At 72.3% G+C, this 55,280-nt stretch carries 53 protein-coding genes and 4 tRNA genes (2 of these 57 cut by a window edge); 21 read left to right on the top strand and 36 right to left on the bottom strand.

Annotation, left to right across the window (positions count from 1 at the left end; genetic code table 11):
* Window positions 1-1,123, top strand: the 3' portion of a protein-coding gene (locus ACIBX3_RS40415; protein ID WP_397125852.1) for a serine hydrolase domain-containing protein. It extends 209 nt beyond the left edge of the window; 1,123 of the gene's 1,332 nt are visible here — the last part of the coding sequence; its start codon lies off the left edge, out of view; its stop codon occupies window positions 1,121-1,123.
* A gap of 78 nt (window positions 1,124-1,201) precedes the next feature.
* On the opposite strand, the gene ACIBX3_RS40410 is transcribed toward ACIBX3_RS40415, so the two are convergent.
* Entirely contained in the window at window positions 1,202-2,146 is a 945-nt protein-coding gene (locus tag ACIBX3_RS40410; protein ID WP_397125851.1) for a LysR substrate-binding domain-containing protein, read from the bottom strand.
* A gap of 70 nt (window positions 2,147-2,216) precedes the next feature.
* Between ACIBX3_RS40410 and ACIBX3_RS40405 the strand changes: the two genes are divergently transcribed.
* Window positions 2,217-2,921 (top strand): hypothetical protein, encoded by a 705-nt coding sequence (locus ACIBX3_RS40405; protein WP_397125850.1) that lies wholly within the window; start codon window positions 2,217-2,219, stop codon window positions 2,919-2,921.
* A gap of 93 nt (window positions 2,922-3,014) precedes the next feature.
* Window positions 3,015-3,956: a phosphotransferase family protein gene (locus ACIBX3_RS40400; protein ID WP_397125849.1), complete on the top strand. Its 942-nt coding sequence runs from the start codon at window positions 3,015-3,017 to the stop codon at window positions 3,954-3,956.
* A gap of 17 nt (window positions 3,957-3,973) precedes the next feature.
* On the opposite strand, the gene ACIBX3_RS40395 is transcribed toward ACIBX3_RS40400, so the two are convergent.
* Complete coding sequence (locus ACIBX3_RS40395) at window positions 3,974-4,399, bottom strand: SRPBCC family protein (RefSeq protein WP_397125848.1); 426 nt, start codon at window positions 4,397-4,399, stop codon at window positions 3,974-3,976.
* Window positions 4,400-4,413: 14 nt separating this feature from the next.
* Between ACIBX3_RS40395 and ACIBX3_RS40390 the strand changes: the two genes are divergently transcribed.
* On the top strand, window positions 4,414-4,692 hold the full coding sequence (locus ACIBX3_RS40390) for a hypothetical protein (protein ID WP_397125847.1): 279 nt from the start codon (window positions 4,414-4,416) through the stop codon (window positions 4,690-4,692).
* A gap of 6 nt (window positions 4,693-4,698) precedes the next feature.
* Here ACIBX3_RS40390 and ACIBX3_RS40385 read toward each other — a convergent pair whose 3' ends face one another.
* On the bottom strand, window positions 4,699-5,334 hold the full coding sequence (locus ACIBX3_RS40385) for a glyoxalase superfamily protein (RefSeq protein WP_397125846.1): 636 nt from the start codon (window positions 5,332-5,334) through the stop codon (window positions 4,699-4,701).
* A gap of 293 nt (window positions 5,335-5,627) precedes the next feature.
* The gene (locus ACIBX3_RS40380) at window positions 5,628-6,245 is read right to left on the bottom strand and encodes a DedA family protein (protein ID WP_397125845.1); all 618 of its coding nucleotides are present in this window, start codon (window positions 6,243-6,245) and stop codon (window positions 5,628-5,630) included.
* Window positions 6,246-6,355: 110 nt separating this feature from the next.
* Between ACIBX3_RS40380 and ACIBX3_RS40375 the strand changes: the two genes are divergently transcribed.
* Both ACIBX3_RS40375 and ACIBX3_RS40370 read left to right on the top strand, forming a co-directional pair.
* Window positions 6,356-9,127: a DEAD/DEAH box helicase gene (locus ACIBX3_RS40375; RefSeq protein WP_397125892.1), complete on the top strand. Its 2,772-nt coding sequence runs from the start codon at window positions 6,356-6,358 to the stop codon at window positions 9,125-9,127.
* Window positions 9,124-10,272: an SWIM zinc finger family protein gene (locus ACIBX3_RS40370; RefSeq protein WP_397125844.1), complete on the top strand. Its 1,149-nt coding sequence runs from the start codon at window positions 9,124-9,126 to the stop codon at window positions 10,270-10,272. Before ACIBX3_RS40375 ends, ACIBX3_RS40370 begins: the two co-directional genes overlap by 4 nt.
* Here ACIBX3_RS40370 and ACIBX3_RS40365 read toward each other — a convergent pair.
* Window positions 10,260-11,204 (bottom strand): helix-turn-helix transcriptional regulator, encoded by a 945-nt coding sequence (locus ACIBX3_RS40365; RefSeq protein WP_397125843.1) that lies wholly within the window; start codon window positions 11,202-11,204, stop codon window positions 10,260-10,262. The genes ACIBX3_RS40370 and ACIBX3_RS40365 overlap by 13 nt on opposite strands.
* A gap of 100 nt (window positions 11,205-11,304) precedes the next feature.
* Between ACIBX3_RS40365 and ACIBX3_RS40360 the strand changes: the two genes are divergently transcribed.
* Together ACIBX3_RS40360 and ACIBX3_RS40355 are read left to right on the top strand one after the other, a co-directional pair.
* Complete coding sequence (locus ACIBX3_RS40360) at window positions 11,305-11,730, top strand: VOC family protein (RefSeq protein WP_397125842.1); 426 nt, start codon at window positions 11,305-11,307, stop codon at window positions 11,728-11,730.
* Window positions 11,727-12,092: a YdeI family protein gene (locus tag ACIBX3_RS40355; RefSeq protein ID WP_397125840.1), complete on the top strand. Its 366-nt coding sequence runs from the start codon at window positions 11,727-11,729 to the stop codon at window positions 12,090-12,092. Before ACIBX3_RS40360 ends, ACIBX3_RS40355 begins: the two co-directional genes overlap by 4 nt.
* A 28-nt stretch (window positions 12,093-12,120) precedes the next feature.
* Here the strand turns inward: ACIBX3_RS40355 and ACIBX3_RS40350 are convergent, their stop codons facing one another.
* The 10 genes from ACIBX3_RS40350 to thrC all read right to left on the bottom strand — a co-directional run bounded on the left by ACIBX3_RS40350 (window position 12,121) and on the right by thrC (window position 20,110).
* Window positions 12,121-12,759 carry an NAD(P)-dependent oxidoreductase gene (locus ACIBX3_RS40350; protein ID WP_397125839.1) on the bottom strand — a complete coding sequence of 213 codons (639 nt, stop codon included), beginning with the start codon at window positions 12,757-12,759 and terminating at the stop codon, window positions 12,121-12,123.
* 316 nt (window positions 12,760-13,075) lie between these two features.
* Window positions 13,076-13,474 carry a VOC family protein gene (locus tag ACIBX3_RS40345; protein WP_397125838.1) on the bottom strand — a complete coding sequence of 133 codons (399 nt, stop codon included), beginning with the start codon at window positions 13,472-13,474 and terminating at the stop codon, window positions 13,076-13,078.
* Window positions 13,471-14,091, bottom strand: coding sequence for an SRPBCC family protein (locus ACIBX3_RS40340; protein ID WP_397125837.1), 621 nt, complete (start codon window positions 14,089-14,091; stop codon window positions 13,471-13,473). The genes ACIBX3_RS40345 and ACIBX3_RS40340 overlap by 4 nt, the downstream gene beginning before the upstream one ends.
* Window positions 14,091-14,441 (bottom strand): ArsR/SmtB family transcription factor, encoded by a 351-nt coding sequence (locus tag ACIBX3_RS40335; protein WP_397125836.1) that lies wholly within the window; start codon window positions 14,439-14,441, stop codon window positions 14,091-14,093. Before ACIBX3_RS40335 ends, ACIBX3_RS40340 begins: the two co-directional genes overlap by 1 nt.
* A gap of 51 nt (window positions 14,442-14,492) precedes the next feature.
* The gene (locus tag ACIBX3_RS40330; RefSeq protein WP_397125835.1) at window positions 14,493-15,098 is read right to left on the bottom strand and encodes an energy-coupling factor transporter transmembrane component T family protein; all 606 of its coding nucleotides are present in this window, start codon (window positions 15,096-15,098) and stop codon (window positions 14,493-14,495) included.
* The gene (locus ACIBX3_RS40325; RefSeq protein WP_397125834.1) at window positions 15,095-15,769 is read right to left on the bottom strand and encodes an energy-coupling factor ABC transporter ATP-binding protein; all 675 of its coding nucleotides are present in this window, start codon (window positions 15,767-15,769) and stop codon (window positions 15,095-15,097) included. The genes ACIBX3_RS40330 and ACIBX3_RS40325 overlap by 4 nt, the downstream gene beginning before the upstream one ends.
* A 1-nt stretch (window position 15,770) precedes the next feature.
* Window positions 15,771-16,910, bottom strand: a complete 1,140-nt coding sequence (locus tag ACIBX3_RS40320) for a thiolase family protein (protein WP_397125833.1) — start codon at window positions 16,908-16,910, stop codon at window positions 15,771-15,773.
* Window position 16,911: 1 nt separating this feature from the next.
* On the bottom strand, window positions 16,912-18,279 hold the full coding sequence (locus tag ACIBX3_RS40315; protein ID WP_397125832.1) for a class I adenylate-forming enzyme family protein: 1,368 nt from the start codon (window positions 18,277-18,279) through the stop codon (window positions 16,912-16,914).
* 9 nt (window positions 18,280-18,288) lie between these two features.
* On the bottom strand, window positions 18,289-18,897 hold the full coding sequence (locus tag ACIBX3_RS40310) for a biotin transporter BioY (protein WP_397125831.1): 609 nt from the start codon (window positions 18,895-18,897) through the stop codon (window positions 18,289-18,291).
* A 148-nt stretch (window positions 18,898-19,045) separates the two neighbouring features.
* Window positions 19,046-20,110 (bottom strand): threonine synthase, encoded by a 1,065-nt coding sequence (thrC, locus tag ACIBX3_RS40305; protein ID WP_397125830.1) that lies wholly within the window; start codon window positions 20,108-20,110, stop codon window positions 19,046-19,048.
* 64 nt (window positions 20,111-20,174) lie between these two features.
* Between thrC and ACIBX3_RS40300 the strand changes: the two genes are divergently transcribed.
* Entirely contained in the window at window positions 20,175-21,017 is an 843-nt protein-coding gene (locus tag ACIBX3_RS40300) for a MurR/RpiR family transcriptional regulator (protein ID WP_397125829.1), read from the top strand.
* Here the strand turns inward: ACIBX3_RS40300 and ACIBX3_RS40295 are convergent.
* From ACIBX3_RS40295 to ACIBX3_RS40250, 10 genes are all read right to left on the bottom strand, one after another.
* Window positions 20,998-21,549 carry a GNAT family N-acetyltransferase gene (locus tag ACIBX3_RS40295; RefSeq protein WP_397125828.1) on the bottom strand — a complete coding sequence of 184 codons (552 nt, stop codon included), beginning with the start codon at window positions 21,547-21,549 and terminating at the stop codon, window positions 20,998-21,000. The two genes, ACIBX3_RS40300 and ACIBX3_RS40295, sit on opposite strands and share 20 nt — an antisense overlap.
* On the bottom strand, window positions 21,546-22,643 hold the full coding sequence (locus ACIBX3_RS40290) for a helix-turn-helix domain-containing protein (protein WP_397125827.1): 1,098 nt from the start codon (window positions 22,641-22,643) through the stop codon (window positions 21,546-21,548). The genes ACIBX3_RS40295 and ACIBX3_RS40290 overlap by 4 nt, the downstream gene beginning before the upstream one ends.
* Before the next feature lie 185 nt (window positions 22,644-22,828).
* Window positions 22,829-23,656 carry a nitroreductase/quinone reductase family protein gene (locus ACIBX3_RS40285; protein ID WP_397125826.1) on the bottom strand — a complete coding sequence of 276 codons (828 nt, stop codon included), beginning with the start codon at window positions 23,654-23,656 and terminating at the stop codon, window positions 22,829-22,831.
* Window positions 23,657-24,057: 401 nt separating this feature from the next.
* Window positions 24,058-24,609 (bottom strand): hypothetical protein, encoded by a 552-nt coding sequence (locus tag ACIBX3_RS40280; protein WP_397125825.1) that lies wholly within the window; start codon window positions 24,607-24,609, stop codon window positions 24,058-24,060.
* 11 nt (window positions 24,610-24,620) lie between these two features.
* Complete coding sequence (locus ACIBX3_RS40275) at window positions 24,621-25,169, bottom strand: hypothetical protein (protein ID WP_397125824.1); 549 nt, start codon at window positions 25,167-25,169, stop codon at window positions 24,621-24,623.
* 210 nt (window positions 25,170-25,379) lie between these two features.
* Entirely contained in the window at window positions 25,380-26,525 is a 1,146-nt protein-coding gene (locus ACIBX3_RS40270) for a serine hydrolase domain-containing protein (protein ID WP_397125823.1), read from the bottom strand.
* Window positions 26,526-26,740: 215 nt separating this feature from the next.
* A tRNA-Arg gene (locus ACIBX3_RS40265) sits at window positions 26,741-26,815 on the bottom strand.
* An 8-nt stretch (window positions 26,816-26,823) separates the two neighbouring features.
* Window positions 26,824-26,898: transfer RNA gene (locus ACIBX3_RS40260), tRNA-Glu, on the bottom strand.
* Window positions 26,899-26,902: 4 nt separating this feature from the next.
* Window positions 26,903-26,975 (bottom strand) — tRNA-Leu (locus tag ACIBX3_RS40255).
* 1 nt (window position 26,976) lies between these two features.
* Window positions 26,977-27,047: transfer RNA gene (locus ACIBX3_RS40250), tRNA-Ala, on the bottom strand.
* A gap of 768 nt (window positions 27,048-27,815) precedes the next feature.
* Between ACIBX3_RS40250 and ACIBX3_RS40245 the strand changes: the two genes are divergently transcribed.
* Window positions 27,816-31,157 (top strand): S8 family serine peptidase, encoded by a 3,342-nt coding sequence (locus tag ACIBX3_RS40245; protein WP_397125822.1) that lies wholly within the window; start codon window positions 27,816-27,818, stop codon window positions 31,155-31,157.
* 209 nt (window positions 31,158-31,366) lie between these two features.
* Here ACIBX3_RS40245 and ACIBX3_RS40240 read toward each other — a convergent pair whose 3' ends face one another.
* Window positions 31,367-31,564, bottom strand: a complete 198-nt coding sequence (locus ACIBX3_RS40240) for a DUF4253 domain-containing protein (RefSeq protein WP_397125821.1) — start codon at window positions 31,562-31,564, stop codon at window positions 31,367-31,369.
* A gap of 242 nt (window positions 31,565-31,806) precedes the next feature.
* Window positions 31,807-32,172 carry a hypothetical protein gene (locus tag ACIBX3_RS40235; RefSeq protein ID WP_397125820.1) on the bottom strand — a complete coding sequence of 122 codons (366 nt, stop codon included), beginning with the start codon at window positions 32,170-32,172 and terminating at the stop codon, window positions 31,807-31,809.
* Window positions 32,173-32,431: 259 nt separating this feature from the next.
* Between ACIBX3_RS40235 and ACIBX3_RS40230 the strand changes: the two genes are divergently transcribed.
* From ACIBX3_RS40230 to ACIBX3_RS40210, 5 genes are all read left to right on the top strand, one after another.
* Window positions 32,432-33,214 carry an ABC transporter ATP-binding protein gene (locus ACIBX3_RS40230; protein ID WP_397125891.1) on the top strand — a complete coding sequence of 261 codons (783 nt, stop codon included), beginning with the start codon at window positions 32,432-32,434 and terminating at the stop codon, window positions 33,212-33,214.
* Between the two features lie 106 nt (window positions 33,215-33,320).
* Window positions 33,321-34,895, top strand: a complete 1,575-nt coding sequence (locus ACIBX3_RS40225; protein ID WP_397125819.1) for an ABC transporter permease — start codon at window positions 33,321-33,323, stop codon at window positions 34,893-34,895.
* Window positions 34,896-34,923: 28 nt separating this feature from the next.
* Complete coding sequence (locus ACIBX3_RS40220) at window positions 34,924-35,949, top strand: ABC transporter substrate-binding protein (RefSeq protein ID WP_397125818.1); 1,026 nt, start codon at window positions 34,924-34,926, stop codon at window positions 35,947-35,949.
* A gap of 28 nt (window positions 35,950-35,977) precedes the next feature.
* Window positions 35,978-37,381 (top strand): 8-oxoguanine deaminase, encoded by a 1,404-nt coding sequence (locus tag ACIBX3_RS40215; protein ID WP_397125817.1) that lies wholly within the window; start codon window positions 35,978-35,980, stop codon window positions 37,379-37,381.
* Window positions 37,382-37,501: 120 nt separating this feature from the next.
* Window positions 37,502-38,260 (top strand): MerR family transcriptional regulator, encoded by a 759-nt coding sequence (locus ACIBX3_RS40210; RefSeq protein ID WP_397125816.1) that lies wholly within the window; start codon window positions 37,502-37,504, stop codon window positions 38,258-38,260.
* 15 nt (window positions 38,261-38,275) lie between these two features.
* Here ACIBX3_RS40210 and ACIBX3_RS40205 read toward each other — a convergent pair whose 3' ends face one another.
* The 4 genes from ACIBX3_RS40205 to ACIBX3_RS40190 form a co-directional block, all read right to left on the bottom strand.
* Window positions 38,276-40,552 carry an FtsX-like permease family protein gene (locus ACIBX3_RS40205; RefSeq protein WP_397125815.1) on the bottom strand — a complete coding sequence of 759 codons (2,277 nt, stop codon included), beginning with the start codon at window positions 40,550-40,552 and terminating at the stop codon, window positions 38,276-38,278.
* Complete coding sequence (locus ACIBX3_RS40200) at window positions 40,549-41,259, bottom strand: ABC transporter ATP-binding protein (protein WP_397125814.1); 711 nt, start codon at window positions 41,257-41,259, stop codon at window positions 40,549-40,551. Before ACIBX3_RS40200 ends, ACIBX3_RS40205 begins: the two co-directional genes overlap by 4 nt.
* Window positions 41,256-41,783 (bottom strand): PadR family transcriptional regulator, encoded by a 528-nt coding sequence (locus tag ACIBX3_RS40195; RefSeq protein ID WP_397125813.1) that lies wholly within the window; start codon window positions 41,781-41,783, stop codon window positions 41,256-41,258. The genes ACIBX3_RS40200 and ACIBX3_RS40195 overlap by 4 nt, the downstream gene beginning before the upstream one ends.
* Window positions 41,784-41,865: 82 nt before the next feature.
* Complete coding sequence (locus ACIBX3_RS40190) at window positions 41,866-42,810, bottom strand: LysR family transcriptional regulator (protein ID WP_397125812.1); 945 nt, start codon at window positions 42,808-42,810, stop codon at window positions 41,866-41,868.
* 109 nt (window positions 42,811-42,919) lie between these two features.
* Between ACIBX3_RS40190 and dnaE the strand changes: the two genes are divergently transcribed.
* Window positions 42,920-46,468, top strand: a complete 3,549-nt coding sequence (gene dnaE, locus ACIBX3_RS40185; protein ID WP_397125811.1) for a DNA polymerase III subunit alpha — start codon at window positions 42,920-42,922, stop codon at window positions 46,466-46,468.
* On the top strand, window positions 46,465-46,758 hold the full coding sequence (locus ACIBX3_RS40180; RefSeq protein ID WP_397125809.1) for a DUF6300 family protein: 294 nt from the start codon (window positions 46,465-46,467) through the stop codon (window positions 46,756-46,758). Before dnaE ends, ACIBX3_RS40180 begins: the two co-directional genes overlap by 4 nt.
* Before the next feature lie 2 nt (window positions 46,759-46,760).
* Here ACIBX3_RS40180 and secD read toward each other — a convergent pair whose 3' ends face one another.
* Window positions 46,761-48,998, bottom strand: a complete 2,238-nt coding sequence (secD, locus tag ACIBX3_RS40175) for a protein translocase subunit SecD (protein WP_397125808.1) — start codon at window positions 48,996-48,998, stop codon at window positions 46,761-46,763.
* Between the two features lie 209 nt (window positions 48,999-49,207).
* Window positions 49,208-49,573: a hypothetical protein gene (locus ACIBX3_RS40170; protein ID WP_397125807.1), complete on the bottom strand. Its 366-nt coding sequence runs from the start codon at window positions 49,571-49,573 to the stop codon at window positions 49,208-49,210.
* A gap of 144 nt (window positions 49,574-49,717) precedes the next feature.
* Here ACIBX3_RS40170 and ACIBX3_RS40165 point away from each other — a divergent pair, with 144 nt between their 5' ends.
* The gene (locus ACIBX3_RS40165; RefSeq protein ID WP_397125806.1) at window positions 49,718-50,530 is read left to right on the top strand and encodes a DUF418 domain-containing protein; all 813 of its coding nucleotides are present in this window, start codon (window positions 49,718-49,720) and stop codon (window positions 50,528-50,530) included.
* A gap of 132 nt (window positions 50,531-50,662) precedes the next feature.
* Here the strand turns inward: ACIBX3_RS40165 and ACIBX3_RS40160 are convergent, their stop codons facing one another.
* On the bottom strand, window positions 50,663-52,147 hold the full coding sequence (locus tag ACIBX3_RS40160; protein ID WP_397125805.1) for an FAD-dependent monooxygenase: 1,485 nt from the start codon (window positions 52,145-52,147) through the stop codon (window positions 50,663-50,665).
* A 68-nt stretch (window positions 52,148-52,215) separates the two neighbouring features.
* Here ACIBX3_RS40160 and ACIBX3_RS40155 point away from each other — a divergent pair, with 68 nt between their 5' ends.
* Window positions 52,216-52,671 (top strand): MerR family transcriptional regulator, encoded by a 456-nt coding sequence (locus tag ACIBX3_RS40155; RefSeq protein WP_397125804.1) that lies wholly within the window; start codon window positions 52,216-52,218, stop codon window positions 52,669-52,671.
* Here the strand turns inward: ACIBX3_RS40155 and ACIBX3_RS40150 are convergent.
* Window positions 52,649-53,569, bottom strand: a complete 921-nt coding sequence (locus ACIBX3_RS40150; RefSeq protein WP_397125803.1) for a TauD/TfdA family dioxygenase — start codon at window positions 53,567-53,569, stop codon at window positions 52,649-52,651. The two genes, ACIBX3_RS40155 and ACIBX3_RS40150, sit on opposite strands and share 23 nt — an antisense overlap.
* 101 nt (window positions 53,570-53,670) lie before the next feature.
* The gene (locus ACIBX3_RS40145; protein ID WP_397125802.1) at window positions 53,671-54,237 is read right to left on the bottom strand and encodes a TetR/AcrR family transcriptional regulator; all 567 of its coding nucleotides are present in this window, start codon (window positions 54,235-54,237) and stop codon (window positions 53,671-53,673) included.
* A gap of 84 nt (window positions 54,238-54,321) precedes the next feature.
* Here ACIBX3_RS40145 and ACIBX3_RS40140 point away from each other — a divergent pair, with 84 nt between their 5' ends.
* Entirely contained in the window at window positions 54,322-55,137 is an 816-nt protein-coding gene (locus ACIBX3_RS40140) for an NAD(P)H-binding protein (RefSeq protein ID WP_397125801.1), read from the top strand.
* A 23-nt stretch (window positions 55,138-55,160) separates the two neighbouring features.
* Window positions 55,161-55,280, top strand: partial view of a haloalkane dehalogenase gene (locus ACIBX3_RS40135; RefSeq protein ID WP_397125800.1) — the 5' end (the start) only. Its footprint extends 744 nt past the window's final position; only the first 120 of its 864 coding nucleotides appear in the window; its start codon is at window positions 55,161-55,163; the stop codon falls past the right edge of the window.

Raw genomic sequence — 55,280 nt, 5'->3', positions numbered from 1 at the left:
GGTCGTCATGCGGCTGCGCGACGAAGGTGCCCTCGCCCTCGGCGACACGCTGGACACCCACCTTCCCGGTGCGCCGCACGGCCACCTGACCATCGCCCAGCTGCTGTCGCACACCGCCGGTCTGACCGCCGAACCACCCACCACCTGGTGGGAACGCACCCCCGGCGTCCCCGTCGCCGACCTGTTCAAGCGGCTGGGGCCCGGCGAGCTCAAGCACCGGCCGGGCCGCCGCTTCCACTACTCCAACGTCGGCTTCGCCCTGCTCGGCGAACTCGTCGGGCAGCTGCGCGGCACCACCTGGCTGCAGGCCGTACGCGGCGAGGTGCTGGCCCCGCTCGGCATGAACGACACCACCGCCCGTCCCCGCCACCCGCACGCCACCGGCTACGCCGTCCACCCCTGGGCCGACGTGGTGCTGGCCGAGCCCGAACACGACGCCGACGCCATGAGCCCGGCCGGGCAGCTGTGGTCCACCCCGCATGACCTGGCCCGCTGGGCGGCCTTCCTGGGCGGCGACACCGGCGGCGTGCTGTGCGGCGACACCCTCGCCGAGATGCGCGAACCGGCCGGCGTCGACGACGGCGACGCCTGGACCGGCGGATTCGGGCTCGGCCTGCAGCTGGCCAGGACCGGCGGGCGCCGCCTGTCCGGGCACACCGGCTCCATGCCCGGCTTCCTGGCCACCGTGTGGGCCGACCCGGCCGAAGGGGTCGGGGTGCTGTTCATGGCCAACACCACCTCCGGGCTCAGCGGCCGCCTGGCCATCGACCTGCTCGACATCCTCGACGAGCACGAGCCGCGCCTGCCCGACGAATGGCGGCCCGTCCCCGCCGACCCCGGCCTGCTCGCGCTCACCGGACTGTGGCACTGGGGGCCCAAGCCGTACGCGCTGCGGCTGCTGCCCGACCGCGGCCTTTCGCTCGAGCCGCTCAACGGCGGCGGGCGGGCCTCCCGGTTCGTGCCCCAGGCCGATGGCACCTGGCTGGGGCTGGACGGCTACTACGCCGGGGAGACGCTGCGGGTGTCGGCCGATCATCTCGACCTCAACACCTTCGTCTTCACCCGCGAGCCGTACGATGCGGCGGCGCCGGTGCCGGGCGGGGTGAGCGACTGGCACGCCTGAACGCCGTCGCCCGGTGGGGTGGACCTCCGCCGTGCCCTGCAGGACGGCACGGCGCTGGTGCCGGGCGGCTCAGCGCCGTCAGGCCGACAGTGCCTGTGCCAGGTCGGCGGCCGCGCCCGGGGGGAGGGCGCCGTGCAGCAGTTCGACCCGGTGCACCAGGCGGGGCGAGGCCAGCGGCACCCCGCACGCGGGCGGCGGCACAGCGCTCGACGGCGCGGGCACGGCGGACGCCGCAACGCCAGCCAGTGGCGAGGACGCGGGCAGGGCCGAGGTGGGCAGGGCCGAGGTGGGCAGGAGGGTCAGGCCGTGGCCGGCGGCCACGAGGTTGACCACCGTATGCACGTCGTCGCCCTGATACACCAGCGCCGCCGGAAACCCGTCCCCCACCAGATCGCGCAGCCGCGCGAGCGGGCACAACGACGTCTGCAGCCACCGCGCGTCCACCAGGTCGGCCAGCCGCAACGCCGCTCGCCCGGCCAGCGGATGATCGGCCGGCAGCGCCACCACCAGCTCCTCCTCGGCCACTCCCGCGCTCGTCATCGGACCGGCGTCGGGCAGGCGCAGCGGATCGCTGGGCGCGGCGATCCCGTCGGCCAGGCCCAGGTCCGCCTCCCCCTCGGCCACCAGGGCGCCGACCTGCTCGCGCCCGCACGTCACCAGCGTCACCTCCAGCCGCGGCTGCCGGGCGCGAGCCCGGGCCAGCCGGGCGGCCAGGACCGCGTTGAGCGCCAGCGGCGTGGCGGCCAGCCGCAGCCGGTGCCTGGGCGGGGCGGCGGCCCGCAGCACGTCGGCGCGGGCCGCGCGCAGGCGCAGCAGCAGCGGCTCGGCGTGCTCCAGCAGCCGCCGCCCGGCCGCGGTCGGCTCGACCGGGCGGCGGCTCAGCAACACCAGCCCCAGATCGGCCTCGAGCGCGGCGATCTGCTGGGAGATCGCCGACTGGGTGTAGCCGAGCTCGGCGGCGGCCGCGGAGAACGAGCCGCGGCGGGCGACGGTCACGAACGTGGCCAGCAGGTGAGGGTCCATCAGCAATGCTTATAGCAGGTACAGATATCATCGTTGGCGCTTAAGAGGTGAGGGCGGCCACGATGGAGCCATGAAAATCGCCCTTGTGGGGGACCGCTCCCCCAGCGTCCGCTCGCATGTCCGCATCCCGCTGGTGATAGAAGCGCTGCGCGAGCGCGACGGGATCGTGCTGGACCCGTACTGGATTCCCACCACCGACGTGGCCGGTCTGGACGCCTTCGACGGCATCTGGATCGTGCCCGGCAGCCCGTACCGCGACGAGGCGGGCGCGGTGGAGGCCGCGCGGGTGGCCCGCGAGCGGCGGATCCCGTTCCTGGGCACGTGCGGCGGATTCCAGCACATGCTGCTGGAGTACGCGCGGAACGTGTGCGGCCTGGACGTGGGGCACGCTGAGAACGAGCCGGGCGCGCGCGAGTTCCTGCTCACGCCGCTGGCGTGCTCGCTGGCCGGGCACGAGTGCCTGGTACGTCTGACGCCCGGCTCGCAGATCGAGCAGATCATCGGCGCCCCGACCACCATGGAGGCCTACATCTGCTCCTACGGGCTGAACGAGTCCTACAAGCAGACGCTGGCCGGGGCCGGGCTGGTCTTCTCCGGCCACGCCGAGGACGACGGCGCGGTACGGGTCGCCGAGCTGCCCGGGCACCCGTTCTTCCTGGCCACCATGTTCCAGCCGGAACTGGCCGGCGACGGCCGCGCGCCGCATCCGGTGATCTCGGCCTTCGCCGCCGCGGTCAGCCGCAGGAGCATGATGGACCCGGCCGGACGCCTCTAGGAGCAGGCCACTGCGCGGGAAGGGGATCGAGGTGTACTGGCCGCGGCCGTCGACGTGGTTGGAGCTCATCACCTGGATGGCAGACTTGATCGGATGCAGCCCGACGAAGTCCGCCGCCTGGCCGACGCGCTCGGCGGCGCGGTGGTGGCGACCCGTACCCTGGCCGGCGGCTTCTCGCACGAAACGTGCCTGCTCACGCTGACCGACGGTCAGGTCGTCGCCCGGCTCGGCGGCCCGGACCCCGCGATCGAGGCCGCCGTCATGGACGCCGCCCGCCCCCACGTCCCCGTCCCCCGGGTGCTGCGCGTCCTGCCCGCGGAGCCCGGCGACGGCGCCGCCCGCCCGGCCATGATCCTTGAGCACGTGGCGGGCACGCCGCTCAGCCAGGCGCTCCGAGCAGACGAGCCGGACCTGGGCGAGCTCGGTGCGGAGGTCGGGCGCGTGGTCGCGGCCATCGCGACGGCGACGTTCGACCGCCCCGGGTTCTTCACCGACGTGCGGCTCACCATCGCCCAGGAACGGCCGTGGTCAGGTCAGTTGCCGGAGTACGCCGCGGGCTGCATGGCGGCATCGCCGGCCCAGGCCCGCCTGGAGGGCGCCACCCGGCGGGCGTGGGCCGCGCTGTGCGCCGCCCACGCGCCGGCGCTCGGCCGCGTCGACGATCACCGCCGCCTCGTGCACGCCGACATCAACCCCAAGAACATCCTGGTCACGCGTACGCGCGGCGGCTGGCGCGTCGACGCCGTCCTGGACTGGGAGTTCAGCTACTCCGGCTGCCCGTACGGCGACGCGGCCAACATGGTCCGCTTCTCCGCCGGCTACCCCGCCCGATTCGTCGCCGGGTTTCGCGCCGCCTTCGCCGGCCACCAGCCCGCCGATCTGCCCCCGCCCGGGGACTGGGCGTATCTGGGGCGCGTCCTGGACATGTTCGCCCTCAGCGACCTGGTCACCCGCCCGGCCGGCAATCCCGTCGCCGACCAGGCGGCCGAGCAGATCCGGCGCTGGGTCGCCCACGGCGTTCCGGACACGCGCTGAACGGCGGCCCGCGAAGGTCATCTCGTGGCCAGCGCGGCCAGTTTGCTCAGGGAGCGGCGGAAGAGCGCGACGATGATCGGGGCGACGAGCGGCCACACCAACCGCCCCAGCGGCCCGAACGGCGGCCGCAGCTCTTCGGCCCAGACGACGCGGCTGCCGCCCGCGCACGCACGGACCCGGATGGCGCCCCGGCCGCGTATGACCCGGCCGGTGTGCTCCACGCGCACCAGGGCGGGCGGCTCCCAATGGGTGATCGTCATCGTGTCCAGGAATCCGAACGGCCGCACCCCGGTGTAGGCCTCGATCCGGTCCGTGCTCACCTGCCGGGCGGTGGTCATGAACATCCATTCCCGGTGCCGGGGCCAGTCGGTGAGCAACGCGAACACCTGCTCCGGCGGTGCCGCCACCTGCACGGCCGCGCCCATGTACACGGGTCTCCCCACGCTTCCCCCTCCGGGTGCTCCTCCTCATCCGGCGCCGGCCCGCCGGCCCGCTCCAGGCGATTCCAGAGGGGATCGCCTGGAGCAGGCCGCCCGCCGAGACGGGGCAGCGGCTCCTGGGAGGCGAGCTGTCGCCGGACGACGTCGACGAACCCACGCCGCCTGGAGTCGATCCTGTCACGCAGGGCGAACCAGGTGTCCCCGCCGACCGGACCGGCCTAGACCTGAAGGTGAACGGGCCAGATCTCCGCGTCGATAGCGTGCGCCGCCTCGACGGCGGCCCGGTCGGCGGCTGAAGGTCCTCACGCGGGTGCGACGGCCGTCCAATGGGGCAGGAAGGCATGCGCGGCCGGGTCTTTGGGCTCGCTCAGCCGCAGGTGGTTGCCGAACGGATCGGTGAGGACCAGCAGGCGGGCGTCCCACGGGGCCTCCTCGATCGCCGGCACCCAGATCGCCGGCCCCCACAGGCGGTAGTTCTTCACCTGGACGTAGGTCACGAGCTCCTGGCGCAGGTCGTCGAGCCCGGCCAGCCAGATGTCGACCGTCGAGCCAGGACCGGCCTGGTACGGCTGCTCGGTCAGGTGCAACGTCGCGCCCGCCCGCGAGACCTGGCCGTAGAACGGGGTGCCGGGCCCGCCTGCGGGACCGCCGAAGTCCAGGGTGAAGCCGAGGAAGTCGACATAGAACTCCTTGGCCGCCTCCTCGGAGAAGACACGCAGGACCGGGATGGTGGTCTCCTCCGAGAACGGGGTGCGCCGCGCGGTGCCGGTCCGCGGGCTCTCGTGGAGTTTGGCCGACAGGATGTTGTAGTTGTCGAGGCCGAACTGGCGGGCCACGATCTCCAGACAGGCGCTGTGGGGGAGCTCGACCTGGCATCGGTCGCGGAGCTCGGCGCGCAGGACTTTGGCCATCGCCTTGGCGTCACGGAACGTACGCATGGCATGATCCTCCGGGAACACGGGGTGCGGACGGGTTGCTCAGCGCTTGCGTTGCCGACATCGTCCGCGGCCGATGGAGAGGATCAGGCGCGAGTTGACGGTGCGTTCACCGAACCCCGGGAAGGGCGCAAGCGGCAGGCCGCACCGGCCGGGATCGAGCGTACGAAGACAGGGCCGGGCGTGTCAACGGCCGCCGGTGAACATCGGCCACAGGGTGTCGCGGTTGATGTGGCGCGCGCCGTCGGGCAGCGGTACGAGGAGCACCCGGCCGGGGGTCAGCTGCCGACAGGCCCTCAACGGCGAGAGGCATGCCGGCTCTTGCGCCGCTCGGCCAGCCGCACGCCGACGAAGACCAGCACCGCCACCACCACCATGGCGATCACCACGTTGGTGCCGATCCCGGCGTACGCCTCGACCAGCGACCAGTTCTCGCCCAGGAAATACCCGGCCAGCACGAAGATGGTGTTCCAGATCAGGCTGCCGGCCGTCGTGAGCAACGTGAACGTGGGCAGCGGCATGCGCCCCACGCCCGCAGGGACCGAGATGAGGCTGCGGAAAACGGGGATCATCCGGCCGAAGAAGATCGTCTTGCGGCCGTGGCGCTGGAACCAGGCCTCGGTCTTCTCGATGTCGGACACCTTGACCAGCGGCAGCCTGGCGGCGAGGGCGAGCACGCGCTCGCGGCCCAGCAGCGCCCCCACCCAGTACAGCGCCAGCGCGCCGACCACGGAGCCGAGCGTCGTCCACACCAGCACGTTGAGCAGGTCCATCTCGCCCCGGCTGGCGGTGAAGCCCGACAGCGGCAGGATCACCTCGCTGGGCAGCGGCGGGAAGAGGTTCTCCAGCGCGATCGCGAGGCCCGCCCCTGGGGCCCCAAGCGTCTCCATCAGTCCAACAAGCCAGTCAGTCATGGGGGTAAGCGTATGGAAGATCGGATATGCCAGAAATGAAGCGTGTGCCCGATCAGGACTGCGGTAAACCACACCCGTTCCGTACCGTACACTGTACGGTCGTGAGTCTCATGACGGATCTGGTCCGGCACGCAGCAGTCTTCGAACCCGGCGACCCACCCCGGTCCGGGCACGTCACCTTTCTCGACCCCACCGGGCCCGACACCGTGACCGTCGCCGAGGAGCACGGCGGCTCGGCGACCACCCGGCAGGCCGCCGCCATCCGCGTACCCGTGGCCGAGTCGGTGTCGGCGCTGGTCAGGGCGCGTGCGGACGAGCGAGCCCACCCGGCCGCGCGCTTCTGGGGCGCGGCCGCGCTGGTCGCGCTCCAGCTCGTCACCCGCGGCCGCATCCTGCCCGGAGTGACGGCAGGCGACCACGACTCCTGGCGAGCCGGGCCGTTCGACGCCGCCGACCTCCAGCGCATCCGCGACCTGGCGGCCGCCATGCCCGCCGGCGCCCGTGCCATCCCCCTGCCCACCCCGCCTGCCGCCGCGCCCCGTCCCGCCCCCATCGCCGGCACGGGGCCGGCAGACGGCGGGGCGGGCGGTGAGGTGTGGCTGCCCGAGGCCGAAGCGCTGGTGCGCGCGTTTCTCGACGCCGTGGCCGACGCCATGCCGCGCTCGCCCGGCGCCGTACGCGCCACCGGCACCGCCGCCTACGCCGCCGCCAAACCCGTCAAAGTGCCGCACCTGCGCCGCTGGGCCGAGGAGGCCGGGCTCGACTCCGGAGTACGCCTGTCGCTGCGGCTGGAGGCCGACGACCTGGCCGCCGCCGACTTCCGCGCCGTCGTCCAGCTCCACAGCCTCGCCGACCCCTCCCTCGTGGTCGACGCCGGTGACTTGTGGCAGGGCCGCGACCCCGGACTCGGCCCGCGCGCCAGGATCGAGGCGACCCTGGCCGTCCGCCGCGCCGCCCGCGCCTGGTCACGCCTGGAGCGGCTGCTCGACAGCGCCGTCCCCGACGAGCTCACGCTGACCGGCGGCGACGTGGAGGACCTGCTGGCCGGCGCCGCCGACCGGCTGGCCGCCGCCGGCGTCGAGGTGCACTGGCCCAAGTCCCTGGTACGCGGCCTCAGCGCCCGCGCCGTCGTCGGCGAGCGCGACGCGGCCCCCTCCGACCTGCCCTCCTTCCTCGGCGGCCACCACCTGACCAGCTTCAACTGGCAGATGGCCCTCGGCGGCGAGCAGCTCACCGCGGCCGAGATGGACCGGCTGGCCGAGGCCCACCGCCCCGTCGTCCGGCTGCGCGACCAATGGGTGCTCATCGACCCCGACCTGGCCCGCAAAGCCCGCCAGCGCGACCTCAAACCGCTGACCGGCCTGCAGGCCCTCGGCGCCGCCCTCACCGGCACGGTCGAGGTCGAAGGCGAGCAGGTCACCGTCGAGCCCACCGGCTGGCTGCGCGACCTGCGCGACCGCCTGGCCGAGCCCGAGGAGATCGCCCCGCCCCAAGCCCTGGCCGCGACGCTGCGCGACTACCAGCTGCACGGCCTGCGCTGGCTGGCCAGGATGACCTCGCTCGGCCTCGGCGGCTGCCTGGCCGACGACATGGGCCTGGGCAAGACCATCACCCTCATCGCCCTGCACCTGCACCGCGCCGGCGCGGGAACGGGCCCGACGCTCGTGGTCTGCCCGGCCTCGCTGCTGGGCAACTGGGAACGGGAGATCACCAGGTTCGCGCCCGGGGTGCCGGTCCGCCGCTACCACGGGACCGGCCGGACCCTGGCGGACGAGGGATTCGTGCTGACCACGTACGGCACCATGCGCCTCGACGCGCCCACGCTGGCCGCGCACCCGTGGGGCCTGCTCGTCGCCGACGAGGCCCAGCACGTCAAAAACCCCTCCTCCGGCACCGCCAAGGCACTGCGCGAGATCCCCGCCGCCGCCCGCGTCGCCCTCACCGGCACCCCCGTCGAGAACAACCTGTCGGAGCTGTGGGCCATCCTCGACTGGACCACACCGGGACTGCTCGGCCCGCTGACCAGGTTCCGGGCGCGATGGGCCAAACCGGTCGAGTCCGGCGACAGCGAGGCCGCCGCCCGGCTGTCCCGGCTGGTGGGGCCGTTCCTGCTGCGCCGCCGCAAGAGCGACCCCGGCATCGCGCCCGAGCTGCCGCCCAAGACCGAGACCGACCGCCCGGTCGCGCTCACCACCGAGCAGGCCGGACTCTACGAGGCGGTCGTACGCGAGATCATGTCCCAGATCGCCGGCGCCGGCGGCATGGCCAGGCGCGGCCTCATCGTCAAGCTGCTGACCGGCCTCAAGCAGATCTGCAACCACCCCGCCCAGTACCTGCGTGAGAGCGATCCGCGCCTCACCGGCCGCTCCGGCAAGCTGGAGCTGCTCGACGAGCTCGTCGACACCATCGTCGCCGAGGACGGCGCGGTGCTGGTGTTCACCCAGTACGTCGCCATGGCCCGCCTCATCGACAAACATCTGACCGCCCGCGGCGTGGCCACCCAGCTGCTGCACGGCGGCACCCCGGTCGCCCGCCGCGAGGAGATGGTCAGCAGTTTCCAGGACGGCCGGGCCCCGGTGTTCCTGCTGTCGCTCAAGGCCGCCGGCACCGGGCTGAACCTCACCCGCGCCGACCACGTCATCCACTACGACCGCTGGTGGAACCCCGCCGTGGAGGACCAGGCCACCGACCGCGCCTACCGCATCGGCCAGACCCGCCCCGTCCAGGTGCACCGCCTCATCGCCGAGGGCACGATCGAGGACCGCGTGGCCCAGATGCTGGCCGCCAAGCGCTCGCTCGCCGAGTCCGTGCTCGCCTCCGGCGAGGCCGCCTTCACCGAGCTGACCGACACCGAACTCGCCGCTCTCGTGGAGTTGAGTTGAACGCCGCCCGCGGATTCACCGCCTTTCCCCCGCAACGCGCCGGCGCCCGCTTCGCCACCTCCTGGTGGGGCCGCGCCTGGATCAAGGCCATGGAGGACACCTCGCTCGATCAGGTCCTGCTGCGCAAGGGCCGCGCGTACGCCAAGACCGGCCAGCTCGGCCCCATCACCGTCAGCCCCGGGCGCATCGCCGCCGTCGCCGGCAGCGAGTACGACACCGTCGTCCGCGTCGAGCAGCTCACCGACGCCGCATGGGAACGCTTCCTGGACCAGGTCGCCGCCAAGAGCGGGCACATCGCCGCGCTGCTCGACCGCGACATGCCGCACGACCTGGTCGAGGCCGCCGAGGACGCCGCCGTGCCGCTGCTGCCGTCCGTGGGCGACCTGGAGCCGGAGTGCTCATGCCCGGACTGGGGCCACCCGTGCCAGCACGCCGCCGCCCTGTGCTACCAGGCCTCGTGGCTGCTGGACGCCGACCCGTTCGTGCTGCTGCTCATGCGCGGGCGCGGCGAGCGGGAGCTGATCGAGGCGCTCCAGCGGCGCCAGGTCCCGGCGGGGACGCCGCAGGGCGCGGACGCGCCGGGCGCCCGCGGGGTGCCGGCGGCACAGGCGTTCGCGAAGGGCGTGCCACCGCTGCCCGAGCCGCCGCCGTACGACGTCGCCTTCGCCCCGCCCGCCCTGGAGGCGCCGCAGGACGGCCCCAGCGCGGCCGCCTTGCGCGTGCTGGCCGCCTCCGCCGCCTCCAGAGCCCGCGCGCTGCTGACCCGCGGCCGGCTCCCCGAGCTGACCGAATACCAGGACCGGGTACGCCTGGCCGCCGAGCACGACCTCGACCTCGGCCTGGAGGCCGCCGTGGCGGCCTGGCGGTACGGCGGCGCGGACGGCCTGGAAGTGCTCGATCAGGCCTGGACCCCGCCCCGGCGGGACCTGGCCAGAGCGCAGGCGCTGCTGGAGTCCGGCTGGGAGGGCGAGCGGCCGCCCGCGATCCAGACGTGGCGCAACCGCTGGACCCTCGGCCCGCTGCAACTGCGCTACGGCCGCGACGGCCGCTGGTACCCCTTCGCCGAACGCGACGGGCACTGGTGGCCCGCCGGTCCGCCGGAGCGCGACCCCTCGACGCTGACCGGCCGCGCTCAGGAGACGTAACGCGCGACCAGCTCCGCGCCGATCCTGGCCAGCTCGGCGCGGACCGACTCGGGTTCCACCACCTCTACTCGGGCACCCCACCCGGCCAGGTGCTCGGCGATCGACAGCGCCATCGGCGCCGCCACCCGCACCCGGACCCGGCCGCCGTCCTCCTGCCCGAGGACCTCGCAATGGCGGCCGAACTGATCGCGCAGCACGTGCACGTACCGCGCCTCGATCAGCACCACCGCCGACACCAGCGAGCGCCGCTGCTCGACCTCGTCGACGACCCGTTCCCACTCCTCCGTCAGGTCGAAGTCGCCGGGCCGCTCGGCGGGCAGGTCCGTCACCACGGCCTCGGCGATCCGGTCGACACGGAACGTCCGCCGCCCGGCCTCCGTGCCCGCCAGCAGGTACCACACGCCGTCCTTGTCGACCAGCCCCAGCGGATCCACCAGCCGCTCCGTCGAGCGGCCGCCCCGGCCGGTGTAGGCCAGCCGCACCTTGCTCCGGCGGACGACGGCGCCCTGAAGGTTCTCGACCAGGCCGGGCGGCTCCCGGCCGACCTCGCCCCAGCGCACCGCGTCCGACACCACCGCCTGCGCCGCGGCCTCGGCGTCGGCACGGAACGTGGCCGGCAGGGCGCGCATGAGCTTGCGCAAGGCGGAGGTCAGCTGCGGCGCGGCCGTCGTCGCCGGGCCAAGAAGCAGGAACAGCGCCCGGGCCTCGGCCGCGGTCAGGCCGCTCAGATCGGTACGCGCACCCCCGACGAGCTGCCACCCCCCGCCGCGCCCCGGCTGCGGGTACACCGGGATGCCCGCCGCAGACAACGCGTCCAGATCCCGGCGGGCGGTGGCCAGGGAGATCTCCAGCTCCTCGGCCAGCTCCGCGGCGGTCACCCGCCCGCGGGTCTGGAGCAGCAGCAGGGCGGCAACGAGACGGTCGGCACGCATGTCTTCATCGTCGCAAACAAAGTGCTCAATTGATGAGCACTTTGGCAGGGAGGATGGTTCTCACAAGCCCCCACGAGCAGCACGACGAGAGGAAACCGACATGCTGGCCGGACTCACCACCGTCGCCTACTACACCCCCGACATGGAGGCGACCAAGCGCTGGTACACCGAGCTGCTGGGCGTCGCGCCGTACCTCGACACCCCGGACTACATGGAGTTCCGCATCGGCGACTACCAGCACGAGCTCGGCTTCGTCCACAGCTCCCACGCGGGCGGCGAACTGGCCATGACCCCGGCCCCCGAGACCACCGGACCAGCCGGCGCCCTGGCCTACTGGCACGTCGCCGACGTGCGGGCGGTCCTCGACCGGCTCCTGGCCATGGGCGCCAAGCCGCACGACATGCCGCACGACCGGGGCCAGGGTTTCATCACCGCCTCCGTGATCGACCCCTGGGGCAACATCCTCGCCGTGATGTACAACCCCCACTACCTCGGCGTCCTCGACTCCCTCCGGAGCGCGTCATGACGATCCTCACCGACGCCGCCGCCTGGCGCGGCTGGCTGGCCGGCCATCACGACAGCGCGGCCGAGGCCTGGCTCGTGATCGCCAAGAAGGGCACCACCGAGCCGACCAGTCTCACGTACGCACAAGCCCTCGAGGAGGCCTTGTGCTTCGGCTGGATCGACGGCCTGGCCCGATCCCGCGACGATGCCACCTACCTGCAGCGTTTCAGCCCGCGCCGGCCGCGCAGCCGATGGTCGCGGCCCAACGTCGCCCGCGTCGAGCGCCTGCTGCGCGAGGGCAGGATGCGGCCGGCCGGCCTCGCGGCGGTCGAGAGCGCCAAGGCCGACGGCCGCTGGGACGCGGCCCAGACGGCCGCGCCGTGATCATGTACTGGCCTCGCCGCTGAGCCCCTCAGGTCGCCACCGAGACGACATGGTGCACCGACGTGCGGTCGCCGATCAGCTCCAGCACGCAGTCGGCCAGGTCGGCGCGGGTGGTGTTCATGCCGCCCCGGAGGTTGAGGTCTCTGGCCGTGCGGTAGCGGTTGGTCCGGCCGCCGTCCGTCAGCCGCGAGGGCCGCACGATCGTCCAGTCCAGGTCGCTGGAGCGCAGCAGCCGCTCGGAGGCGGCCATGTCGGCGTAGGCGTGCCGGAAGAGCCGCTGAACGATGAGCGGCTTGAGCACGTACCGCGTGAGCGGGCCGTCGCCCTCGTCGGTCACCATGCCGCTCGCCCCGACCGTCAGCACGCGCCGGACCCCCACGCGCGTCATGGCCTCGATGATGGAGGCGACGCTGCTGGTGTGGACGGTGGTCGGGCCGCGCTCGCGCGTGCCCATCGCGCTGAGCACGGCGTCGCGGCCCTTGACCGCGGTCGCGATGGCGTCGGGGTTCATCACGTCGGCCTCGACGACGTCGAGGCGCGTGCGCAACTCGGCGGGCAGCCGGGACGCGTCGCGTACGACGGCGGTGATCTCGTGGGCCAGGTCGAGCCCTTGCCGGAGGAGCTCCAGCCCGGTGCCGCCGGTCGCTCCGAAGACGGCGAGCTTCATGCGCCTTCCCCTTCCTCGCGGGGTCAGTGAGTGTTCACTCACCCCACTCTATCGGCGAAGGGGTCCACCCGGCCGGCGGGGTGCCGCTCTCGGCCGCAGCATGCCCCATCGTGCTCATACCCCACCACCGCCGAGGCCGGCTTGTGGCGCGATGACGGCCCGGTGGAGGCCGTCGCCTGAGCCCAGGTCCAGCACCCGCGCACTCGTCGGCGCCGTACAGGGACGCCCCGAAGGCGGACATGGTGACGCCTTGTATCGATGATTATCGAAACAAGACTTCGCCATTGATTCGATAAATGTCAATACAGAGACGCCGTCAGGGGAGGTTGAGCTGCCAGGAGACGCCGAAGCGGTCGTTGACCCAGCCGAACTTGGTACTGAAGCCGTAGGAGCCCAGCGGCATCAGCTGCCCGCCGCCCTCGGCGAGCGCCGCGTACAGGCGGTCGATCTCCTCCTCGGTGTCACACGCGACGTAGATCGAGATCGACGGCGTGAAGGTGAAGGCGTGCGGCTGGTTGCTGTCCATGCACATGTATTCCTGGCCCGCCAGCGTGAACGTGGCGTGCTTGATCCTGCCTTCCGGGCCGGGCTCCCCAGGGGCATAGCGCTCGGCGTGCACGACCTTGGCGTCGCCGAAGAGGGAGACGTAGAACGTCATGGCCTCCTCGGCGTGGCCGTTCTGGAACATGAGGAAGGTGGTGGTCTTCTGGGTCATGACCGCTCCTCCTCAGGGGCGTAGAACGCGGTGGTGGCGGCCACGGCGGCGGCGACCTCGTCCGGCGTGCCGCCCGCCGCCTCGTACGCCCGGCCCCACCCCTGGCTGCTGGCCGTGATGAAGCGCCTGCCCTCGTCGGTCTGGTGGAAGGTGTTCTCGTCGGGCGCCGCGGCACCCGTCGACAGGTACAGGCTGAGGCCCAGCAGCGCCAGGTCCCAGCCCACGCCGGCGGCGCCGGGACCGAAGCCGGACCAGAACTCCGGCGGCACGTCGGCGCTGTGGACCAGCTCGAACAGGGTGCCGCCGTCCTCGGCGGACAGGCGTACCTCCACCTCGGAGAAGCCGGGATTCTCGCCGAACAGCCAGCTGACCTTCAGCATGCGGGGCGGCTCGCATTCCAGGATCTCGCCGCCCGCGTTGCCCTCGAACTGGTACTTGCCGCCCAGCCGCAGGTCCCCGGTGACGGGCAGGAACCAGCGGTTCAGGCGCTCGGCCTTCGTGCAGGCGTCCCACACGTCCTCGATCTCGGCGTCGTAGCGCCGGCGCATCGTCATGACCTTGCGCTCGCCGTTGAGCAGCTCGCGATGCACCCGGTTGATCTCGTCAACGATGTCCATCAAATGCCCTTCGTCTCGTCTGTGATGCGGCGTTCTCGTTTACCACGGGCCAGCTCCGTCGCCAGGGCGTCCAGACGCTGGTTCCAGAAGCCGCGGAAGCGCTCCAGCCACAGGTCGACCTCCTGCAGCGGCCCCGGCTCGACGGCGTAGAGCCGCCGCGTGCCCTGGGCACGCACGCTGGCGAAGCCGTTGTCGCGCAGCACCCGCAGGTGCTGGGAGACGGCCGGTTGGGAGATCCCGAACTCGCGCTGGATGACGGCGGTGAGCTCGCCGGAGCTCTGCTCACCGCCGGCCAGCAGCTCCAGAATCCGGCGCCGGACGGGATCGCCGAGGACGTCGAATGCGTGCATGGCATCATTCTTTCAGGGAAGGCTTATATAAGTCAAACCTGGGATAGCGGGTCAGTCGTCCAGGCCGCGGGCGCTCAGCGCCTCGCCGAGCGCGTCGGCGTGCCGCAGCGCACCGACCACCAGCGGCACGGCGAAGGCCCGCAGGCTGCGTTCGACGCCCCTGGCCCGCTGGGCCTCCCGGACGCGGGTGGCCAGGCCGGTCAGCACGGGCACGCTGCGGATGGTCAGCGACAGCAGCAGCGACACCCGGAACGGGTCCAGCCCGGCGAACCTGGCCGGCGCCAGGCAGCGTTCCAGCGTGGCCAGCATGGCCGAGGTACGCGTGGTGATCGTGACCAGGCCGGCCAGCGCCACCGCGAGCACCACGCGCAGCGTCGTGACCGCCGCGCCCTCCAGGTCCACGACGATCCACTGCAGGCCGAACAGCGCCGCCGCGAACCACCGCACCGGACGCACCTGCGCCCAGGCCGCCGCCACCCCCACCCGCGACAGCGCGTAGAGCCCGACGACGACGGCCGCGGCCCCGGCCAGCGCCGCCGGGGAGCCCAGCAGCACCAGCACCGTGCACGCGGCGGCGAGCCCGGCCAGCTTGGCGCCGGCGGGCAGCCGGTGCAGCGGCGATGCGCCGGGCACGTAGGCGCCGGTGAGCCCGTTCACGACATGATCTCGCGGTAGTGGGCGATGGCCTCCCCGGGCGCGCCGTCGGCCACGACACGGCCCCGGTCGAGCACCAGCACACGGTCGAAGTCGGCCAGCAGCGGCAGGTCGTGGCTGACCACCACCACCTGCTGGGGCAGCTCGCGCAGCAGGCCGGCGACCTGGCGGGAATGGCGCAGATCCAGCAGCGTGGTGGGCTCGTCCATGACCAGGACGTCCGGTTCCAGCACCATCACCGAGCACAGCGCGAGCAGCTGTTTCTGCCCGCCGGACAGGTGGTGCGCCGGGTGGTCCGCGTGGCCGGCCAGGCCGTAGCGGGCCAGGACCTCCGTCACGCGCCGCTCGACCTCCTCGCGCGGCAATCCTCTGCGGCGCAGCGAGAAGGCCACGTCCTCGGCCACCGTCGGCATGACGATCTGCGCGTCCGGATCGGTGAACAGGAACCCGACACCGCGTCTGATCTTGGCGGCGTGGCGGCGGGTGTCCAGGCCCAGCACGGTGACGCTGCCCGAGGTCGGCAGCGCCAGGCCGTTGATCAGGCGGGCCAGCGTGCTCTTGCCCGAGCCGTTGGCCCCGACCACCCCGACTCTCCGCTCGGGCAGGGAAGCGGTGACCCCGCACAGCACGTCGCGCCGGTCGAGGCGGACGTGCACGTCGGCGAACTCGATCACCTCACACCACCTCGAAGAGCGCTGCCACGCCCAGGCCGCCCCCGACCGCGGCCGTGGCCAGGCCGAGCGTGCCCGGCGGGGCGCCGCCGCGGACGAGCCGGCTGAACAGCCTGGTCACCACGACCGCGCCGGTCGCGCCCCACGGATGACCCAGCGCCAGCGCGCCGCCGTCGGCGCAGACCCGCTCGCCGTCCGCCCCCAGCGGGTCCAGCCCCAGCGCATCGGTGACGGCCAGTACCTGTGCCGCGAACGCCTCCACGATCTCCACCGCCGCGATCCGTTCCACATCCACCCCCGTACGCGCCAGCACCCGCCGCACCGCCGGCACCGGCCCCCACCCGGGCAGCGCCGGATCACACCCGACGACGGCCCCGGCCACCAGCCGCAACCCCGGCAGGCCCGCGCGCAGCCGCTCGGGAAGGAGGGCCACGGCCGCGGCGCCGTCGCTGACCGGGGACGCGTTGCCGGCCGTCACTGTACCGCCCGCGACGAACGCCGCAGGCAGCCGGGCCAGCGACGCCTGCCGCAACGGCCGCGGACGCTGGTCGTCGGCCCGGCCGCCGACGGGGACGATCTCCCCGGCGAAGCGTCCCGCCTGCCGGGCGGCCAGTGCGGCGGCGTGGCTGCGGCAGGCGTAGGCGTCCTGGCGCTCCCTGCCGATCCCGCGCGCCGCGGCCAGCGCCTCGGCGGCGGGGCCCATGTCGGGGTCGGGGTGGCCGTCGGGCGCGAACGCCGCCCTGCCGTACGGCCCGGCCGCCCCCCGATGCGTACGCGACGGCGCGGTCGAGGCGCTCTCCGCCCCGCCCGCGATCACGAGATCCATCTCCCCGGCGCGTACCGCCTGCCCGGCCACCAGGATCGCGGCCAGACCGCTGCCGCACTGCCGGTCCACCGTGACCCCCGGCACGCCGTGGCCCAGCCCGGCCCTCAGCGACGCGACGCGGGCCACGTTGCCGCCCGGCCCCATGCAGTTGCCCAGCACCACATCGTCCACCTGCCGGCCGGCGACGTCGCCGGCCACGGCCGCGATCACGGGCGCGGCGAGCCGGTCCACGGTCAGCTCCTTGAACGCATGCCCGGCCGTCCCGATGGGCGTGCGCCGGGCGGCCACGATCACGGGCGCATCCGGTGTGATCGCCATGTCAGGTCAGCCGCCGCACGCCTGGATCCCCGCTCGCCAGCCAGGCCGCGACCAGGGCACGCGCGGGCTTGCCCGCCTGCGTGCGCGGCAGGCTCGGCACCGCGTACCAGCGGCGCGGCCGCTGCGCCACATCCAGCCCGCTCCTGGCCACCGCCTCCAGCAGAGCCCGCGGCGGCGGCGAGGCGCCGTCGGCCTCCAGGACCGCCGTCACCACCGAGCCCAGGGACGGATGCGGCGAGCCGATCACCACGATGTCGCCCACGCCGGGCACCTTCCTGAGCACCTCCTCGACGTCCTCGGGCACCACGGTGGCCCCGCCGGTCTGGATCGCGCCGTCGCCGCGGCCCCGCAGCCGCAGCACCTCTCCCAGCCGGTACGGATGCGCCACGTCGCCCACGGTCATCCAACCGTCACCGTCGCGGCGCAGCGGGCCCGCTGCCCCGCCCAGATAGCCCTCCGACAACCACGGCGAACGCACCCACACCTCCCCCAGCACGCTCCCCGTACGGGGCCTGACCTCGATCTCGACCTCCGGAAAAGGGCGCAACCCGCCCCCGTCGGCATCCGCGGCGACGAACGACAGCTCGGTCGCGCCGTAGTACGACACGATCTCCACCCCGGCCGACGCCGCCGCCTCCCGCGACCGGGGATCGAGCGCCGCGCCGCCGGCCACGGCCGTACGCAGCGCGCCCGGCTCGGCCAGCACGGCGGGCAGCAGGTGCGGCACCAGGTGCACCACCGTGGCCCGCCCGAGGTGCTCGGCCAGCGACGCGGCGGGCCAGCGGCCGGGCACGACCGCCGTGGCGCCGGTGGACAGGGCGTGCAGGGCGGCGAAGGCGTACAGGGAGGACGCCAGCGGCCCCGGGACCAGGACGACGTCGCCGGGCCCGATCCCGGCCAGGTCGCTCAGGTGCGGGAACGACGCCGTCCACGAGGCGCGGGTGCGCACGACCGCGCGCGGCCGGCCCGTGCTGCCCGAGCTGAAACACGCCCACGCCCGGTCGCCGGGTGCCGCCGCGTGCTCCACGGCCGGACCGTCCGCGTACGGCAGCGGCGCGTCGATGAGCAGGTCCACCGCGGCCGCGCCGATCATCCGCGCCCACCGCCGCCGGTCCCAGGAGTGATCGCCCACCAGCGGCGTCGCGCCGGCCAGGTCCGCGGCCAGCACGGCGACCAGCAGCGCAACCGGGTCGGCCATCCCGATCGCGACCAGCGAACCGGGACGGACGCCCCGGTCACGCAGGTGCCGGGCGGCACCGTCGATGTCGTCGGCGAGCTCGCCGTAGGTGCGCTCACCGAGCGGCCCGCGCACCGCGAGCCTGGCCGGGCGCACGGCGGCGTGCCGCAGGACGTGTTCGGCTACGGGCATGTGCGCGCCTCAACGCCCCCCGCCGGCCCGCAGCCGCTCACGATGAACGGTGGGCACGGCGTCGGGATAGGCCCGCTGCGTGCCCCTGGCCACGATGGCGGTCAGCACCGCCTTGATCACGTCGCCGGGCAGGAAGGCGGCCGCGAGCAGTGCCGTGTGGCCCAGCGGCAGCCCCATGATCCACGCCTGCACGGGGATGCCGAACATGTAGACCACCAAGACGCCGCCCCCCAGGCACGCCAGCATGAGCCGGACGAGCGCCGGATCGCGGCCCGCTCGCTCGACGAGCCAGCCGGTCACCGCCGCCCCGGGGATCCAGCCGATGAGGAACCCCGCGGACGCCCCGGTGAAGACGCCCAGCCCGCCGCGTCCGCCGGCCAGCAGCGGCAGGCCCGCGGCAACCAGCACGAGCAGCACCGTGACGGCCAGCGCGGCCCGCCACGTGCCGAGGATCGCGCCCGCCAGCATCACGCCGAGCGTCTGCAGCGTGATCGGGACCGCGTTGCCGAAGACGTTGATCGATCCCGGCAGTCCGAGCACCGCGATCAACGCGGCGAACACGGCCACCCTCGCCAGGTCTCCCGTAGGGAACCGGCGCTTCTTGCCTGCATCCTTCATGAGGTCGATCTCACACCAGAACGGCATGCTTCAGGCATGGAGGGTTCCCACAACATTCCGGGCGATCATCTGCGATCGGACGATACCTTTCCACAGCGGGCCGCCCGCAAGGCGGTGGCGGCGGTGCGGCGGCGGCGCGGCGGCCGGTTCAGGCGGCCAGGCGCAGGGCGCGGGCCACGTCCGCGGCGGCCGCCGGCGTCTCGGTCGCGGTGTAGCCGTCGCGCAGCGAGGCGTCGAGGTCCTTGAGCCCGTTGCCGCTGAGCGTGATCACCACCCGCAGGCCCGGCTCCAGCAGACCCCGCGCGTGCTGGTCGAGCAGTCCGGCCACCCCCGCCGCCGAGGCCGGCTCGGCGAAGACACCGTCGCGCCTGGCCAGTGTCCGGTACGCCGCGAAGATCTGTTCGTCCGTCACCGCGGCGATCAGCCCGCCCGACTCCTCGCGCGCCGCGGCGGCGCCGTCCCAGGTGGCCGGGTTGCCGACGCGGATCGCGCTCGCCTCCGTCCGCGGATCGGCGACCGGCGCGCCGTGCACGAGCGGCGCCGCGCCCGCCGCCTGGAAGCCCCACATGCGCGGCGACCGGGTGGCCAGTCCGGCGCGCTCGTAGGTCCGGTAGCCGCTCCAGGTGGCGGTGATGTTGCCGCCGTTGCCGACCGGCAGGCAGTGCACGTCGGGCGCGTCGCCGAGGGCGTCGACGATCTCGTAGGCGACGGTGCGCTGCCCGGAAAGGCGCAGCTCGTTGCCGACCGAGTTCACCAGCGCGACCGGGTGGTGACCGGCCAGTTCGCGGGTGACGCGCAGGCAGTCGTCGAAGGTGCCGTCGATCTCCACGATGCGGGCGCCGTAGCGTACGGCCTGGCTCAGCTTGCCCAGCGCGATGCGGCCCTTGGGGACGAGCACGGCCGCCGTGAGGCCGGCGCGGGCGGCGTACGCGGCGGCCGAGGCGCTGGTGTTGCCCGTGGAGGCGCAGATGACGGTCTCGGCGCCGCGCTCGGCCGCCCTGCTGATCGCCACCGTCATCCCGCGGTCCTTGAACGATCCGGTCGGGTTGGCGCCCTCGACCTTCAGCCACACCTCGCAGCCGGTCAGCTCGGACAGGTACGCCGAGCGCAGCAGCGGGGTGTTGCCCTCGTTCAGCGAGACGGCCGGGGTGGCGTCGGTGACCGGCAGCCAGCGCCGGTAGTCGCTCTCGATCAAGCCATGCCAGGGAGTCATGCCCGAACCGTAACATTTGTTCCGCCGACAGGCATATACGAGGGTCGGTGTAACATTTGTCATCATGGAGACCGATCCGGTGGCGAGCCGGCTCAGCGCCGCGTACTCCGAGCTGCCGCCCGGCGAGCGCGCGATCGTGCGCGTCCTGCTCGACGACTATCCGTTCGCGGCACTGGGCTCCCTGCGGGCGCTGGCCGAGCGGGCCGGGGTCAGCCCGCCGACGGCCACGCGGCTGTTCGACCGGCTCGGATACGCCGGGTTCGCCGGCTTCCAGGCCGCCGTCAGGGACGGGGCGCGGGACCGGTCGCGGCTGCACGAGTACGTCGCCCGCTCCCCCGGCGATCCTCACGAGACCGGCTCTTCCCCACTGCGGCGGGCCGCCGACGACCTGCGCTCAGGGCTGGACGGGACGCTCGCCGCCGTCTCCGAACCGCTGCTCACCGCCGCGGCGGCACTGCTCGCCGAGGCCGGGGCCGTGTGGGCGCTGGGCGGCCCGCTCAGCGAGCTGGCCGCCGAATACCTCATCCGCCAGCTCGCCGGCCTGCGCCCGCGCGCGCACCGCGTGCCCGGGCAGCCGCAGGCCCGCGCCCGTACCGTGCTGGATCTTGGGCCCGGCGACGTGATCGTGGCCTACGACTTCCGCCGCTACTCCTCCGCCACCGCCCGGTTCGTCCACGCCGCGCGCGAGCGCGGCGCGCGGCTGGTACTCGTCACCGACGCCTGGGAGTCGCCGCTGGCCGGGCAGGCGGAGGTGCTGGTCAGGCTGCCGCGCGAGGCCGCGGGGCCGATCGCGCCGCTGGCCCACGAGATCGCCGTCACCGAGCTGCTGCTGGTCGCCACCGCCGCCCGCCTGGCGCCCGCCCAGCGCCTGGCCGACCTCGACGCGCTCACCCAGAGCCTGCAGTGAGGCGCTTGCAGAAGAAGCTGCAGTCGCTCAGGGTGCCGTCCGGGGAGGCCGCGTAGTCGGGGACGATGCCGTAGCGGGTCCAGCCGCCGGTCAGATAGACGTGCTCTGCGGTGCTCCCGGTCTCGGTGTCCAGCATGAGCAGGGTCACCCCGGCGGCGAGGGCGACCTGCTCGGCGGCGGCCAGCAACGCCCGCGCCAGGCCTCGCCCCCGGGCCTCCCGGTGCACCATGAGCTTGACGATCTCGGCGCGGTGGCGGGCGTTGGGCTTGGTGGCCAGCGCCAGGCTGATGGTGGCGTCGATCCGGCCGCCGTCACGGCAGACCCACACCAGGAGGCTGCCGTCGGCGACGGCCGGGGCCTGGGCCCGCCACCAGGCGGCGGCCTCCTCGTGGCCGAACGGCGCCAGGAAGCCCACGGAAGCGCCGTCGTCCACGGCGTCGACCAGGAGATCGGCCAGCTCCTTGAGCCCGGCCTCGAACTCCTCGGCGGACAGGCGGTCGATGGTGTGCATCAGGAGAACCTCGGCTTTCACGGCAGGACGATGAGCAACGCGTAACGCACCGGGTCCGGGCCCGGGCAGCGGAAGCGGGAGGCGCCCCACAGCCGGAAGCGCAGGCAGCCGCGGGCCTCGACGGTGTGGACGCGACCGTTCGCGGTGATCTCCACCGCGCCCTCCAGCACCCAGATGTGCTGCTCGATCCCGGGAACCGGGGGCGCGTCGTAGGAGATGTCCGCGCCCGGCCGCAGGGTCGCCTCGACGATCTCGCCGCGCAGCCCCGCATGCGGCGGGGACACCGACCTGCGGACGAAACCCGACTCCTCGTCCCGCCACACCGTCTGCGCCTCGGCCCGCACCAGCCGCGGCGGCTCCGACTCCACCTCGGCCAGCAGCCGCGACATCGTCCGTTCGTAGACTACGCAGAGCTTGTTGAGCAGGGCCGCGGTCGGGCTGATCTCCCCGCGCTCCAGGCGTGAGAGCGTCGAGCGACTGATCGCGGCCCGGCGCGCCAGCTCGTCCAGCGACCAGCCGCGCTCGACGCGCAGCTCCGCCAGCCGCTCAGCCAGCCGGACGTCCATCTCCTCAGCGTGTCTCACATTCGGGAGTTTATCCCACATTTGGGATGACGGGTGAAGGTGAGGGCTGCGGCCAGGCAGGCGGCCGGGATCGCGGGCAGCACATAGCGATGATCGAAGTCCAGGACGGCGACCGGGCCGACGAGCAGGCCCATCGCCGTAGCCCAGGAACAGCGGCAGTGCGATCGTCCGGGTCAGCGCGGCCGGCGCGAACAGCAGGCCCGCCCCGGTCGCGGCGCGCAGAGACAGGCGCGGCGACCACATCAGCACGGCCAGGCCCGCCACGACGAGGAAGATGAACAGCGTGTCCGACAGGACGGCGTGCTCCAGCCGCAGGAACGAGGCGTCGGACAGGGGCGGCACGGTCGCGAGCGCCGCACCCCAGCCCGGCAGCCCGCGGCGGCGCAGCACGGCATAGATCATGACGCCGACGGCCAGGCCCATGGCATGCTGGACGCCCGCGATCAGCTCGACGCTGTGGAACGGCCACAGCGCCCGCAGCAGCAGCGGGTAGCCGATCGGGTGGAAGGCCGCCGACGGCGCCAGGCGCACGGCGGTGTCGAGATAGGTGAAGGAGTCGTACCAATAAGCTGGGCGGGACGGTAGCCGAACATCGTCACCACCCGCAGGGCGGCGGCCAGCGCGAGGAGCACGGCGAACAGGCGGTGGCCCGCGGGCGCGGCCAGGCCGGTGCCCGGCACATCCGGCCTGGGCACCGTCCTCCTGGTTCCCGGGAACTACCCGCCGTTGAGCAGCGGTACGAGCAGCTCCTCCTCGTAGTCCAGGTGCGCCTCCAGCTCCTCGGTGAGCCGGCCGACCTCGCGCGACAGCGCCTCCGGAGCGACGTCGTCGGCCGCGAGGAGCTCCTGGAGTTGTTCGAGCAGCCGCTGGACGACCAGGTGCTCGGCCCGCAGCCGCTCGAACACCGCAGTCAGCTCCGGGTGGCGCCCCTCCAGCGCGGGGAACATGAACCCGTCCTCGCGCGAATGGTGCCCGTGCAGACCCTGGCACATGCTCAGGCAGTTGACCCGCAACTGCGCCGCCAGACGGGGCCCCGAGGAGTCGACCTCCTTGCGGATCACGGCCAGTTCCTTGCGGAAGGCGCCGTGGATCTTCTTGAGGGCGTCACCCATGGCTCCGGTGGGCGGCCCGTGGTCGATCGGGACGAGCGCGACCACCGGCAGGGTCCGGCCGGACCTGGTCTCGTACGCGCCCCACCCGGGGTCCTGCTCCACGGCGCGGGCGAACAGGCGATCACGTTCCTCGCCCTCCAGTACGACGGCTTTCGCCGAGTAGGTGAAGGTGCCGTCCTCCACGGTGACCTGCGGGTTGGCACGCAGGTTGTGGTACCAGGCCGGGTGCTTGGGCGAGCCGCCGGCCGAGGCGATGACGAGGATGCGTTCGCCGCCGTCGGGCAGGTAGCCGAGCGGGGTCGTGCGGGATGTGCCGGTCTTCGCGCCGACGGTCGTCAGCAGGAGCAGCCTGGCTCCCTCGAAGGGGCCGCCGACCTGCCCCTTGTTTGCGCGGAACTCGTCGATGATCTGCTGGTTGAAGTCAATGGGCATGCGTGTTTTCGCTCCAGGCGGGATCGGGTGTCGAGGACGTGGGAATCCCGCGCGGCATGCAAGAAGGACACGGCGGGTCGACTACACCGCCGAGAGCATGGGACGACGCGCGGGGGCTACGCGGTCAGGCACGACCGATGGTGTGAGTGGTCACGGCGTCATCCCCTTTGATTCGGCGCCTCCATGCTGCCGCCGTCCACCCGGGCGGCCTCACGCGACGCGACCGTTATTACACGCATTCGCGCGGATCTTGTCAAGCCCCCGTGACACGGACGTCGAGACGCCGGCGAGAGCCGGACTCGCTCGGACGGCTTTGCGGGCCGCAGCCTCGCCCCGGTCGGTGAGGGGCGAGGCCTTCAAGGACACGCTGTCGCGGTGATGCTCAGGTCAACGGCTCCGCGTCAGAGCGTGTTGCACTTCGGCGTCCAGGTGGTGATCGGCTGTGCCATGTACGAGCCGTTACCGGTCTTCGCGACGATCGACTCCCCGCTGGCGAAGTGGTCTATGACCTTGACGGTGTACGACTTCGCCTTGTAGGTGACGACCGCGCTGCGGTTCGGGCCGGTGGGCATGTAGTACACGCACTTGCTCATCTGCGACGTGGCGGCGGTCCCGCCGGCGGCGGTGCGGACCGCGTCCTGCGCCCGCGTGTACAGGTCATCACCGGGTGCGACCTCCGGGAGGGAGATGGACACGGCGGTGCTGGCGAATCGGCACACCTGGTAGTTGCCCCACTGCCGCTGCGGCGTGCCGTCGCCGGCGGCCACCCCCCAGACCTCGGTCCCACTGCAGGGAGAGGCGCTGGCCTCGGCCTGGACGAAGGCGACCTCGATGGTCTGCTTTACCGGCCCCTCCTCGGCCTGTGCGGGGACGCCGCCGACTCCAAGAAGCGACACCGCCGCGACGCCCAGTCCGACAGCGAACCTACGGCCGAGAACAGTTGCCTTGTGCATGGTGAGTCCTTTCACTCTTCTCGCTTCGCCAGTGGCGGGCGATGTCGATGTGGTGGGGAGATGGGCCGGCCGGTCGGCTGGCCAGGCCTAGGTTCGCCCGTCTCACCTGACGGCTTCTGGAGTGCGGTTGCGCCGCACTTGCCAGGAACCCGGCACGAGGGCGGTGCCAGGATCGGCGCGGTCGCCTTCGCGCGCCGCCGCAGCGGGACGTTTCGGCAGGCCGGTGCGGTCGGCGCGGCATGGCAGGTCGATCTCAAGTTGGCGGCAAGTTCCCTCCGGCACCGCGACCTCTTGAGCCGACTCACCGACAGGAGGCACCCATGGCGATCGAGCCACCGCGACGACCGGTCGCGGTAGGAGATCAGCGCCGGGTGGCTGCTGACGGACCGGTAGCGGTAGCCCTGCTCGGCGAGATGCTGCGCCACCCACTCCGACATGCGAGCGCCGATCGACAGCCCCTGGAAGTCCGGCAGCACCACGAGGCGGTGCTCCATCTTCATGTTCCTCACGCGCGGATGCTGGAAGTGCCGGTACGCCGGAAACGCGACCGGCTGGGTCAACTCGCAATCGGTGACCGGGCTGCGGGTCGACAGTCCTCATGGGCTGCTCTCAGGCCGTATTCGGCAGCCGAGGCGGCGTCAGTGGAGAGTCTCCTTCACGAGGTCGAGGTAGGCGTGCCTGGCGGCGCGACGGCGGGCCGGCCGAGCGCCGTACCGGCTGCTGCTCGCCTCGGCTCACCCTGGGCGGGCGGTGCCCATCGAGAGCACCGGTCAGCGGCGCAGACCCGTCGCGCTGGAGGTGAGCGGCGGGTAGGGCTCGCCGCAGAAGTAACGGTTCAGCGCGTCGACGGCGGCCAGCAGCATGGTCGCGACCTTCGGATCGTTGCGCTGCACGTTGACCGACACCGTCATCCGGCGCTTGCCGGTGGCGTCGGCGAAGGCGAACGTCTGGTAGCCGGGGATGGAGCCGGTCGCGCCCCACATCTCGCCGCAGGTGAGGCCGACCGACTCCAGCCCCAGGCCGTACTTGGGGAAGACCGGCGCCTGCGGCGTCGCGACCCCGGTGCGCATCTGGGCGAGCAGGTCCGCGCCGATCAGCCGGCCTCCGAAGAGGGCCTGGTAGAAGCGGTTCACGTCGCGGGCGTCCGACACCACGCCGTAGGCGGCCCAGGCAAAGGACGGGTTCAGCCGGGTGATCGGCCGCAGCGCACCCGGCTCGGCCGGGTCGGCGCCGCGGGGCAGGTGGTACCCGGTGGCGTGCGGGCCGCGGACGGCCGGGTCGGTGAGGGGCAGGTACGAGCGCGTCATCCCGGCCGGGCGGAAGATCCGGCGTTCGAGCACGTCCCGCAGGTCGTTGCCTGTCACCTTCTCCACCAGCAGCCCCAGCAGGATGTAGCCGGTGTTGGAGTAGGCGAAGCGGCCCGGCCCCTTGCGGGGCAGCCGTTCGCCCTCGGCCACGAGCCGCCGCGGAGTGTAGGTCCGGCGGCCGTACTGCTCGGGGTCGGCGAACTCGTCGGCGGCCACGTAGTCGGCCAGGCCGCTGGTGTGGTTGAGCAACTGGCGCACAGTGATCCGGTCGTCGCCCGCCACCAGCCCCGGCAGGCGCTCGCCGATCGGCTCCTCCAGGGTGAGCTCGCGCTCCTGGACGAGCTGCAGGATGACGGTGGCCACCATGCTCTTGGTCAGACTGGCCACGCGGAAGCGGGCCTCGCGCGGCACCGGCCGGTCGCTGTCCAGGTCGGCCTTGCCACTGGTGGCGATCCAGGTGCCGCGCTCGTCATCGATCCTGGCCAGGATGCCGGGCGCGCCGGCGGCCACGGCGGCGTCGAGCGCCTCCCGCACGTCGGTCTGACTGGGGGCCGGCAAGAAGGACAGCAGGAGCGCGGTGGCGGCGGCGGTGGTGGTGGTGAACGGCATGCGGGCCTTCCTTCGGAGGGGAGAGATGATCTCCATCCTCGGGGCGCAGGCGCCCGTCCTCCTCCGCATCCGGGACGAACCTCGCCTGCGACGGCGGTCGCACCCCGGGTAAGACTTCCGGCTGACCTATCCCGCACGGCGACCCGCCATCAGCCGCCGGGCATGGACGGCCTGCCATTGCCGCAGGCCATGCGCAAAATCTGGCTGGTGGAAAGTGGCTCCAGCAGGATTCGAACCTGCAACGGACCCGGCTTCGTAAGCCGGCGCTCTGTCCATTGAGCTATGGAGCCGTATGAAGTACCGCCGACGGGATTCGAACCCGCAACTGCCCAGATTGAAAGTCTGGTGACTTTCCCCATTCGTCTACGGCGGCTCCGTACGTCCGGCGGGATTCGAACCCGCACCGTCCGGTTCCTAAGACCGGTGCCTCTCCCATTGGGCTACGGACGCATGGACCGACGGGATCTCGAAACCCGAACTCCTGCTTGCAAGGCAGGTGTGATGCCTTTTCACCATCAGCCCAAGAATGTGTTCGCGGAAAAGCGGAAGGCCGCCCGGGTGCGTCCCTGGCGGCCTCCGGATCCTCCTCCGCGAGGATTATCCAGAAGCCGGTCCGGCGAGCGCACAGCCGGACACAGCGGCTCGGCGGCAGAGACGCCGTTCCAGCTCGAGTGCGATGGCTGCGTAGCGCATGACCGGCCTTTCCTGACGTTGCGAAGTTCGACGTGAACCACGATAGCGGGGGGTATTCCGCGAATGCCACCCTTTTATTTCGTCGGCCCGGCGCCTCGCGGCCGAAGTGTTCCCGGGCGCGGTATTCCACGGCGCGCTCGCCCGGATCAACGTCGCCGCCGGGGTCATCGGCTTCTGATGCCCTTCAGCCTGGGTCTTGGCGTGTCAGCCCGTACGTCATCTCACCACCATCCGGCCTGCCGCGCCGTAGGCGCCCCGCGCACGCCCGCGAGCGGGAAGACGCAGGTCGACGGCGGCGGCGACTGCCTGCCATGAATCCGGACACATGGTGAGACCCCAGGACAGGCGGCAGCAGGGGCGGTGTCGATCGTGAAATGTGCCGGATTGCCGGCGGGATTCTGGCAAGTCAGCAGGGTGCCTTGTCAGAGATCGGCGTTTACACTCCGGTTCGGTACTGCGCCCCCATGGGCGCCGTTCCCGCTCGTCACCCACCGGGGAGGGTCAGTGATCTCTCCGGCGTGCCTTCGAACGGGGTGACATGGCGCCTCCCTGGTGGCGTGGCGACGTCCACGCAGCACCTCGACGAGGAGGTTCTTTGTGTCATCCAGCACCCTCTTATCCCGCGTGCGGCGGTTCGCCGCGATCGCCGCGGGCCTGAGCGTCGTCGCGACCCTGAGCCCGGCGGCGGCACTCGCCAGCCCGACCCCGTCCCCGCCCCCTTCGAAATGGCAGGCCACTCCCCTGACCGGCGCCGAAGTGGTCGACGGCGCCAAGTCCCCGACGGGCAAACTCGCCAAGAGCGACCAGGCCCTGCTGCGTAACAGGTCATCCGCGCCGGTCAACGTCGTGGTGAAGCTCGACTACGACTCGCTCGCCGCCTACCAGGGCGGCCTGCCCGGCCTGCCGGGCACCAGCCCGGCCGTCACCGGCAAGTCCCTCGACACCCGGAGCGCCGAGGCCAGGAAGTACACCGGCCACATCCAGGACGTCGAGAACTCCTTCCTGGCCGAGCTGGCCGAGAAGGTCCCAGGAGCCGTGGTCGGCCAGAAGATCAGGACCGTGTACGGCGGCGTCGCGCTGCGGATCCCCGGCGACAAGGCGGCCGAGGTGCTGAAGCTGCCCGGCGCGGTCGCCGTGCAAGAGGACAAGCAACTGCAGCTGCTCACCGACTCCAGCCCCGAGTTCATCGGCGCCCCCACCATCTACAACAAACTGGGCGGCAGCGGCACGGCCGGCAAGGGCGTGATCGTGGGCGTGCTGGACAGCGGCGCCTGGCCCGAGCACCCGTCCTTCGCCGGCCGGTCCGGCCTGCCCGACCCCGGCCCGACCAAGGACGGCACGCCCCGGGTGTGCGACTTCGGCGACAACCCGCTGACTCCCGCCAACGACCCGTTCACCTGCAACAACAAGCTGGTCGGCGGGCAGCCGTTCCTGGAGACGTACAACGCGGTCATCGGCGGGGACGTTTATCCGGAAAGCGCCCGGGACTCCAACGGGCACGGCACCCACACCGCCAGCACGTCGGCGGGCAACCCGGTGGCCGACGCCAACCTGCTGGGGATCAGCCGCGGGCCGATCAAGGGCATCGCGCCCGGCGCCGCGGTCTCGGTCTACAAGGTCTGCGGCGAGCAGGGCTGCTTCTCCTCGGACTCGGCGGCGGCGGTGGCGCGGGCCATCCTGGACGGGGTCCGGGTGATCAACTTCTCGATCTCCGGTGGAAGCGACCCGTACAGCGACCCGGTCGAGCTGGCGTTCCTGGACGCGTACGCGGCGGGCGTGCTGGTCTCGGCGTCGGCGGGCAACTCCGGGCCGGGCGCGAACACCACCGACCACCGCAGCCCATGGGTGACCACGGTGGCGGCGTCCACGCAGGACAGGACGTTCCAGTCGACGATCACGCTGGCCGGCGGCGGCGCGACGGCGACGATCAAGGGAGCCTCGATCACCTCGGGGACCTCCTCGCCGCTGCCAGTGGTGCTCGCGTCGGCGCCGCCGTACTCGCGGCCGCTGTGTGACGCCCCAGCGCCCGCCGGGCTGTTCACCGGGAAGATCGTCGCTTGTGAGCGCGGCCCGAACCGGGTGCTGAAGAGCTTCAACGTCAGGCAGGGCGGCGCGGCCGGGATGATCCTGTACAACAGCTTCCCGTTCGACGTCTTCACCGACTCCCACTGGATCCCGTCGGCGCACCTGCTCAAGCCCGAGTCGGACACCCTGCTGAGCTTCCTGGCGGCGCATCCGGGCGCCACCGCGTCGCTCACGCAAGGCCAGAAGACCACGTGGCAGGGCGACCGGATGACGTTCTTCTCCTCGCGCGGTCCCGGCGGGGACTTCCTCAAGCCGGACGTCACCGCGCCAGGCAACCACATCCTGGCGGGCATGACGCCGACAACCGAGTCGCCGCTCGGAGGGCCGCCCGGCAACCTCTACCAGGCCATCTCGGGCACCTCGATGTCGGCGCCGCACGTGACGGGCGCGGCCGCGCTCGTGTTCGCCCTGCATCCGGACTGGACGCCGGGACAGGTGAAGTCGGCGCTGGAGACCACCGGCAAGACGTCGGTGTTCAAGGAGGACGGGACCACTCCGGCGGACCCGTTCGACATGGGCGGCGGGCGCATCGACCTGACCAAGGCCGGCGACCCCGGCCTGACCCTGGACGAGACCGCGGCGAACTTCCTCGCCTCGGCCGCCGATCCGCTCAACCGCATCGACCTCAACCTGCCGTCGGTGAACGCCCCGATCATGCCTGGCGTCATCACGGCCAAGCGAACGATCAAGAACGTCACGAACAGGACGCTCACCTTCACCGCCTCGGCCAAGACGGTCAGCGGCGCTGCCATCACGGTGCTGCCGCCGCTCATCTCCGTCGCGCCGGGCAAGACCGCCAAGCTCAGCGTGGTGATCACCGCGCCTGACCTGCCCGATGGGCAGTACTTCGGGCAGGTGAACCTCAAGCAGGTCGGCGGCTCGCGGGCGCTGCACCTGCCGGTGGCGTTCTTCCGTCAGGAAGGCATCGTGCCGGTCGACCAGACCTGTGCGCCGGCCACCATCCCGCGGAATACCGGCGAGTCCACCTGTACGGTCACTGTGCAGAACAACAGCCTGCAGAACGCCGAGGTCACCGCGCTCAGCACCCTCGACGCCCGGCTGCGGCTGAACAGCGTGACGGGCGCCACCAAGGTCGGCAGCCAGATCGCCACGGCCAAGGCGACGCTGGCCGCCAGGCAGCCCGACGAGCCGACGATCGCGCCCGGCGCGGGACCGGCCGGATACCTCCCGCTGGACGCATTCGGGATCGCGCCGCAGGCGATCGGGGACGAGCAGGCGCTGAACTTCACGGTGCCCGCGTTCACGTTCGCCGGGAAGACGTACACCAGGATCGGCGTGACCTCCAACGGCTACAGCGTGGCGGGCGGCACCAGCGGGGCCGACGACATCGCGTTCATGCCGCAGTCGCTGCCCGATCCGGCACGTCCGAACGGCGTGCTCGCCTCCTACTGGACCGACCTCGACGGCACCGGCGCTCCCGGCATCTTCGCCGGCACGCTGACCGACGGGGTCAACGATTGGCTGGTGATCGAGTGGCGGGTGAACCTCTTCGGCACCACTGACACCAAGGTGTTCCAGCAGTGGATCGGGCTGAACGGCGTGGAGGACATCAGCTACGCCTACGACCCGGCCAACCTGCCCGGTTCTCCTCCCGCCTCGGCGGGGCTGACCGTGGGCGCCGAGAACGACGAGGGCACGGCAGGCGGCCAGATCACCGGTCCGCCTACCGAGGACCTGGTCGTGAAGAGCACGCCTGGTGCTCCCGGTGGGAGCCTGACCTACTCGATGAAGATCAGGGGAGCCGGCGCCGGGACCGGCAAGGTGACGACGGCCACCTCGACACCGCAGGTGAAGGGGATCACCGTCGAAGTCGACAAGATAACCGTGCAGTGAGCACGTGAGGGCCGCGGGCGGTCGGGCCGCCCGCGGCCCTCGGACTCATCTTTCCCCTGGTCGCTCTCCGGTTTCCGGGGATCATACGGGTCAGCGCCGTAGTCCATCCCATGACCATCGCGGAAATCTTCAGGTCCTCTGGAACATCGTCGGCGACTCCTGACAGCGCGACATCGCCGTGGTGGCCCAGACGAAGCAACGGACCGGGATCAGTCCCACCAGAACTGCCAGGAGTCCACGTCGACGAGACACTCGGCGTACGCGGCCAAGGATCCGGGCCCCTGCCAGATGTTGTCCGGGCAGAAGGCGAAGTACTCGGCGGCCACATGCAGCGCCTGGTCCAGGGTGGCCGGAGGGGCGGCGATGCTCAGGTACAGGTCCGCGTGCTGCTCTTCCTCCTCCGGCATGCACGCGCTCCACCGCCGGGCCCGGCAACACCGCCGCGTCATGCTGCTCCGGCGACGTCGCCTCGCTCGCGTCGAGCTCTCCCGACACCCAGGGACGAAACTCCTCGTCGTCCCTCAAAGATTCCAGCAGCAGCGGCCAGAGCCCCGAGCGGGGATGCTCCGTCCGCAGCCGCGCCCACAGGCCCCGGGGAGCGGTTCGGGTCCCCGAGCGCGTTGCCCTGGCCGCCTGAGGATGGAAAGGCTCACTGGTGCGCGTCGTCCCGGAACCTGTACCAAGGCCCCTCCACGTGGCGGACATCGTCCGGCCGGCGCGCGGGGCTCCAGACATAGCCGTAGCCGTCCCCTCCCCAGCCCTTGCCTCGGTAGAAGTAGACCAGGTCGTCCTCCCGCCGGACGAACTCGAACGAGAGGCTTCCGAAGCTCTGATCCCTGATTTTGGCGCCCTCCTCCAGCGTGCGGGCCACCGCCTCCATATCCCCCGACGAGTGGGTGAAGCGCAGGTCCTCAGCCCAGATCAGGGCCACGACAAGGATGGCGGCCAAGAGCGCCGCACCGACGTACGCGGCCCTGCGTAACGCAGGCTGTTCCACCCGGATCGTCTCGGTCATGTGGTCATCTTCACATGTGCCCAGGCAGACAGAGCCCCGGCCGGCCCGCTACGCGGCGATGCCGCCCACCCCGCTGTCAACTGTCAGCTCGCACAGGAAGCACTGGGACCGGATCCGGTTGCGATGGAGGAATGTACATTACCGAACGCTTGTCGCCGTCGTGCGCGCCGCGAAACGGCAACTTTACGAGCGGGAAAGCTCCACGTAGCCAGTTGCGGTGAGCATCTCACCAAATACCTGGTGGGAGCGTTCTTTGACGGTGGCGGAAAAGGCGATCGCGGGCCTGGCGCTGCGCGGTCTCCGCAAGGAGTTCAGGCTCAGCCGATCGACGGTGACCGCGTTGGACGGGGTCGACCTGGAGATGCCCGCGGGCCACTTCCTGACGTTGCTCGGCCCTTCCGGATGCGGCAAGTCGACCGTGCTGCGGATCTTGGCGGGCCTCGACAGCCCGACGGACGGGGAGGCCCTGATCCATGGAGAGACACCGGAGGCGGTACGGAGCGCCCATGGGGTCGGCATCGCCTTCCAGGACTCGGCGCTGCTGCCCTGGCGCAGCGTCCACGCCAACATCAGGCTGCCCCTCGAGGTCGGAGGCATGAAACCGGCGAAGGGCCAGATCGAGGAGTTGATCAAGCTCGTTGGCCTGGACGGTTTCGACAAGGCCCGTCCGGCGCAGCTGTCGGGCGGCATGCGCCAGCGCGTCGCCATCGCCCGTGCCCTCGTCGTCGAGCCCAGAGTTCTCCTGCTCGACGAGCCGTTCGGAGCACTGGACGACATGACCCGGCAGCGTCTCAACCTCGAACTGCTGCGGATCTGGACCACCCGTGCCACGACCACGCTGCTGGTCACCCACTCGATCGCCGAGGCGGTGTTCCTTTCGGACACCGTCGCGGTGATGACCCCGCGCCCGGGCAGGATCGCGACCACCGTGGAGATCGATCTGCCCCGGCCGAGAACACCGGAGATGCTGCGGAGCCCCGAATTCCACAAGCTTGAGGATCGCCTCTCGGAGATCCTCTTCGACTACGGATCCGCCCGATGACCGCCCGGAACGACCACGGCTCCGCTGGGCCTCGTCACGGTCGTGCACGAACGCACGGCAGTCAGCGCCGGTGCCGCACGGCTGCTCGGCGCGGTGGGAGGTCGCAGTGAGCACCGTCATGCCGCGGAGAAGGACATCGGTCTCACCGGCGATCTCCCCCGCCGTGTCGCGATCGGCGGGACCGCTCGCCGTTCTCTTCGTGTGGCAGATTCTGGCGACAACGGTGTTCGCCGGAGGGCGGACGGTGCCCAGTCCTGTCGCCGTCGCCGGCCGGGCCGTGCAGGATCTTTCCTTCGCCCTGCCGCACATCGCCCAGACGGCGCAGGAGGCGGCGTGGGGGTGGCTGTGGGGCAATCTCCTCGCGATCGTCGCAGGGGTGGTGTTCGTCCTGGTCAAGCCCATCGAGTTGATAGCGTTCCGGTTCTTCGTGGCCCTCTACTGCCTGCCGCTGGTCGCGATCGCGCCCATCCTCACCGCTGTCCTGGAGGGCGACGACCCGCAGATCGTCGTGGCCGCTCAGGGTGTGTTCTTCACCACCCTCGTCGCCGTCATGCTCGGCTTCCGGTCCACCGACGCCACCAGCCTGGACCTGGTCGCGGCGGCCGGCGGGGGCCGCTGGCGGCAAATGCGCAGCGTCCGGGTGTGGGCCGCGCTGCCCGCGCTCTTCGGGGGGCTGCGCATCGCCGCCCCGGCGGCGGTTCTCGGCGCCGTGATCGGCGAGTACCTCGGCGGGCGCCAAGGGCTCGGCGTGGCCATGGTCTACAGCCAGCAGACACTCGACGCCACCCGTACCTGGGGCCTCGCCCTCTACGCCGCCCTGCTCGCCGGCGTCGCCTACGGGCTGACGGCGGCCGCCGAACGCCTCATCGCCCCGTGGGCCCGGTCGGGGTCCACCACCGCGGTTCCGTCGCCGACCCGGCCGGGCAGCCTCGGCAGACGCACTGTGGTCGCGCTGGCCACCGGCCTGGCCGGTACGGCGTTCATGCTGGTGTTCTGGCAGGTTCTCATCAAGGTGAGCGGCCTGAGCCCGTTCTTCGCCAAGACGCCGCTCGACGTGTGGGCGTACCTTTCCGGCAACCTGGACCAGGTCCTCGGCCCGCTGGCGGTCACGCTCCGCAATGCCGCCCTCGGCTACGCGGCGGGCACCGTCGCAGCCGTCATGCTCGCCTCGCTCGTGGTCGTCAGCCGGTTCGCCGAGGCTGTCGTCATGCCGATCGCGGTCACCCTGCGGACCGTGCCGCTGGTCGCCATGACGCCGCTCATCGCGCTGGTCTTCGGCCGCGACGTGCTCACCGTCATCGTGATCGCGGGGCTCGTCACGTTCTTCCCGTGCCTGGTGACCGTGGTGGCGGGGATGCGCGCCACGCCGCAGTCCGCCGTCGATCTCATCGCGACATACGGCGGGGGGCCGTTGCGGACACTCGCCACGGTCCGCCTGCCGTACGGCATGGCGTCGATCTTCGCCGCCTCCCGGGTGGCCGCCCCGACGGCGCTGCTCGGCGCGCTCCTGGCCGAATGGCTGGCGACCGGGCAGGGTCTCGGCTTCCTCATGCTCAGAGCCAGCGTGAACGCCCAGTACAACCTGCTGTGGAGCGCGGTCGTGCTGGTCACCGCGGTATCGATCATCGCCTACGCCGTCGCGGCGGCAGTGGAGAGCAGCCTCCTCCGCCGGTTCTCCTGACCCTCCCCCGCTCGAAAGGAACACCCTCATGTCCTACAGCCGTCGTGACCTGCTCAGAATCGGTGGGATCGCCACCGCGGCGGGCCTGGCCGCTCCGCTTCTCACCGCCTGCTCCAGTGGCGACGACACCGCCGCCCCGGTGAGCGGCGGCACGTCCACCGAGAAGATGACCTTCCAGCTCAGCTGGCTTCCCACCACGGAGTTCGCCGGCACCTGGCTCGCACTGAGCAAGGGATACTTCACCGCCGAGGGGATCGACCTCGCCTGGCTGCCAGGCGGCCCGAACGCCAGTCCGGCGACGATCGTGGCCAGCGGCAAGGCCGAGGTCGGCATGCTCAATGCGGACGCCATCGCGACAGCCCGCCTCCAGGGCGCCCCCATCAAGATCGTTGGCGCGTTGCTGCAGAAGTCGCCGTTCTGCATTCTGAGCAAGGCTGAGACGCCGATCAACTCCCCCCAGGACATGATCGGCAAGAAGATCGGCGTGGCGGCGGCCAACGAGACGGCCTTCGACGTGATGCTGAGCCTCAACAAGATCGAGAAGAGCCGGCTCACGATCGTCCCTGTCCAGTTCGACCCCGCGCCGGTGGCCAACGGGGAGGTCGACGGCCAGATCGTGTACGTCACGAACGAGCCGCCGACCCTTGAGGCACGCGGGATCAAGACCCACACGTTCCTGCTCGCCGACTTCGGCTTCAGCGTTCTGTCGGACTGCTTCTTCGCCACCGAGCAGACGATCGCCGAGAAGCCCGATCTGCTGGCGGGCTTCCTCTCCGCGACGCGCAAGGGCTGGCTGGACAACATCGCCGATCCGCAGCCGGGCACCGACCTCGCCGTCGGGACGTACGGCAAGGACCAAGGGCTGGACGCCGCACAGCAACTCGGGGAGAGCAAGGCGATGAACTCCTTGATCGTCACTCCCGACGTGACCAAGCCGATCGACCTGCCCGACGCCGCGATGAGCACCACCGTCGAAACCCTCAAGAAGGTGGGTATCACCATCACCGCCCAGGACTTGTTCACCAAGGAGATCCTCGCCAAGGTCAACGCGTGACCGGCACGCCGGCGGAGCCGTGCGGCCGATGAGCGGCGACCGCACCGTGCCCGCCTTCCGCCTCCCGGCGGATTTGCTGATTCGCGGGGCCGTACTGGTCGCCACCTGCGACGGCGACGGGCGGGAACTCGCGGGCGGCTGGGTGACCATCACCGACGGGCTGGTCAGCGGGGTGGGCGTCGGTCCCGAGCCGGCCGCCGCCCGGATGCTGGACGCGGGCGGCGGCCTGGTGACTCCAGGCCTGATCAACACCCATCACCACATCTACCAGAACCTCACCCGCTCCTTCGGGCCGGTCGTCAACGGCACCCTGTTCGAGTGGCTGACCGGTCTCTACCCGCTGTGGGCCGGTCTCGACGAGGAGGCGTCCTACCTGTCGGCGTGGGTCGGCCTCGCCGAACTCGCCCTCGGCGGATGCACCACGTCCACCGATCACCTCTACGTCGCGCCGTCGGGGGGCGGCGACCTGTGGTCGGCGGAGATCGAGGCCGCCCGGCAGCTCGGCTTCCGGTTCCATCCCACGCGCGGCTCGATGAGCGTGTCCGCCAAGGACGGCGGTCTTCCGCCGGACTCCGTGGTCCAGGACGAGGACGAGATCCTCGCCGACTGCGAACGGCTCGTCGGACGACATCACGATTCCACGCACGGCGCGATGGTGAGGGTGGCCATAGCCCCGTGTTCGCCGTTCAGCGTCAGCCCCACCCTGATGCGCCGCGCCGCGGAACTCGCCGAGCGGCTCGACGTCCGCCTGCACACCCACTTGGCCGAGGACCGGGACGAGGACGCGTACTGCCTGGAACGCTTCGGCAGGCGGCCGATCGAGCAGTTCGAGGAGGTCGGCTGGATGACCGGGCGTTCCTGGGTGGCCCATTGCGTCTACCCCTCGTCCGAGGAGATCGCCCGGCTCGGCGCGGCGGGCGTCGGAGTGGCCCACTGCCCGAGCTCCAACATGTTGATCGGCGGGGGCGGTTTCGCCCCGGTCCGGGAGTTCCGCCGGGCAGGCGTGCCTGTCGGCCTGGGCTGTGACGGGTCCGCATCCACAGACTCGGCCTCGCTCTGGCTCGAATCCCGTACGGCACTGCTTCTCGGCCGCCAGCGGCTGGGCCCGACGGGCATGACCGCCCGAGAGGTCCTCGACATGGCCACGCGCGGCGGCGCCGCCTGCCTGGGCCGTACCGGTGAGCTCGGGGAACTGACCGTGGGAGCCGCCGGTGACCTGGTGTGCTGGCCCCTGGAGGGTGTGGCCTACGCGGGCGCCCTCACCGATCCGATCGAGGCCTGGTTGCGCTGCGGCCCTTCGGCCGCCCGCCACACCGTTGTGGCCGGCAGACCCGTGGTCGAGCACGGCGTGCTCGTCGCTCCAGGCGTGGAAGACATGCTCACCCGTCACCGGGCCGCGTCCGCCCGCATCCAGCGCCTCGCGGGCGGCTGAGCACTCGCGGCCGGACCGTCGAGGAGACTGTACGGCCGGCTGGACGGATCGCAGCCGGCCAGGACGGCTGGATCGCCTCGGCTTTGACCTTGACGTGGCGTCAGGGTCTTTACTGGAGCCATGCGGATCGGAGAGCTCGCCGCGCTGCTCGGGGTGTCGACCCGGACGGTGCGCTACTACCACCACCAGGGTGTGCTTCCCGAGCCGCCCCGCCTGGCCAACGGCTATCGCGAGTACGGCATGCGCGACGCCATCGCCCTGGCCCGCGTCCGCCGCCTGGTCGCGCTCGGCCTGAGCCTGGGCGAGGCACGCGACGTCATCGCCGACGACCGCTCCAGGGAGCTGCCCGAGATCCTCGCCGAGATCGACGCGGACCTGGCCAGGCAGGAGGAGGAGATCCGGATCAGGCGCCGCCGCCTGGCCGAGGTGCTCCAGCGGGCCGAGGCCGGGACGCTGGGCCTGGAGAGCACCGCCTCGCCCGATCTGCTGGCCTTCCTCAAGACGGTCGACCTGCCCGCGTCGAAGGCGGCGGCCTGGGACCGCGAACTGCTGCTGCTGATGGACACCGTGGCGGCGGAGCCCGAGCGGGAGCGCGCGTTCACGATGTTCCGGACGCTCGCCGCCGACCCCGAGGTGGCGGCGCGCGGGAACGAGTTCTACCGCCGGCTCGACGAGCTGGCCGACGCCGAGCCCGGCGACCCCAGAATCGGGCCCCTGGCCGAGACGCTCGCCGAGTACACCCTGCGGCACATGTTGCCCGCCGGCCTGCCGGGCGAGTCCGGGTTCGGCGCCGAGGAGGTCGAGCCGTTGCTGGAAGGGCTGGCGCCCGCCCAGGCGGAGGTGGTGCGGCAGGCGGTCCGCCGGATCTCCGCGGCGTAGCTTTCCCGACGATTCCTATTCGAAACGCGCGTTGTCGGGCGCGGTCATGCGCTTCAGCAGCGGCAGGGCGGTGGCGATCACCAGCACGGAGGCGAGGAGGCCGCCGCCGACGATCAGGAAGTAGGCCGGGCCGGGCAGCGCCGCCGGCGCGCTCTTGATCGCGAGCTGGCCGATCATCGGCCCCGCCACGCCGAAACCCGCGCCCGCTGCGAGCACGGCGGCCACGACCATGGGCACGGCGGACTCGATCAGCACCACCGTGGACAGGGTGCGCGTCGGCGTGCCGCACAGCCGCAGGAGCGTGAACGGCTGACGACGCTCCACCAGGCCGCCGGCGACGGCCACCAGCAGGCCGCAGCCCGCGACGAGCAGGGTCAGCGCCACGATGGCCAGCGCGATGCGCTCCACCTGGTCCAGCAGGACCGCCCTGTCCTGGGCGACCTCGGCGAAGGTCTGGGACATGCCGGTGCCACCCGGCCCGGCCGGGTACGTCGCCAGCAGCGTGCGGACCCGCTCGCGGACCGCCGCATCGTCGGTGCGCACCAGCACCGCCGCCAGGTCCAGCTCCGCGACGGGAGTGGAGACCGGCGGACTCTTCGCCTCGACGACCGGGAGGGTCCGGCCGATCGTCAGCATGTTGTCGCTGCTCAAGGGGCGCGCGAAGTCGGCCGCCACCGCTGTGACGCCCGCGGCGCACTGCCCGAACGCGGGGAAACCGGCCAGGCTCGCGCAGTCGACGACGTGTCTGAGCAGGAAATCCTGCGGGCACAGCCGGCCCCGGCCGCATTCCGGCAGGGACCGCGTGGCCGGCGGAGGCGCGGGGGTGTCCGCCCGCGCGTAGATCGGCAGCACGGTGACGCCGGGGTGGGCGCGCAGCCGGGTGAGGAGCCCGGCCCCGGTCGCCGGCGGCAGGGCCTGGCCGTGGCTGTCGAACGAAGCACGCAGCACGTTGCCGAGCGTGCCGCCCCCGGCCGCCTGCTGGCCCGACACGACCGCCGGCACGATCCCGGCGACCGCCGTGCCGATGAAGACCGCGAGCACGATGCCGTTCACCGAGCGGAAGGCGGCCTTCGGGTCGGCCGCCAGCCGCTGCGCGGCCAGCAGCGTCGCCGCGCCGCGCGTGAAGCGCGCGGACACCCGCGCGGCCAGCATCGTCAGCCAGGGCCCGCCCACGATCAGCCCCAGCATGATCAATGCCAGTCCGGCGTCGACCAGCACGGCGTTCACATCGTTGCCCTCGCCCCACCACCACACCGGGCCCGCGAACAAGCCCAGCCCGGCCAGCAGCGGAACCCCTCGCCACCACCCCGGCGCGGACGCCCGCGCCGTCCGTGCCGCGCCCATCGGCGAGATCCGCACCCGGCGCAGCGACCACAGGGCGGCGCAGGCCGCGGCGGCCGGCACGCCGGCCAGCACGGCGGCGTACTGCGGCCCCGTCGGGGCGACCGCCTCGGGGAAGAAGCGGGACCCGGTGATCGTGACCGCGGCGACGGCGGGACGGACCGCCTGGAAGATCGCGACGCCGGCCAGCGTGCCGAGCACGGCGCCGATCGCGGCGTCCACCGACGCGATGGTGTTGATCTGCCGCGACGTGGCGCCCACCAGCCTGATCGCCGCGAAACGCGCCTCGCGCCGGGCGGCGGCCAGCCGCGTGGCCGTGCCGATGAGCACCAGCAGCGGCACGAACAGGCCGATCGCGGCGAGGCCGAAGCCGTGCCGGTACAGCGCTGTGGTGTCGTCGGCGACGGGCTCGGTGGCGACGGTGCCGGTCTGGACGGCGCCGGCCATGGCGGCGACGTGCGCCGGCGTCTGCCCGACGACGATGACGAGGTCGTCGGGGCCGGACAGCGCCGCCGGGCCGACGAATCCGGCGCGCGTGCCGGGGAACCGGTCGGCGAGCTGCTCGCGCGGCACCGAGTCCAGCAGCGCGGCCAGGGCGGGCGAGGCGTAGTACCGGCCCGCGCCGGGCAGGCCGGGGATGCCCGGGACGGCCGGTGCCCCGGGGCCGAGCGCGGCCACGTCCAGCCGCTTGATCGTCCGGCCGGCGTAGGAGTCCTGGCGGTACTTCCACAGCGCGGCGCCGGGCGTGGCGCCCGGGGCCAGGCCGCTGGGCGCCGAGCCGGTCGTGCACTCCCAGCACGGGCGGGCGGCCGTGCTCTGGAAGGCGTTGAACAGCGACAGCGTGGCCAGCAGTGCCACGACGCCGGTCGCGACCGCGACGGTGACCAGGGCCAGCCGGACGGCCGCCTCCCTGCCGCCGCGTAACGACAGCCGCAGGCCCAGCCGGATCATCGCGCGACCTCGCCGGCGTACGGGTCGGTGACCTTGCCGTCGCGGACGACGACCTCCCGCTCGGCACAGGCGGCCACGCGGGCGTCGTGGGTCACCACGATCACCGTCGTGCCCTCCTGCCGGGCCAGGCCGACCAGCAGGTCCATGACCTTCTCACCGGTGAGCGAGTCGAGCGCGCCGGTCGGCTCGTCGGCGAACACCACCTTCGGACCCGTCACCAGCGCCCGGGCGATCGCCACCCGCTGCGCCTGCCCGCCGGACAGCTCCCCGGTACGGCGGTCGCACAGTTCCCCCGCCTCCAGCCGTTCCAGCCAGGAGATCGCCCGGCGGCGGGCCGCCCCGCGCCGGACCCGGCCCAGGAGCAGCGGAAGGGCCACGTTGTCGGCCGCGGTGAGCTCCGGCACCAGCTGGCCGAACTGGAACACGAACCCGAACGCGGTACGCCGCAGCTCCGAGCGCCGGCGGTCGCTCAGCGTGTCCAGCCGCCGCCCGTCGAACCACACCTCGCCCGCGTCCGGGGTGAAGATCCCGGCCAGGCAGTGCAGCAACGTCGACTTGCCGGAGCCGCTCGGCCCCATGATCGCCAGAATCTCGCCCGCCGTCACCGACACGTTCGCCGCGCGCAGCGCGGGCGTCCGGCCGTACGAGCGGGTGACCTGGCGGGCCTCGATCAGCGGGCCCGCCACCGGAACGCCGTCGATCGTCATGCCGGGCGCACCGTTTCCGCCAGCGCCCCCAGCCGGGCGGAGGTGACGTCGATCCATCGCAGGTCGGCCTCCAGGTGGAACAGGCCGTGATCGGCCAGCAGTGCGTCCACCAGGGCGCCGCCGCGCTTGATCTCGGACAGCTCGCGCATGCGCCGCATGTGCGTGGCGCGTTGCGCGTCGAGGTAGCCGGCCGCGTCGTGCCCCAGCATCAGCGCCAGCACGACCTTCGTGAACAGCACCGTCTGCAGGTACGGCTCCGCCGCGACCGGCTCGGCCAGCCACTCCTCGACCTCGCTCCGGCCGGCGGGCGTGATGGCGTAGCGCTTGCGGTCCGGACCGGCGCCCGGCTCGCTCTGCCCGGCCGTGACCTTGCCGTCCCTGGCGAGCCGGCCGAGCGTCGAATAGACCTGGCCGAAGGGCAGCGGCTTGCCCCTGCCGAAGTAGGTGTCGTAGTCGCGCTTGAGGTCGTATCCGTAGCTCGGCTCGCGATCGAGCAGGCCCAGCAGGGCCAGGGGAACAGTCATGGCCAGAAACTATATACCGAGGGTATATACGTGGCGTCTAAGCGTCCATGAGCGAGAACCCCGATGGCGGCGGCGCTCGATCTCATGGCGCCGCCACCCCGAAGGCCGCCTGATCGGCGACGGGCAGCCAGTGCCGCTCGGGATCGAACGGCCGGTGCCGCGCCGTGAGGTGGCGGAGGAGCAGGCGCAGCCCCGGATGCTGGTTCTGGCGATGGCGCAGCAGCCACCACGGATACACGGGAACGGGCTCGGAGAACGGGATCCGCACCAGGTCGGGATGCCATGGCAGCCGCGTCCCGTCCCCGGCGACGCTGGGGGGCCGCAGGCCGGTGGCGACCGACTCCACGTAGTCCTCGTAGCCGAAGTAGGGCCCCGAGGTGTCGATCCGCAGGTCGAAGTCGACGGCCAGGAAAGAGTAGAACTCCGCCCACTCGCTGCCCTCGATGTTGCGCGGCATCCAGATCGTGGATCCGGCCAGCTCCGTCAACCCCACCCGCGCCCGCCCGGCGAGCGGGTGCCCGCGCCCGACCAGCAGGTGCAGGGGCTCCAGGTAGGCGGGCACGCATGCGAGCGCGTCGTCCAGCACGCCCGAGATGCGGCACAGTACGGCGTCCACCGCGCCGCGGGCCAGCGCGTCGCGCGCGCCCCGCAACCCGTCGGAGGTCACGACGTCCACCTCCACCCCCTCCACGGCTTGGTGAAAACCCCGGACCAGGTCGATGGAGGCGAGCCGGGTGTCCAGCACGTCCACCCGCAGCGCGCGACGCCTGCCGCGCAGCGCCTCCACTGCCTGGTCCGCGATGCCGACCAGGGCACGGGCGTGCGGCAGGAACGCCCGGCCGTCCTCGGTGAGACCGGCGCCGGCGCGCGACCTGAAGAACAGCGTGACCCCCAGGTCGGACTCCAGGCGCGCGATCCGCTTGGAGACCGCCTGCTGGCTCACTCTCAGCCGGTCCGCGGCCTCGCCGAAGGAATGGTCCTCGGCGATCGCGACGAAGGTGCGGACCGCACCCAGATCGAGCTCCATCCACCACCACCAGTTGTGACCCGACGGCGTGTCGATTGTTGGACAACTCTGCCCGACCTCGGGTCGAATGCTCGGGCTGCGGCACAGAGCCTACAACCGTGAGGAGTGGATGCCGGTGGGGTCCTTCGTGCACCTGCACGTACACACCGAGTACAGCATGCTCGACGGCGCCGCCAAGGTCGGCCTGCTCATGGACGAGGTGTCCAGGCAGGGCATGCCGGCCGTGGCGATGAGCGACCACGGCAACGTGCACGGTGCGTACGAGTTCTACCAGAAGGCCCGCAAGTCCGGCGTCAAGCCGATCATCGGCATCGAGGCGTACGTCGCCCCCGGCTCGCGCCACCACCGCGGGCCGGTCTTCTACAGCGACAACCCGGCCCTGCGCAGGTCGAACGACGACACCGGCGAGGGCGGCGACGTCTCCGGGCGCGGCCTGTACACGCACATGACGATGTGGGCGGCCGACGCCCAAGGGCTGCGGAACCTGTTCCGGCTGCAGTCCCGCGCCTGGCTCGAAGGACACGTCCAGAAATATCCCCGCATGGATGATGAGCTGCTCGCCGAGCACGGCCAGGGCATCATCGCCACGACCGGCTGCCCGTCCGGCGAGGTGCAGACCAGGCTCCGGCTCGGCCAGTACGACGAGGCCGTCACGGCCGCCGCCCGCTACCGCGACATCTTCGGCCCCGGCAACTACTACCTGGAGCTGATGGACCACGGCCTGGCCATCGAGCGCCGGGTCCGCGACGACCTGCGGAAAATCGGCAAGGAGCTCGGCCTGCCGCCCCTGGCCACCAACGACTCCCACTACGTGACCGAGAACCAGGCCGGGGCGCACGACGCGCTGCTGTGCATCGGCACCGGCAAGCGGCTGGCGGACGCCGACCGGTTCCGCTTCAGCGGCAGCGGCTACTACGTCAAGTCCGCCGCCGAGATGCGGGCGCTGTGGGACGCCGAGGTGCCCGGCGCGTGCGACAACACGCTGCTGGTGGCCGAGCGGGTCGGCGACTACGGCGAGGTGTTCGCCCACCGGGACCTGACGCCGCGCTTCCCCGTGCCCGAAGGCGAGACCGAGTCGAGCTGGCTACGCGAGGAGACGCTGCGGGGCGCGCGCCGCCGCTACGGCGGCGACCCGCCGCGGGAGGTCCTGGAGCGCATCGACTACGAGCTGTCCGTGATCGACGCGATGGGTTTCCCCGGCTACTTCCTGGTGGTCGCCGACATCTGCCGGCACGCCCGCGACAACGGCATCGGCCTCGGCCCCGGCCGAGGCTCGGCCACCGGCTCGATGGTCGCGTACTGCACGGGCATCACCGAGCTCGACCCCATCGAGCACAAGCTGATCTTCGAGCGGTTCCTCAACCCCGAGCGCATCACCATGCCGGACGTCGACCTCGACTTCGACGACCGCCGCAGGGACGAGATGATCGACTACGTCTCCCGCAGGTACGGCGCCGACCGGGTCTGCCAGATCGTCACGTTCGGCACCATCAAGGCCAAGGCCGCGGTCAAGGATTCCTGCCGGGTGCTGGGGTTGCCGTACGCGCTGGGCGACCGCATCACCAAGGCGTTCCCCGCCGCGGTCGGCGGCAAGGAGATCCCCCTGGCCGCCATCCACGACAAGGGCCACCCCCGCCACGGCGAGGCCGCCGAGCTGCGCGCGATGTACGAGCAGGACCCCGACGTCAAGCGGGTGATCGACACCGCGACCGGCGTCGAGGGCCTCACCCGCGGCACCGGCATCCACGCGGCCGGCGTGATCCTGTCCGCCGACCCGCTCATCGACGTGCTGCCGCTGGTCAAGCCCAAGGCCGGCGGCCCGGTCATCACCGGCTTCCCCTTCACCCAGGCCGAGGACATGGGCCTGCTGAAGATGGACTTCCTGGGCCTGCGCAACCTCACCGTCATCGGCGACGCGATCGTGAACGTCCGCGCCAACAAGGGCCTCGACATCGACATCCTCGACGTGCCGCTCGACGACGCGACGACGTACGAGCTGCTGGCACGCGGCGACACGCTCGGGGTCTTCCAGCTGGACAGCGGCGGCATGCGGGTCCTGCTGAGGCTGATGCAGCCCACCACGTTCACCGACATCGCGGCGGTGAACGCGCTGTACCGGCCGGGCCCGATGGAGATGAACGCCCACACCAACTACGCGCTGCGCAAGACCGGCAAGCAGCCGGTCGAGCCGATCCACCCCGAGCTGGCCGAGGCGCTGGAGCCCATCCTGGGCGACACCTACCACCTGGTGGTCTTCCAGGAGCAGGTCATGGCCATCGCCCAGCAGCTGGCCGGCTACTCCATGGGCGCCGCCGACATGCTGCGCAGAGCCATGGGCAAGAAGAAGAAGGAGGTCCTGGACGCCGAGTGGGACCGGTTCTCGGCCGGGATGCGCGAGCACGGCTTCTCCGACGAGGCGATCAAGGCGGTCTGGGACGTCCTGGTGCCGTTCAGCGGCTACGGGTTCAACAAGTCGCACACCGCCGGGTACGGACTGGTCTCCTACTGGACCGCTTACCTCAAGGCCAACCACCCGCAGGAGTACCTGGCCGCGCTGCTCACCTCCGTCGGCGACGACAAGGACAAGATGGCCGTCTACCTGTCGGACTGCCGCCGCCTCGGCATCAAGGTGCTGCCGCCGGACGTCAACGCCAGCGGCCTCGACTTCGCCGCCGTCGGCTCCGACATCCGCTTCGGCCTGGGCGCGGTACGCAACGTCGGCGCCAACGTCGTCGACGCCATCGTCACCGCCCGCACGGCCAAGGGCCGCTATCTCGACTTCAACGACTTTCTCACCAAGGTCCCGTCCGTCGTCTGCAACAAGCGCGTCATCGAGTCGCTGGCCAAGGCCGGCGCGTTCGACAGCCTGGGGCACCGCCGGGCGGCCCTGGTCGCCGTGCACGAGCAGGCCGTCGACGCGGTCATCGACGTCAAACGCAACCAGGCCCACGGCCAGGACTCCCTGTTCGGCGACCCCGTCCAGGGCGGCGCCTTCTCCATCGCCGTCCCCGGCGGGGAGTGGGACAAGGCCACGCTGCTGGCGTACGAGCGGGAGATGCTCGGCCTGTACGTCTCCAGCCACCCTCTCGACGGCGCCGAACGCGTGCTGGACGCCCACCGCGACACCACGATCGCCGCCCTGCTCGCCTCCGGACGCCAGGAGGGCACCGTCCGCCTCAGCGGCATCGTCTCGGGCCTGCAACGCAAGGTCACCAAGCAGGGCAGCCCCTGGGCGATCGTCACCCTGGAGGACCACGACGCCTCCGTGGAGTGCCTGGTCTTCCCCAAGAGCTACGCGCTGTACGGCGAGGCGCTGGCCGAGGACCGCGTGGTGGCCGTCCGCGGCCGCATCAACGTCCGCGACGAGACGCTCAGCGTGTACGCCGAGGACGTCACCCCGCTCAACACCGCCGACACCGGCACCGAGCCGCCCGTCGTGATCTCCCTGCAGGAGAACCTCCTGAACGCGCGGCTCGTCCAGGAGTTCAAGCACATCCTCACCGCCCACCCCGGCCGCGCCCCGGTCCACCTGCGGCTGCACCGGCCCGGCGGCAAGGGCCTGCTGCTGGACCTGGAACCGTTCCGGGTCAGCGCCGAGCCGGCGTTCTACGGCGACGTCAAGGCCCTGCTCGGCCTCAACGCGATCGGCACGGCATGAGGACCTGCCCCCGCTGCGGCGGCGAAGAGGTCCTCGCCGTCGCCCGGGTCCCGCACGGCTGGACGACCGCCTCCGGCAACCGGGTGCGCGGCAGCGCCGAGGTGGTCCTGTGCGGCCGCTGTGACGCCGCCGACCCGGCCGTGGCCTGCCTGCGCGACGGGGTGACCACGGAGACCGCGGACCGGGCGGCGCGCCTGCTGCGCCGCTGGATGGACCGGGCCCGGCCGCCACGCCCGGACCCGGCCGCGCTGGAGGCCGAGCTCAAGGCGTGGCGCCGCGGCGACCTATGACATCAGACCACCGCCCCCGAGCCCTCGCGGCGGCGCGGCGCCGTCCGCTTGGCGGGCGGGGCCGCTGGGCGGCGGTCGAACCTGGCGAGCACCACGGCCGCCGGACCGGCCACGAACGCCGACGACAGCGTGCCCATGACGATCCCGGCCACCAGCGCCAGGGCGAAGTCCCGCAGCGAGTCCCCGCCGAACGCCATCAGCGCCACCAGGATGAACAGCGCGCCGAGCCCGGTGTTCACGGTACGGGGCAACGTCTGCAGGATCGCCCCGTCCACCGCCGCCGCGAACGGCTCCTTGGGCCGCGCCGCCCACAGCTCCCGGACCCGGTCGAACACCACCACCTTGTCGTTGACCGAGTACCCGACGATCGTCAGCATCGCCGCCACGAAGATCCCGTCGACGGGCTTGCCCAGCCACGCGAACACCCCGAGCACCACAGCCACGTCGACCAGCAGCGCCAGCACCGCCGCCGCCCCGAACGTCCACCGGAACCTGGCCGCCAGATACAGCAGTTGCATGGCCACCGCCACGCCGAGCGCGACCAGGGCGTTGCGACGCAGCTCCTCGCCCAGGCTCGGGCCGATGAACTCCTCACGCCGCTTGCTCACCTCTCCCCCGTGAACCTCCAGCGCCTGCTCGATCCTGGCCGACTCCGCCAGCCCGAGCCCCGCCGCCCGTACGGTGACGCCGCCGTCGGTGGCCTGCACCACCGCCGAGGGGAGCCCGGCACGCGCGACCGCCTGCCCGGCGACGTCGGCCGGGACCGGCTTGGCGGTGGCGAACTCCACGAGCCGCCCGCCGGTGAACTCCACGCCGACGTTCAGCCCGCGCACGAGCAGCCCGGCCACCGCCACGGCCGCCAGCCCGCCCGCGATCACCAGCCACAGCCGCCTGGCGTCCATGAGCCGCGGATTCCGGTCCGCCAGCCACGCCCGTACGGCTCCCTGGGAGGCCAGCCCGGACGCGCGCGGCCCGATCCGGTCGATCACACCGCCGACCAGCACGCGGGTGATCAGCATGGCCGACACCAGCGAGGCCAGCACGCCGATCGCCAGCGTCACGCCGAACCCCTTGACCGGGCCGGACGCCAGCCAGAACAGCAGCCCGGCGGCGATCAGCGTGGTGACGTTGGAGTCCGCGATCGCGCTCCAGGCGTTCTTGAACCCAAGCTCGAGCGAGCGCCGCAGGCCGCGCTGCGGACCGTGTTCCTCCCTGGCCCGCTCGAAGACCAGCACGTTGGCGTCGATCGCCATGCCGATCGCCAGCACGAACCCGGCCAGTCCCGGCAGCGTGAACGTCGCCCCCATCGCCACCAGCGCCGCGTACGAGATCAGCCCGTAGCAGACCAGCGCCACCGCCGCGAGCAGCCCGGACAGCCGGTAGACGGCCACGATGAACGCCGTCGTCAGCATCAGACCGGCCACCGCCGCCTGGGCGCTGGCCTCGATGGCCGCCGCGCCGAGCGTCGGGCCGACCGTGCGCTGCTCGACGAGGGTCAGCGGCACCGGCAATGCGCCGCCTTTGATGAGCACGGCCAGGTCGCGGGCCTCCTCATGGGTGAACGAGCCGGTGATGTCGGCGCCGGCGCCCGGGATGCCGGTGCGGCAGGGGATCGACGGGTCGAGCGGCGGAGAGGAGATGATCTCCTGGTCGAGCACGATGGCGATCCTGCGCTTGGGATCGCCCTGCGGCTCGCACGCCGCCGCACCGGTCAGCCGCTGCCAGGCGGCGGCGTCGCGGAAGCCGATTTTCACCCACCAGCCGGGGCCGCGCTGGGGGTCGCTCTGCTCGACGGCGTCGCTCACGCCGTCGCCGGTGATGGCGGCAGGGCCGAGCTTGAGCAGGCCGCCGTTCTCGTCGCGTTTCGCCGACGTGTCGCCGGCCTCGGCCGCGCCGGTCACGGGATGGAAGGCCAGCTGCGCGGTCCGGCCGATGACCTCGGCGGCTTGCCGCGGGTCGAGAACGCCGGGCAACTCGACGATGATCCGCTTCTCGCCGGAGCGGACCAGGGTGGGATCGACCACCCCGAGCGCGTCCGCACGCTGGCGGAGCACGTCGAGGGCGCGGTCGGTGGCCGCCGAGTCGGCCTTGACGGTCGGAGAGTCGCTCGCCTCGAACACGAGCTGGGTGCCGCCACGCAGGTCCAGGCCCAGGCGCGGCGCGGTGGTGAGGGCGAGAGCTAATGAGATGGCGATGACGGCGAGCGCCGCCACCGCACGCCAAACAGGCGCACGGAACATGGCAACCTCCACAGGGCAGCCGTTCGAAGAAGGTGATGGTGCCGCGTGGCACGCGTCAGGCGGCCAGGCGACGTCGGACGCCCGCCGAGGTCAGGCCGGCTGCGCCTGACCTCGGCTCGTCCGGAGGGACGTGTCACACGGACCGCGGCTCCGTTCGCCGGCGGCGGGCACGCATGGCCGTGCTCCGGTCCCGTGATCGCTACCGCTGATCAGAGACGCGTCCGTGTTCCGTGCGGAGCCTTGTGGGGAGGCCCGCGGGCCGGTGTGGCCGCCGGTCGGCGGGCGGCCGGGGTGTCCGTGTCCGGGCGCGCGACGACGGCGGCCCAGGCAGGCGTCGGATACGGCAGGCCGGACGGGAGCGCGGCGGGCCCGGCCGGACCCGCCAGGCCGAGCAGGCCGTGCCGGGCCTGCATCGAGGTGTGACGGTACGGCTCCTGGCCCAGCCCCGGGTGCCCTTGCGCCCGCGAGGCCGCCACCACGTGGGCGGCCGTCTGCTCGATGGGCCGGGCGTGGGCGGTCGCGGGCAGGAACCAGGACAGAAGGAGGAGTAGCGCGGCAGGCAGTCTGGTCCGCACGTCCCCTCCCTCCATGTGATCGCCGTGCCCCCACCGTAGCGGCCCCGGCGCCCGGGAAGAGCGGAGTTCTACCGTTGCCCATCGATCGGCTCCCCAGGCCCAAGGGTGTCACCTGTGCGCCCGGCCGGTCGATCCTGGACGTCCATGCCGTCCAGGATCGGAGACCCGCACTCGGCCGGAAGTGTCCTGATCGCCAACGTCGTGCCGATCGCCAACGTCGGCGAGGCCACCGTGGCGGCCGGGCCGGCGGACGTGGAGGGCGACTGGCTGGGCCTGGTCGTCCACCAGCGTTTCTTCCCGATCTTCTCCCTGCTGTTCGGCGTCGGATTCTCGCTGCTGGTGGAGTCGGCCGGGCGGCGCGTCCCCCGGCCGCGGCTGCTCCTGCTGCGCCGCCTCCTGGTGTTGCTCGCCATCGGCCTGGCCCACATGTTCCTGCTGTGGCGGGGCGACATCCTGACCGTCTACGCCCTGGTCGGCCTGGTGGTGCTGCTGCCCTCGACCTGGCTGCCGCGCTGGGCCGTGGCGGGGCTGTCCGCCGCACTCATCGCCACGTCGGTGATCCTCGCGGCCGGTCACTACTCGCTGGTCCCCGGCCTGTTCCTGCTGGGCTCGGCCTTGACCCGGTATGGCGTGACCGACCGGATGGAGCGCGCCACCTGGGGACCGGCCGTATTGTGCGCGGCCTTCGCCGTGGCCGCGGCTCCCTTCCTGTGGGCGCAGGGCGGTGCGCCCAACTACCTGACCGCGACGGTCCTCGTCCTGGCGGTCGCCCGGCTTGTCGGCGGCCCGTCGAACGGGTGGTCCACGAGCACGGTGCTGCTGATCTCCGGTGCCGTCCTCGCCGTCCAGTGGGTGTGGTCCACGCTCTGGTTGCGGCGCTACCGCCAGGGCCCGCTCGAATGGCTCTGGCGCTGGGCCACCTGGGCCCGCCGTCCGCCCCTGCGCACCACCGCCTGAGAAGCCCGCCGGCTCGCGTCGGCGGGCTGGAACATCGCCTTCGCGTACTGGAGTCCCTACGATCAGCGCATCGGTCGCCTCCGGCCTGCTCGACACCACCGTCGAGAACTTCGACCGCCACTGCGGCTTCGCCTAGGATCCCGCGAGGCGACCGACGGCGTCCCGGAGAGCGGCCTCGCTGGAGCCCGCCCAGGCCACGAAGCCGTCGGGCCGCACCAGCACGGCCTGCTCGGCCGCGTCGAGGACGTGCACCCGCGGGGCGATGCTCAGCCCGGCGGCCGCAGCACGCCAGCGGTACTCGTCCGACCCGGTGAACAGCGTCCAGCGCGCGCCGATCAGGTCCAGCGTGGACACCCGGCCGCCGTCCACCCACCAGTGCGGGAACCGGAGCCCCGGTCGTATCTCGTCGTCCAGGACCTCGGACGGCACGTCGTAGCTGTAGAACATCATCCCGCGCAGGTAGTCCTTGGCGATCCGCTCGTACATGGCGGCCGGGTCCCCCTCCTGGGACCGGTAGCCGTGGTGCATGCCGCGTGACACGGCCAGGGAGTGCCGGGCGGCGACGCGGCGCTCGGGCTCGTACGTGTCCAGCAGCGCCGGCGGGAGCTCGCCCTTCAGCACGGCGGCGAGCTTCCAGGCCAGGTTGTGGCCGTCCTGGATGCCGGTGTTCATGCCGAGCCCGCCGGCCGAGCTCTGCACGTGCGCGGCGTCGCCGGCCAGGAAGATCCGGTTCTCGCGGAAGGCGGAGGCCATGCCGACAGCGGCCTCCCAGGCGTTGACGGCGTACAGCTCGATGGGGACCGCGGCATCACCGATCGCGATCCGCAGCAGCCGGATGGTCTCCCCGGCGGACAGATCCGTCAGCTCGTCCGGCTTGCCGGGATAGTCCATGATGTGGGACGACCACTGGTCCCGGCCGTTCTTGGACAGCAGCGTCGCGTAGATGGCGTCGTTGCGGACGATGCACATGTGGGTGCCCCAGTCGTCGAGGACGGGGCCGAGGTCGGCGCGGAAGAACGCGGTGTTGAGGCGGGCGATGGCCTCCCGGCCGGAAAGGCTGATGCCGAGACGCTCCCGGACCTCGCTGTTCGCGCCGTCGGCGCCGATGACGTAATCGGCCGTGATCTCCTGTTCGGCACCCGTGGTGACGTCGAGGACGCGGGCCCGGACCTGGTGCTCCTCGGAGCGCAGGTCCAGCAGGCGCAGGTCGAAGCGGGCCTCGCCGCCGTGGCGGCGCAGCGTGTCCAGCGCCACCCGCTGCACCTGGTCCTGGGTCAGGATGAGGCGTGGATCGGCGGGGCTGCACGTCTCCAGCCTCTTGGTGTACGCCGGGGGCAGCCCACCCCGGTGCAGGGTGGCGCCGAGGCCACTGTCCTTGAAGATCGTACGCATGGGGATGCCCCCTCTCCAGCCGGCCGACTTCAGCCGGGACTCAAGTCCCATGGAGCGGAAGATCTCCATCGTCCGCAGGCTGGTGCCCGCCCTGGGCGGCGCCGACAGGGGGTCCCGCTTGTCGACGACCAGCGGGCGGACGCCCCAGAGGGCCAGGAACATCCCCGTCGACAGGCCGACCGGACCGCCGCCCACCACCAGCACCGGCACGTTTCGCACGCGCATCGTTTCGCTCCTTCGTCAGTTTCCGCCACTGTGCACGCTCAAGCCGACTTGAGCGCAAGATGGAAGTCATGGCGGAGGAGCGGTATTCGATCAGTCAGGTCGCCCGGGGATTCGGGCTGCGGGTGTCCACGCTGCGTTACTACGACGAGCTGGGCCTGCTGCCCGCCGCCGAGCGGCGCGGCACGGTGCGCCACTACGGTCACGAGGAGCTGCGGCGGCTGGCGCTCATCGTGCGCCTGCACCACCGCGGGCTGGTGAGCCTGGCCGACACCGCCAAGCTGATCGGCGAGCCGCCGCCTGCCGGTGAGCCGTCCGGGCGGGAGATCCTGACCGGCTCCATCGACGCGATCAGAGAGCGCATCGACGACCTGCGGGCCGCCCAGAGGCTCCTGGAACACCTGCTGAGCTGCCCGACCGACGACCCGGTGCGCGAGTGCACGCACCTGCGGGTCGAGCTCGACCAGACTGTCGGGAACGCGCTCGGCGGCACGGTGAAGCGGCTCAGCGGGGCGGACCGGCGGTGAGCCAGAGGCGCAGCAGGTGGCGGCGGCGCTCCGGCTCCGGGTGGTCCTCGTAGGCCGTGCGGCTGTGCAGGACGACGTGGTTGTTGAGGAACTGCAGGTCGCCTGCCCGAAGGTCCATGGTGAGCGCGAAGCGCGGGTCGTTGGTGAGCCGGTCGAGGAGGTCCATCAGCTCCTCCTGCGCGGCCGTGAACCGTGGCACCGTCGCGCCACGCTGCGCAGAGCGAAGGTAGTCGGGACCGTACGAGATCGACACGCCGCCGCCGGGGCGGGGCGTGCAGAGCGGCTTGGGGTAGAAGCTGCCGGGGCCGTCGCCGGTGCGCCGGTCGTGCCACCACGGCTGGTAGAGCAGCTCCGCCAGGTCCGGACGGGTGCGCACGAGCTCGTTGTGCACCGCCACGGAGCTGACGACGGCGCTCAGGCCGCCGGACTTCGCCGGGCGCAGGCAGAGCAGGGCCACGACGTCGGCCGGGTCGCTGTGGTAGCCGAGCCGCCCGCTGTGCTCGTAGCTCTTGGTCCGTGCCCGCGCCGGGTCGGCGCCCGTGTCGCGTACGTGCATGAGCGGCGCCCGCTCCGGCCCTTGCGGGACGATGCCGCCGACGTGGCCCGCGAGCCCCAGGGCGGCGAGCTCGTACTGCCGCTCGCTCATGCCGTCGGTGGGTACCCCCTGGACCAGCACGAACCCGCGGCCGTCCACGAGCTCCTCGCGCACCCGCCGCAGGACGGGGCCGAGCGTCGGCAACGGGAGAGGGTCAGGGAACGTCCCCGCCGCCTCCGCCGCGCGCACGGCGTCGAGCACCTCTCGCCGATGCTGCTCGTCGAGCCGGACCCGCCAGGCGTCGCTGTCGCGGATCTCCGCTCCCAGCCACTCCCCCGGCCCTGTCACCTGGATCACTGCCATGGTCGTCCACCGCCTCTCGGTTGTGGCCTCACCATGCCTTCCCTGGCGGCGCGCCACAGCCCCTCATCGCCCAGGGCGGAACGTCTTCACTCGCAGCGGAATCAGGCCAGCGAGTCGATCCAGCGCTCCAGGCGCCGGCCCTCCGTGGCCATGAGTCCGGGGTCGCGGAAGGTGTTGGTCAGCAGGGAGACGCCCTGGTACGCGGCGATCAGGGCGACCGCCAGCTCGCGTGCGTCGTCGCGCCCCATGGCCTGGAACTGCCGCTCGACCCAGTCCAGCAGCTCCCCCATGACCTTGGCGATCGCGCGGTCGAGCCCGTCGTCGCGCTTGTCGAGCTCGGAGGCGAGGGTGCCGGTGGGGCAGCCGTACCGGGCGGTGAGGTCGCGTTGCCCGACCCAGCCGTTCAGCAGGGCTTTGAGCCGTTCCTGCGGCGTGGGAAGCTTCTCGAGTTCCGCGATCATGGACGTGAGCTCCCGGCCGTGGGAGTCGATGGCCGCCTCGATGAGCTGGTCCTTGGTCTTGAAGTAGTAGTAGACGTTGCCGACCGGGACGTCGGCGGCGTGCGCGATGTCGGCGAGGGTGGTCTTCTCGACTCCCTGCTCGTGCAGCACCCGCATCGCGGCGCCGGCCAGCCGTTCCCGCTTCCCCGGCCGCGTTGAGTCAGTCACCTGACTCACTATAGACAGCCTCCCCTTTCAGCCGCTATGGTCTCGTCTTAAGTCAGTCAACTAACTAACTTTCGAGGCAGAACCATGATCGTAGTAACAGGCGCCACCGGCAACGTCGGCGGCGAGCTGGTCCGGCTGCTGGTCGCCGCGGGCGAGCAGGTGACAGCGGTCTCCCGGCGGACCGCGCCGTTCCCCGAGGGCGTCCGGCACGTCACCGGCGACCTGGCCGAGCCCGCGAGCCTGAAGGCGTCCTTCGACGGCGCCGACGCCCTGTTCCTGCTCGTCGCCGGGGAGGACCCGCAGGCCGTTCTCGAGGCGGCCAAGGCGGGCGGGATCCGGCGCGTCGTTCTGCTCTCCTCGCAGGGCGCGGGGACGCGGCCGGAGGTGTACGCCCACCCGGTCGCCTTCGAGGAGACCGTTCGCGGGTCAGGGCTGGAGTGGACGATCCTGCGGCCGGGCGGCTTCGACTCCAACGCCCTGGCCTGGGCCGAGCCGATCCGCGCCCACCGTACGGCCGCGGCGCCGTTCGGCGACGTCGGGCTGCCGGCCGTCGACCCGGCCGACATCGCCGAGGTCGCGGCCGCGGTGCTGCGGGAGGACGGGCACGCGGGCCGTACCTACGTGCTCACCGGACCGCGGCCGGTCACCCCGCGCGAGCGGGCGGCGGCCATCGGGGCGGCGCTGGGCGCGCAGGTGCGGTTCGCCGAGCAGACCAGGGAGGAGGCCCGCGCGCAGATGCGGCGGTTCATGCCGGAGCCGGTCGTCGAGGGCACCCTGGCCATCCTCGGCACGCCGACGGCCGCCGAGCGGCAGGTCAGCCCCGACGTGGAGCACATCCTGGGGCGCGCGCCGCGCACCTTCGCCGACTGGGCCGCCCGCAACGTCGCGGCCTTCCGCTGACCCGATCGATCGGAGACCTGACCATGCCCGTCCAGAACGTCCTCGACTCCACGATGTCCTACCGCGAGCTCGGCGCCGGCACGCCGATCGTCTTCCTGCACGGCAACCCGACCTCCTCCCACCTGTGGCGGAACGTCATGCCC

The organism is Nonomuraea sp. NPDC049480 (assembly GCF_044465905.1).
Taxonomy (GTDB): Bacteria; Actinomycetota; Actinomycetes; order Streptosporangiales; family Streptosporangiaceae; genus Nonomuraea.
This window is presented reverse-complemented; position numbering and strand designations above follow the sequence as displayed.

Bases quoted from the DNA above. Each gene is read 5' to 3' on its own strand.
- ACIBX3_RS40410 (WP_397125851.1), bottom strand. From the start codon at position 2,146: ATGGACCCTCACCTGCTGGCCACGTTCGTGACCGTCGCCCGCCGCGGC.
- ACIBX3_RS40405 (WP_397125850.1), top strand. From the start codon at position 2,217: ATGAAAATCGCCCTTGTGGGGGACCGCTCCCCCAGCGTCCGCTCGCAT.
- ACIBX3_RS40400 (WP_397125849.1), top strand. From the start codon at position 3,015: ATGCAGCCCGACGAAGTCCGCCGCCTGGCCGACGCGCTCGGCGGCGCG.
- ACIBX3_RS40385 (WP_397125846.1), bottom strand. From the start codon at position 5,334: ATGCGTACGTTCCGTGACGCCAAGGCGATGGCCAAAGTCCTGCGCGCC.
- ACIBX3_RS40380 (WP_397125845.1), bottom strand. From the start codon at position 6,245: ATGACTGACTGGCTTGTTGGACTGATGGAGACGCTTGGGGCCCCAGGG.
- ACIBX3_RS40375 (WP_397125892.1), top strand. From the start codon at position 6,356: ATGACGGATCTGGTCCGGCACGCAGCAGTCTTCGAACCCGGCGACCCA.
- ACIBX3_RS40365 (WP_397125843.1), bottom strand. From the start codon at position 11,204: ATGCGTGCCGACCGTCTCGTTGCCGCCCTGCTGCTGCTCCAGACCCGC.
- ACIBX3_RS40360 (WP_397125842.1), top strand. From the start codon at position 11,305: ATGCTGGCCGGACTCACCACCGTCGCCTACTACACCCCCGACATGGAG.
- ACIBX3_RS40355 (WP_397125840.1), top strand. From the start codon at position 11,727: ATGACGATCCTCACCGACGCCGCCGCCTGGCGCGGCTGGCTGGCCGGC.
- ACIBX3_RS40350 (WP_397125839.1), bottom strand. From the start codon at position 12,759: ATGAAGCTCGCCGTCTTCGGAGCGACCGGCGGCACCGGGCTGGAGCTC.
- ACIBX3_RS40345 (WP_397125838.1), bottom strand. From the start codon at position 13,474: ATGACCCAGAAGACCACCACCTTCCTCATGTTCCAGAACGGCCACGCC.
- ACIBX3_RS40340 (WP_397125837.1), bottom strand. From the start codon at position 14,091: ATGGACATCGTTGACGAGATCAACCGGGTGCATCGCGAGCTGCTCAAC.
- ACIBX3_RS40335 (WP_397125836.1), bottom strand. From the start codon at position 14,441: ATGCACGCATTCGACGTCCTCGGCGATCCCGTCCGGCGCCGGATTCTG.
- ACIBX3_RS40320 (WP_397125833.1), bottom strand. From the start codon at position 16,910: ATGGCGATCACACCGGATGCGCCCGTGATCGTGGCCGCCCGGCGCACG.
- ACIBX3_RS40315 (WP_397125832.1), bottom strand. From the start codon at position 18,279: ATGCCCGTAGCCGAACACGTCCTGCGGCACGCCGCCGTGCGCCCGGCC.
- ACIBX3_RS40310 (WP_397125831.1), bottom strand. From the start codon at position 18,897: ATGAAGGATGCAGGCAAGAAGCGCCGGTTCCCTACGGGAGACCTGGCG.
- thrC (WP_397125830.1), bottom strand. From the start codon at position 20,110: ATGACTCCCTGGCATGGCTTGATCGAGAGCGACTACCGGCGCTGGCTG.
- ACIBX3_RS40300 (WP_397125829.1), top strand. From the start codon at position 20,175: ATGGAGACCGATCCGGTGGCGAGCCGGCTCAGCGCCGCGTACTCCGAG.
- ACIBX3_RS40285 (WP_397125826.1), bottom strand. From the start codon at position 23,656: ATGCCCATTGACTTCAACCAGCAGATCATCGACGAGTTCCGCGCAAAC.
- ACIBX3_RS40280 (WP_397125825.1), bottom strand. From the start codon at position 24,609: ATGCACAAGGCAACTGTTCTCGGCCGTAGGTTCGCTGTCGGACTGGGC.
- ACIBX3_RS40270 (WP_397125823.1), bottom strand. From the start codon at position 26,525: ATGCCGTTCACCACCACCACCGCCGCCGCCACCGCGCTCCTGCTGTCC.
- ACIBX3_RS40240 (WP_397125821.1), bottom strand. From the start codon at position 31,564: ATGCCGGAGGAGGAAGAGCAGCACGCGGACCTGTACCTGAGCATCGCC.
- ACIBX3_RS40235 (WP_397125820.1), bottom strand. From the start codon at position 32,172: ATGACCGAGACGATCCGGGTGGAACAGCCTGCGTTACGCAGGGCCGCG.
- ACIBX3_RS40220 (WP_397125818.1), top strand. From the start codon at position 34,924: ATGTCCTACAGCCGTCGTGACCTGCTCAGAATCGGTGGGATCGCCACC.
- ACIBX3_RS40215 (WP_397125817.1), top strand. From the start codon at position 35,978: ATGAGCGGCGACCGCACCGTGCCCGCCTTCCGCCTCCCGGCGGATTTG.
- ACIBX3_RS40210 (WP_397125816.1), top strand. From the start codon at position 37,502: ATGCGGATCGGAGAGCTCGCCGCGCTGCTCGGGGTGTCGACCCGGACG.
- ACIBX3_RS40205 (WP_397125815.1), bottom strand. From the start codon at position 40,552: ATGATCCGGCTGGGCCTGCGGCTGTCGTTACGCGGCGGCAGGGAGGCG.
- ACIBX3_RS40200 (WP_397125814.1), bottom strand. From the start codon at position 41,259: ATGACGATCGACGGCGTTCCGGTGGCGGGCCCGCTGATCGAGGCCCGC.
- ACIBX3_RS40195 (WP_397125813.1), bottom strand. From the start codon at position 41,783: ATGACTGTTCCCCTGGCCCTGCTGGGCCTGCTCGATCGCGAGCCGAGC.
- ACIBX3_RS40190 (WP_397125812.1), bottom strand. From the start codon at position 42,810: ATGGAGCTCGATCTGGGTGCGGTCCGCACCTTCGTCGCGATCGCCGAG.
- dnaE (WP_397125811.1), top strand. From the start codon at position 42,920: ATGCCGGTGGGGTCCTTCGTGCACCTGCACGTACACACCGAGTACAGC.
- ACIBX3_RS40180 (WP_397125809.1), top strand. From the start codon at position 46,465: ATGAGGACCTGCCCCCGCTGCGGCGGCGAAGAGGTCCTCGCCGTCGCC.
- secD (WP_397125808.1), bottom strand. From the start codon at position 48,998: ATGTTCCGTGCGCCTGTTTGGCGTGCGGTGGCGGCGCTCGCCGTCATC.
- ACIBX3_RS40165 (WP_397125806.1), top strand. From the start codon at position 49,718: ATGCCGTCCAGGATCGGAGACCCGCACTCGGCCGGAAGTGTCCTGATC.
- ACIBX3_RS40160 (WP_397125805.1), bottom strand. From the start codon at position 52,147: ATGCGCGTGCGAAACGTGCCGGTGCTGGTGGTGGGCGGCGGTCCGGTC.
- ACIBX3_RS40155 (WP_397125804.1), top strand. From the start codon at position 52,216: ATGGCGGAGGAGCGGTATTCGATCAGTCAGGTCGCCCGGGGATTCGGG.
- ACIBX3_RS40150 (WP_397125803.1), bottom strand. From the start codon at position 53,569: ATGGCAGTGATCCAGGTGACAGGGCCGGGGGAGTGGCTGGGAGCGGAG.
- ACIBX3_RS40140 (WP_397125801.1), top strand. From the start codon at position 54,322: ATGATCGTAGTAACAGGCGCCACCGGCAACGTCGGCGGCGAGCTGGTC.